The organism is Cellulosimicrobium sp. RS, assembly GCF_046159675.1.
Classification (GTDB): domain Bacteria; phylum Actinomycetota; class Actinomycetes; order Actinomycetales; family Cellulomonadaceae; genus Cellulosimicrobium; species Cellulosimicrobium funkei.
In genome coordinates, this window is record NZ_JBJXVU010000002.1 from 1 (window position 1) to 55,448 (window position 55,448).

General features: G+C 75.8%; 55 protein-coding genes and 1 pseudogene (1 of these 56 running past the window's edge). 35 read left to right on the forward strand and 21 right to left on the reverse strand.

From position 1 onward, the window contains the following. Positions 1–145: pseudogene (locus tag ACI769_RS03140) on the reverse strand (superoxide dismutase); the annotation flags it as partial. Positions 146–401: 256 nt separating this feature from the next. On the opposite strand from ACI769_RS03140, the gene arfB reads away from it, so the two are divergent. After that, the gene (gene arfB, locus ACI769_RS03145) at positions 402–839 is read left to right on the forward strand and encodes an alternative ribosome rescue aminoacyl-tRNA hydrolase ArfB (RefSeq protein WP_043657909.1); all 438 of its coding nucleotides are present in this window, start codon (positions 402–404) and stop codon (positions 837–839) included. A 102-nt stretch (positions 840–941) separates the two neighbouring features. On the opposite strand, the gene ACI769_RS03150 is transcribed toward arfB, so the two are convergent. Next, positions 942–1,571: a putative glycolipid-binding domain-containing protein gene (locus tag ACI769_RS03150; RefSeq protein ID WP_255437412.1), complete on the reverse strand. Its 630-nt coding sequence runs from the start codon at positions 1,569–1,571 to the stop codon at positions 942–944. A gap of 61 nt (positions 1,572–1,632) precedes the next feature. Between ACI769_RS03150 and ACI769_RS03155 the strand changes: the two genes are divergently transcribed. Further along, entirely contained in the window at positions 1,633–2,052 is a 420-nt protein-coding gene (locus tag ACI769_RS03155; RefSeq protein WP_171467173.1) for a VOC family protein, read from the forward strand. A 157-nt stretch (positions 2,053–2,209) separates the two neighbouring features. Next, the gene (locus ACI769_RS03160) at positions 2,210–2,740 is read left to right on the forward strand and encodes a hypothetical protein (protein ID WP_409141128.1); all 531 of its coding nucleotides are present in this window, start codon (positions 2,210–2,212) and stop codon (positions 2,738–2,740) included. 130 nt (positions 2,741–2,870) lie between these two features. Here ACI769_RS03160 and ACI769_RS03165 read toward each other — a convergent pair whose 3' ends face one another. Beyond that, positions 2,871–3,527 (reverse strand): LuxR C-terminal-related transcriptional regulator, encoded by a 657-nt coding sequence (locus ACI769_RS03165; protein ID WP_409141129.1) that lies wholly within the window; start codon positions 3,525–3,527, stop codon positions 2,871–2,873. A 229-nt stretch (positions 3,528–3,756) separates the two neighbouring features. Between ACI769_RS03165 and ACI769_RS03170 the strand changes: the two genes are divergently transcribed. The 16 genes from ACI769_RS03170 (at position 3,757) to ACI769_RS03245 (ending at position 20,190) form a co-directional block, all read left to right on the forward strand. Beyond that, positions 3,757–5,577 carry a fatty acyl-AMP ligase gene (locus tag ACI769_RS03170; RefSeq protein WP_409141130.1) on the forward strand — a complete coding sequence of 607 codons (1,821 nt, stop codon included), beginning with the start codon at positions 3,757–3,759 and terminating at the stop codon, positions 5,575–5,577. Next, positions 5,574–5,840, forward strand: a complete 267-nt coding sequence (locus ACI769_RS03175; RefSeq protein ID WP_409141131.1) for an acyl carrier protein — start codon at positions 5,574–5,576, stop codon at positions 5,838–5,840. The genes ACI769_RS03170 and ACI769_RS03175 overlap by 4 nt, the downstream gene beginning before the upstream one ends. Then, positions 5,837–6,868, forward strand: coding sequence for a 3-oxoacyl-[acyl-carrier-protein] synthase III C-terminal domain-containing protein (locus ACI769_RS03180; RefSeq protein WP_409141132.1), 1,032 nt, complete (start codon positions 5,837–5,839; stop codon positions 6,866–6,868). The genes ACI769_RS03175 and ACI769_RS03180 overlap by 4 nt, the downstream gene beginning before the upstream one ends. Then, the gene (locus ACI769_RS03185; RefSeq protein ID WP_409141133.1) at positions 6,865–8,319 is read left to right on the forward strand and encodes a hypothetical protein; all 1,455 of its coding nucleotides are present in this window, start codon (positions 6,865–6,867) and stop codon (positions 8,317–8,319) included. Before ACI769_RS03180 ends, ACI769_RS03185 begins: the two co-directional genes overlap by 4 nt. Then, positions 8,316–9,635, forward strand: coding sequence for a type III PLP-dependent enzyme (locus tag ACI769_RS03190; RefSeq protein ID WP_409141134.1), 1,320 nt, complete (start codon positions 8,316–8,318; stop codon positions 9,633–9,635). The genes ACI769_RS03185 and ACI769_RS03190 overlap by 4 nt, the downstream gene beginning before the upstream one ends. Positions 9,636–9,708: 73 nt before the next feature. Continuing rightward, a complete protein-coding gene (locus ACI769_RS03195; RefSeq protein ID WP_021482864.1) occupies positions 9,709–9,993 on the forward strand; it encodes an acyl carrier protein in 285 nt (94 codons plus the stop codon). A 79-nt stretch (positions 9,994–10,072) separates the two neighbouring features. Next, a complete protein-coding gene (locus ACI769_RS03200) occupies positions 10,073–11,005 on the forward strand; it encodes a hypothetical protein (RefSeq protein ID WP_409141135.1) in 933 nt (310 codons plus the stop codon). Beyond that, a complete protein-coding gene (locus ACI769_RS03205; RefSeq protein ID WP_144723496.1) occupies positions 11,002–11,772 on the forward strand; it encodes an acyl-CoA dehydrogenase family protein in 771 nt (256 codons plus the stop codon). Before ACI769_RS03200 ends, ACI769_RS03205 begins: the two co-directional genes overlap by 4 nt. After that, on the forward strand, positions 11,769–13,007 hold the full coding sequence (locus tag ACI769_RS03210) for an acyl-CoA dehydrogenase family protein (RefSeq protein WP_409141136.1): 1,239 nt from the start codon (positions 11,769–11,771) through the stop codon (positions 13,005–13,007). The genes ACI769_RS03205 and ACI769_RS03210 overlap by 4 nt, the downstream gene beginning before the upstream one ends. Next, a complete protein-coding gene (locus ACI769_RS03215; protein WP_409141137.1) occupies positions 12,991–14,478 on the forward strand; it encodes an MATE family efflux transporter in 1,488 nt (495 codons plus the stop codon). Before ACI769_RS03210 ends, ACI769_RS03215 begins: the two co-directional genes overlap by 17 nt. Beyond that, entirely contained in the window at positions 14,475–16,556 is a 2,082-nt protein-coding gene (locus ACI769_RS03220) for a hypothetical protein (RefSeq protein WP_409141138.1), read from the forward strand. The genes ACI769_RS03215 and ACI769_RS03220 overlap by 4 nt, the downstream gene beginning before the upstream one ends. Further along, positions 16,553–17,251, forward strand: coding sequence for an HAD-IA family hydrolase (locus ACI769_RS03225; RefSeq protein ID WP_409141139.1), 699 nt, complete (start codon positions 16,553–16,555; stop codon positions 17,249–17,251). The genes ACI769_RS03220 and ACI769_RS03225 overlap by 4 nt, the downstream gene beginning before the upstream one ends. Continuing rightward, positions 17,248–17,946, forward strand: coding sequence for a 4'-phosphopantetheinyl transferase family protein (locus ACI769_RS03230; protein WP_409141140.1), 699 nt, complete (start codon positions 17,248–17,250; stop codon positions 17,944–17,946). The genes ACI769_RS03225 and ACI769_RS03230 overlap by 4 nt, the downstream gene beginning before the upstream one ends. Next, positions 17,943–19,385: a hypothetical protein gene (locus tag ACI769_RS03235; RefSeq protein WP_409141141.1), complete on the forward strand. Its 1,443-nt coding sequence runs from the start codon at positions 17,943–17,945 to the stop codon at positions 19,383–19,385. Before ACI769_RS03230 ends, ACI769_RS03235 begins: the two co-directional genes overlap by 4 nt. A gap of 148 nt (positions 19,386–19,533) precedes the next feature. Then, on the forward strand, positions 19,534–19,797 hold the full coding sequence (locus ACI769_RS03240; RefSeq protein WP_009863124.1) for a GlsB/YeaQ/YmgE family stress response membrane protein: 264 nt from the start codon (positions 19,534–19,536) through the stop codon (positions 19,795–19,797). A gap of 45 nt (positions 19,798–19,842) precedes the next feature. Then, positions 19,843–20,190: an STAS domain-containing protein gene (locus ACI769_RS03245; protein WP_170963661.1), complete on the forward strand. Its 348-nt coding sequence runs from the start codon at positions 19,843–19,845 to the stop codon at positions 20,188–20,190. A gap of 24 nt (positions 20,191–20,214) precedes the next feature. Here ACI769_RS03245 and ACI769_RS03250 read toward each other — a convergent pair whose 3' ends face one another. After that, the gene (locus ACI769_RS03250; protein ID WP_409141142.1) at positions 20,215–21,129 is read right to left on the reverse strand and encodes a LysR family transcriptional regulator ArgP; all 915 of its coding nucleotides are present in this window, start codon (positions 21,127–21,129) and stop codon (positions 20,215–20,217) included. A 71-nt stretch (positions 21,130–21,200) separates the two neighbouring features. Here ACI769_RS03250 and ACI769_RS03255 point away from each other — a divergent pair, with 71 nt between their 5' ends. Then, positions 21,201–21,851: a LysE/ArgO family amino acid transporter gene (locus ACI769_RS03255; protein WP_369824963.1), complete on the forward strand. Its 651-nt coding sequence runs from the start codon at positions 21,201–21,203 to the stop codon at positions 21,849–21,851. A gap of 62 nt (positions 21,852–21,913) precedes the next feature. Here ACI769_RS03255 and ACI769_RS03260 read toward each other — a convergent pair whose 3' ends face one another. Then, positions 21,914–22,300: a hypothetical protein gene (locus ACI769_RS03260; protein ID WP_085386913.1), complete on the reverse strand. Its 387-nt coding sequence runs from the start codon at positions 22,298–22,300 to the stop codon at positions 21,914–21,916. A 156-nt stretch (positions 22,301–22,456) separates the two neighbouring features. Continuing rightward, positions 22,457–23,191, reverse strand: a complete 735-nt coding sequence (locus ACI769_RS03265) for an aminoglycoside phosphotransferase family protein (protein WP_409141143.1) — start codon at positions 23,189–23,191, stop codon at positions 22,457–22,459. A gap of 105 nt (positions 23,192–23,296) precedes the next feature. Between ACI769_RS03265 and ACI769_RS03270 the strand changes: the two genes are divergently transcribed. Further along, entirely contained in the window at positions 23,297–25,045 is a 1,749-nt protein-coding gene (locus ACI769_RS03270; protein WP_409141144.1) for a SpoIIE family protein phosphatase, read from the forward strand. Positions 25,046–25,064: 19 nt separating this feature from the next. Here ACI769_RS03270 and ACI769_RS03275 read toward each other — a convergent pair whose 3' ends face one another. From ACI769_RS03275 to ACI769_RS03285, 3 genes are all read right to left on the reverse strand, one after another. After that, entirely contained in the window at positions 25,065–25,577 is a 513-nt protein-coding gene (locus ACI769_RS03275; protein WP_409141145.1) for a hypothetical protein, read from the reverse strand. Further along, positions 25,550–25,822, reverse strand: coding sequence for a hypothetical protein (locus ACI769_RS03280; RefSeq protein WP_144681188.1), 273 nt, complete (start codon positions 25,820–25,822; stop codon positions 25,550–25,552). The genes ACI769_RS03275 and ACI769_RS03280 overlap by 28 nt, the downstream gene beginning before the upstream one ends. 94 nt (positions 25,823–25,916) lie before the next feature. After that, on the reverse strand, positions 25,917–26,774 hold the full coding sequence (locus tag ACI769_RS03285; protein WP_409141146.1) for an MBL fold metallo-hydrolase: 858 nt from the start codon (positions 26,772–26,774) through the stop codon (positions 25,917–25,919). A 55-nt stretch (positions 26,775–26,829) separates the two neighbouring features. On the opposite strand from ACI769_RS03285, the gene ACI769_RS03290 reads away from it, so the two are divergent. Both ACI769_RS03290 and ACI769_RS03295 read left to right on the forward strand, forming a co-directional pair. Then, positions 26,830–27,348, forward strand: coding sequence for a VanZ family protein (locus ACI769_RS03290; protein WP_409141147.1), 519 nt, complete (start codon positions 26,830–26,832; stop codon positions 27,346–27,348). A gap of 158 nt (positions 27,349–27,506) precedes the next feature. After that, positions 27,507–28,478: a LacI family DNA-binding transcriptional regulator gene (locus ACI769_RS03295; protein WP_409141148.1), complete on the forward strand. Its 972-nt coding sequence runs from the start codon at positions 27,507–27,509 to the stop codon at positions 28,476–28,478. A gap of 38 nt (positions 28,479–28,516) precedes the next feature. Here the strand turns inward: ACI769_RS03295 and ACI769_RS03300 are convergent, their stop codons facing one another. The 5 genes from ACI769_RS03300 to ACI769_RS03320 form a co-directional block, all read right to left on the reverse strand. Further along, the gene (locus ACI769_RS03300) at positions 28,517–29,263 is read right to left on the reverse strand and encodes a glycosyltransferase (RefSeq protein WP_409141149.1); all 747 of its coding nucleotides are present in this window, start codon (positions 29,261–29,263) and stop codon (positions 28,517–28,519) included. Further along, positions 29,260–30,669, reverse strand: coding sequence for a PIG-L family deacetylase (locus tag ACI769_RS03305; protein WP_409141150.1), 1,410 nt, complete (start codon positions 30,667–30,669; stop codon positions 29,260–29,262). Before ACI769_RS03305 ends, ACI769_RS03300 begins: the two co-directional genes overlap by 4 nt. Further along, complete coding sequence (locus ACI769_RS03310; RefSeq protein WP_409141151.1) at positions 30,666–31,757, reverse strand: acyl-CoA dehydrogenase family protein; 1,092 nt, start codon at positions 31,755–31,757, stop codon at positions 30,666–30,668. The genes ACI769_RS03305 and ACI769_RS03310 overlap by 4 nt, the downstream gene beginning before the upstream one ends. 102 nt (positions 31,758–31,859) lie before the next feature. After that, entirely contained in the window at positions 31,860–33,032 is a 1,173-nt protein-coding gene (locus tag ACI769_RS03315; RefSeq protein WP_409141152.1) for a YihY/virulence factor BrkB family protein, read from the reverse strand. Between the two features lie 134 nt (positions 33,033–33,166). Next, positions 33,167–34,123, reverse strand: a complete 957-nt coding sequence (locus ACI769_RS03320; RefSeq protein WP_409141153.1) for an L-lactate dehydrogenase — start codon at positions 34,121–34,123, stop codon at positions 33,167–33,169. 151 nt (positions 34,124–34,274) lie between these two features. Between ACI769_RS03320 and ACI769_RS03325 the strand changes: the two genes are divergently transcribed. Then, positions 34,275–34,646: a hypothetical protein gene (locus ACI769_RS03325; protein WP_409141154.1), complete on the forward strand. Its 372-nt coding sequence runs from the start codon at positions 34,275–34,277 to the stop codon at positions 34,644–34,646. Between the two features lie 454 nt (positions 34,647–35,100). On the opposite strand, the gene ACI769_RS03330 is transcribed toward ACI769_RS03325, so the two are convergent. Next, entirely contained in the window at positions 35,101–35,586 is a 486-nt protein-coding gene (locus ACI769_RS03330) for a hypothetical protein (protein WP_061268855.1), read from the reverse strand. A 372-nt stretch (positions 35,587–35,958) separates the two neighbouring features. Between ACI769_RS03330 and ACI769_RS03335 the strand changes: the two genes are divergently transcribed. The 4 genes from ACI769_RS03335 to ACI769_RS03350 all read left to right on the forward strand — a co-directional run bounded on the left by ACI769_RS03335 (position 35,959) and on the right by ACI769_RS03350 (position 39,924). After that, on the forward strand, positions 35,959–38,298 hold the full coding sequence (locus tag ACI769_RS03335) for an arylsulfatase (RefSeq protein ID WP_409141155.1): 2,340 nt from the start codon (positions 35,959–35,961) through the stop codon (positions 38,296–38,298). Positions 38,299–38,400: 102 nt separating this feature from the next. Then, positions 38,401–38,877: a DUF6325 family protein gene (locus tag ACI769_RS03340; protein WP_021480863.1), complete on the forward strand. Its 477-nt coding sequence runs from the start codon at positions 38,401–38,403 to the stop codon at positions 38,875–38,877. A gap of 23 nt (positions 38,878–38,900) precedes the next feature. Then, on the forward strand, positions 38,901–39,203 hold the full coding sequence (locus tag ACI769_RS03345) for an SHOCT domain-containing protein (protein ID WP_137279997.1): 303 nt from the start codon (positions 38,901–38,903) through the stop codon (positions 39,201–39,203). 52 nt (positions 39,204–39,255) lie between these two features. Further along, the gene (locus tag ACI769_RS03350) at positions 39,256–39,924 is read left to right on the forward strand and encodes a hypothetical protein (protein ID WP_409141156.1); all 669 of its coding nucleotides are present in this window, start codon (positions 39,256–39,258) and stop codon (positions 39,922–39,924) included. Between the two features lie 34 nt (positions 39,925–39,958). Here ACI769_RS03350 and ACI769_RS03355 read toward each other — a convergent pair whose 3' ends face one another. The 6 genes from ACI769_RS03355 to ACI769_RS03380 all read right to left on the reverse strand — a co-directional run bounded on the left by ACI769_RS03355 (position 39,959) and on the right by ACI769_RS03380 (position 47,020). Beyond that, a complete protein-coding gene (locus ACI769_RS03355; protein WP_409141157.1) occupies positions 39,959–42,175 on the reverse strand; it encodes an exo-alpha-sialidase in 2,217 nt (738 codons plus the stop codon). A gap of 222 nt (positions 42,176–42,397) precedes the next feature. Then, the gene (locus ACI769_RS03360) at positions 42,398–43,069 is read right to left on the reverse strand and encodes a peptidase (protein ID WP_409141158.1); all 672 of its coding nucleotides are present in this window, start codon (positions 43,067–43,069) and stop codon (positions 42,398–42,400) included. Between the two features lie 270 nt (positions 43,070–43,339). Beyond that, the gene (gene nagB / locus ACI769_RS03365; RefSeq protein WP_409141159.1) at positions 43,340–44,122 is read right to left on the reverse strand and encodes a glucosamine-6-phosphate deaminase; all 783 of its coding nucleotides are present in this window, start codon (positions 44,120–44,122) and stop codon (positions 43,340–43,342) included. Beyond that, entirely contained in the window at positions 44,122–45,204 is a 1,083-nt protein-coding gene (locus tag ACI769_RS03370) for a Gfo/Idh/MocA family protein (RefSeq protein WP_409141160.1), read from the reverse strand. Before ACI769_RS03370 ends, nagB begins: the two co-directional genes overlap by 1 nt. Next, positions 45,201–46,268: a Gfo/Idh/MocA family protein gene (locus ACI769_RS03375; RefSeq protein ID WP_409141161.1), complete on the reverse strand. Its 1,068-nt coding sequence runs from the start codon at positions 46,266–46,268 to the stop codon at positions 45,201–45,203. Before ACI769_RS03375 ends, ACI769_RS03370 begins: the two co-directional genes overlap by 4 nt. Then, positions 46,265–47,020, reverse strand: a complete 756-nt coding sequence (locus ACI769_RS03380; protein WP_144681223.1) for a FadR/GntR family transcriptional regulator — start codon at positions 47,018–47,020, stop codon at positions 46,265–46,267. Before ACI769_RS03380 ends, ACI769_RS03375 begins: the two co-directional genes overlap by 4 nt. Before the next feature lie 100 nt (positions 47,021–47,120). On the opposite strand from ACI769_RS03380, the gene ACI769_RS03385 reads away from it, so the two are divergent. From ACI769_RS03385 to ACI769_RS03415, 7 genes are all read left to right on the forward strand, one after another. Then, positions 47,121–48,725, forward strand: a complete 1,605-nt coding sequence (locus ACI769_RS03385) for an ABC transporter substrate-binding protein (protein ID WP_409141162.1) — start codon at positions 47,121–47,123, stop codon at positions 48,723–48,725. 131 nt (positions 48,726–48,856) lie between these two features. Further along, the gene (locus ACI769_RS03390; protein ID WP_021481963.1) at positions 48,857–49,813 is read left to right on the forward strand and encodes an ABC transporter permease; all 957 of its coding nucleotides are present in this window, start codon (positions 48,857–48,859) and stop codon (positions 49,811–49,813) included. Between the two features lies 1 nt (position 49,814). After that, the gene (locus ACI769_RS03395; protein ID WP_409141163.1) at positions 49,815–51,914 is read left to right on the forward strand and encodes an oligopeptide/dipeptide ABC transporter ATP-binding protein; all 2,100 of its coding nucleotides are present in this window, start codon (positions 49,815–49,817) and stop codon (positions 51,912–51,914) included. Continuing rightward, positions 51,911–52,753, forward strand: a complete 843-nt coding sequence (locus ACI769_RS03400; protein ID WP_409141164.1) for an ABC transporter ATP-binding protein — start codon at positions 51,911–51,913, stop codon at positions 52,751–52,753. The genes ACI769_RS03395 and ACI769_RS03400 overlap by 4 nt, the downstream gene beginning before the upstream one ends. A 74-nt stretch (positions 52,754–52,827) precedes the next feature. Beyond that, entirely contained in the window at positions 52,828–53,751 is a 924-nt protein-coding gene (locus ACI769_RS03405; RefSeq protein ID WP_114553156.1) for a dihydrodipicolinate synthase family protein, read from the forward strand. Beyond that, complete coding sequence (locus tag ACI769_RS03410; protein ID WP_409141165.1) at positions 53,744–54,745, forward strand: ROK family protein; 1,002 nt, start codon at positions 53,744–53,746, stop codon at positions 54,743–54,745. Before ACI769_RS03405 ends, ACI769_RS03410 begins: the two co-directional genes overlap by 8 nt. Then, on the forward strand, positions 54,742–55,448 hold the 5' portion of the coding sequence (locus ACI769_RS03415) for an N-acetylmannosamine-6-phosphate 2-epimerase (protein WP_076404010.1). It continues 10 nt past the right edge of the window; the window shows 707 of its 717 coding nt (coding positions 1–707); it begins with the start codon at positions 54,742–54,744; the stop codon falls past the right edge of the window. The genes ACI769_RS03410 and ACI769_RS03415 overlap by 4 nt, the downstream gene beginning before the upstream one ends.

Sequence of the window (55,448 nt, forward strand, 5' to 3'; positions counted from 1 at the left end):
CGGCGAGCTTCTCCAGGGCGGTGTTCGCGCCGGTGACGTAGGCCTGGTGGTGCTTGGAGTGGTGCAGCTCCATGATCCGCCCGGAGATGTGCGGCTCGAGCGCACCGTAGTCGTAGGACAGCTCGGGGAGAGTGTAGACAGGCATGGTTCCTCAGGTTCCTTCCGTCGGTATGCAGCCACGCTAGGACCTCGACCACGGTTGAGGTCAAGGAGGGCGCGCTGTGATCTTGCAGGTCGGACGGGTCGTCCCGCCCGTCGAACGGCAGCGCCGAGCACGCGGTCCGCGACCGGGAGGGCCCCTTTCCGGTCGCTCGACCCGTGCTCGACGGACGGTGGTCGGCCAGGGGGCCGGGGTCCGAATTCGTTGGGCTGGGGGGGTCCTCGTCGGGCACGATGGACGGATGCCCGACGACGCCCGCACCGGCCTGCGCGTGACGACCGCACTGGTCGTCCCCGAGGCGGAGCTGTCGTGGCGGTTCTCGCGCTCGTCCGGCCCCGGCGGGCAGGGCGTCAACACGACGGACTCGCGGGTCGAGCTGTCGTGGGACGTCGCCCGGTCGGCGGTCCTCACCGACGCCCAGCGCGCGCGCCTGCTGGACCGGCTGGGTCGCCGCGTCGTCGGGGGCGTCGTCACGGTCGCGGCGTCCGAGCACCGGGAGCAGCGGCGCAACCGCGAGGCGGCGCGCACCCGGCTCGCCGCCCTGCTGGCGGCCGCCGTGGCGCCGCCCGGGCCGTCGCGGCGGGCGACGCGGCCCACGCGCGGGTCCGTCGAGCGGCGGATCGCCGCCAAGAAGCGGCGGACCGACGTCAAGCGCCTGCGCCGCCCCCCGCACGACTGACCGGGCGGGCACGCCTCACCGACCACGACCCTGCTCCCGGTCGAGCACGACCCTGCTGTCGTTCTCGACGTGAGAGCGACAGCAACCTCGTGGTCGGCGGGGTCAGAGGCGGCGCGCGAGCTCCGGGTAGTCCACGACCAGACCGTCGGCGTCGACGGTGAGGTCGGCCGTGAAGTCCCGCGTCGCGCTGGTGTACGTGACGACACCCTGCCCGGTCGCGGGGTCGAGCGGCTCGCGCGCCGCGTAGACCTGGTCGCTGCGCAGGACGCGCAGCGACGGCACCTCGACCCAGGCCATGACGAGGTGCGTCTCGTGCGCCGGCGGGTCGTCCCCGAGCAGGCCGAGCCGCAGGATCGGCATCGTGTTCGTCACCGGGCAGAGCGCGATGTCGCAGTCCAGCGCGCCGTCGAGCGTGGCCGGGTCCGCCACCCCGGGCGCGGCCAGGCCCGACGGCGGCGTCCCCGCCTCGCGCACGTCGGCCCGCCACGCGCCGTCGGGCGTCCGGACGAGGTCGAGGTGCCGCGACCACCCGAGGCCCCGCACCGACACGTCGAGGTGCTCCGTGACCCAGCCCGGCCCGGTGCGCAGCGCCCACGCGGTGGCGTACGTCGTCGCGCGCGACGTGCCGAGCGCGGCCAGGCGGTCGCCGCGCACGGTGACCGTCGCCGCCTCGAGGCGGTCCGGGTCGTCGTCCCAGCCGGTCCATGCGACGTGCCTCGTCCGTGGGCTCACGCCGGTCAGTGTGGGCCGAAAAGCCGGTGCCCGCGCGGCGAGCGCGTGGCAGTGTCGCGCCATGACCTCTCGTATCTCCCACACCACGTTCGACGCGCGGGACGCCTACGCGCAGTCCGTCTTCTGGGCCCAGGTCCTCGGGTACACCGACGTGCCCGGCGACCCGAACCTCCCCGGCCACGAGGAGTGCATGATCGTCCCGCCGTCCGACGCGACGACGCCCGCCGAGAGCCGTGGGCACGTCCTGTTCGTCGAGGTGCCCGACGACAAGCAGCTGAAGAACCGCGTCCACCTCGACCTGCGGCCCACCGACGGGTCGCGCGAGGAGGAGGTCGAGCGCCTGCTCGCGCTCGGCGCGACCCAGGTCGCCGACCGCCGCACGCCCGACGGCGGCGGCTGGGTCGTCCTCGCCGACCCCGAGGGCAACGAGTTCTGCATCCTGCGCAGCGACGCCCAGGTCGCGGCGGACGCGGCGCGCTGAGCGCCCGCGCTGACACGGGGCGGGCCGTCGTTCCCGCTCGCGCGACGTCGTCCCCGAGGCCGCTGATCGCTTCCCGCGACGGGCGGTCGTCGCCGGGCGGTCCCGGTGTCGCACCCCGGCGCGTACCCTCGGGTCGTCGCAGGGGGAGGGTGGCCACGTGGTCGGTCAGGTGTTCGTCGACGAGAGCAAGGCACGGGCGTACCTGCTCGTCGCGGCCGTCGTGCTGCCCGGCTCGATGAACACGGCGCGACGGGTCGTCCGCGACCTCACGATGCCCCGCCAGCCACGCATCCACATGAAGAGGGAGAGCGACGCGCGTCGCCGGAAGATCCTCGAGGCGTTCGTCGGACTGGCCCCGGAGGTGACGGTCTACCGGGCAGGAGGCGCGTACAGGACGGAGCTCGAACGGCGCGAGAGGTGCCTGCGCGCCCTCGTCGAGGACATCGCCCGCGACCGGCGCACGCACCTGTGCCTCGAGCGGGACGAGAGCCTGGTCCAGCGCGACCGCAGGCACCTGATCGAGGCCACCCGAGCCGCGGGGTGCTCGGAGAGTCTGGCGTACCGGCACGAGAGCGCGACCGCCGAACCGCTGCTCGCGCTGCCCGACGCGATCGCCTGGGCGTGGGCGAGGGGCACCTCTTGGCGCCAGCGGTGCGAGCCCGTGGCGAGCCGGGTCGTCGATCTCTAGCGCCGAGCCCGGACAGCGCGAGACCCGAGCGCCACGACCATCCGGACGGGTCTCGGGTCCACTTCCCGACGCTCAGCGCGACGGGCTCGTCCCAGGATAGTGGCGGGCGCCCCGGCGGGCAACGGTCTCGTCAGCGGTCGGTCATCCGGATCCAGCCGCGCTGCGCGGCCCGGACGCCGGCCTCGAACCGGCTGGTGGCGCCGAGCCGCCCCATGAGGCCGGCAGCGTGACGGCGCACGGTGCGGGGCGAGACGCCGAGCCGGACGGCGACGGCGGTGTCGGTCTTGCCCTCGGCGAGCAGCCGCAGCAGCGTGTCCTCGCTCGGGGCGAGGGCGTCGCCGTCGGGCCGTGCGCGGTCCCACTCGGACTCGGCGAGGGCGCGCAGCGCGGCGACGGCGTCGCGGTCGGTCACGGCGCGCGTGCGCCCGGGGCGCGCCACGAGCACGACGGTGTCGTCGAGGGCGACGAGCGACACCGGGAGGGAGGTCGCGACCCGTCGCTCGACCGCGGGGGCGCCGCCGCTCACGTCACCGGGCCGACCCGTTGCACGACCGGGGCCGCCGTCCTGCGCGGGCGCGCCGGCCGTGCCCTCCTCGCGACCGACACCGAGCATCACGACGCGGAGGCGTGCGGCGTGGCGGGCGCGCTCGCGGACCCGGAGCCACAGGGGCTCCGGGCAGGTCTCGCTGCCGTCGTCGAGGACGAGCACGTCGTGCGCGCGGCGCAGCGCGAAGGCCCGCGCGGAACGGCGGGCCCCGAGGACCGGGTCCCGCTCCGTTGAGGTCACGCCGTGTGACTGTAGTCGACCCCGGCAACGGTCCCGGGCCGTCCCGCGGTGCGGACCGATGTGACGGGTTGCGGTCGAGAGAAGGCATTTGTCCTCTTCCGGCCACGTGAATTTGTTTACACCGCGAGCAACCGCTGCGAGGCTTCCCCCGGACCGCCGGGGTGGGGCGTGTGCTTCCTGGCGTCCGCGTGCGTCGGGACGGTCCCGGCGCCGGCGAGCAGGGGGCGACGTGGGCGTGCAGCCGGACGACCGGACTCTCGTGGACCTCGTCCGCGACCACGTGCGCGAGCGCCCGGACCACCCCGCGGTCGTCGTCGTGCCGGAGGTGGGGGAGCGGCGGACGCTCACCTACGCCGAGCTCGACGCGCAGGCGGCGGCGCTCGCGGCCCGCCTCGCTGCCCGCCACGAGACCGGTGACCGCGCGCTGGTCCTCTACTCCGCCACCGCGTCGTTCGTCGTCGGGCTCCTCGCGTGCTTCTCCGCCGGGCTGGTGCCCGTCCCGTCCCCCCTCCCGGGCGGGCAGGCGTACCAGCGCGAGCGCGTGCGCGGGATGCTCGCGGACTGCGACGCCGCCGTCGTCCTCGTCGACCCGACCGCCGCGATCGAGACGACGGAGTGGGCCGTGCCGCTGCGACGTGCCGACGGCGGCCCGGTCGCCGTCACCGTGGTCGACGGCGCGACGGACGGCCCGGCGCGGCGGGACCGCCCGGGCCCGCAGGACGTCGCGTTCCTCCAGTACACCTCCGGGTCCACGAGCAGCCCCAAGGGCGTCGTGGTCACGCACGCGAACGTGCTGCACCACCACCACGCCTTCACCACGACGCTCGGCCTCGTCCCAGACGACGTCTTCTGCAGCTGGCTCCCGGGGTACCACGACTTCGGCCTCGTCGGGATGCTGCTCGTGCCGCTCGGTCTCGGGGCGACGGCGGTCGTCGTGCCCTCGACGTCGTTCCTCAAGCGCCCTGTCCGCTGGCTCTCCGCCATCACCGAGACGGGGGCGACCGTCACGGCGTCGCCGAACTTCGGCTACGACCAGTGCGCGCGGCGCGTGCGCGACGACCAGCTCGCCGAGCTCGACCTGTCCCGCCTGCGCTGGGCGCTCGGGGGCGCCGAGCCGGTCGACCCGGCCGTCCTCGACGCGTTCACGCGCCGGTTCGAGCCCGTGGGCTTCCGCGGGTCCGCGCACGGTCCGGGGTACGGCCTCGCAGAGGCGACGCTGACGGCCACGTACCCCGACAGGCGCCTCCCGCTCGTCGTCACGGCGGACGAGACGGCGCTCGCCGACGGCCGCCTGGTCGTGACGGAGGAGGCTTCCTATCTGTCCGCCCTGCCCGACGCCGCGACGGTCGAGGGGCCGGGCGCGCGCCTCGTGTGCTGCGGCGTGCCGAGCGGGGTGGAGCTGCGGGTCGTGGACGGCGAGGGCGCCACCGTGCCGGACGGCGCGGTCGGCGAGGTCTGGCTGCGCGGCGGCAGCGTCGCGGCCGGGTACTGGGGCGACGCGGCGGCGACCGCGACGGTGGAGACCTTCGGCGCCGTCGCCGCGGACGGCACGGGCCCGTGGCTGCGGACCGGCGACCTGGGGGCCCTGCACGGCGGCCAGCTCGTCGTCACGGGCCGCATCAAGGAGCTCCTCATCGTCGCGGGGCGCAACCTCTACCCGTACGACCTGGAGCGCGAGCTGCGCCGCCTGCACCCCGGGGCCGAGGGCCGCCCGGGCGCGGTGTTCGAGGCGGACGGCCGACCGGGAACGCTGTGCGCGGTCCAGGAGTTCCGCCCCACGCCGGGCGCCCGGGCGGGCGGTGCGGCGAGCGCCGAGGAGGAGCTGGACGCCGTCGTCCGGCAGATGGCGGCCCACCTCGCGACGGTCTCGGGCGCCGCGGTGCACGACGTCGTCCTCGTGCGTCCCGGCCAGGTGCCGCGGACCACGAGCGGCAAGATCCAGCGCGGCCGGGCGCGCGACCTGCACGGCCGGGGCGACCTGGCCGCGCTCCACTCCCTGCGCGCGGCCCGCGACCGCGCGCACCCCGAGCTCGCAGGGAGCCGACCATGACCGCACCCCGCCCCGACGCCTTCGACGACCTCGTGCTGCGCCACGTCGCCAGCGCGCTCGGCGTCGCCCCCGCCGACGTGGACCCGGGGGCCGACCTCGCCGGGCTCGGCCTCGGCTCGGTCCAGGTGCTGGCGCTGCTCGGCGACCTGGAGGACGTCCTCGGCGTCGACCTCGACCCGGAGGCGGTCGTCGACAACCCGACGCCCCGCGCGCTCGCGACGCACCTGCGCAGCGTCGTCGACGTCCCCGGGACGGCGGCATGACGACCCTCGTCGACGTCGGCGCGCACGTGCCCGCGACGCGCGTGCCGATCCGGGACCTCGCCGACGAGCTCGGCCTCGACCACCTCGAGCTCGGCGTGTTCGAGCGGTTCTTCGGGCTGCGCGAGGTGTGCACGGCGCCGGGGCAGACCCTCACCGACCTGCTCGTCGCCGCGGCGCGCGCCGTGCCCGGGCTCGCGGGCAACGAGCACCGCGTCCGGTACGTGCTGGGGGCGCGGACCATCGCGACGGTCGCCCCGGTCGGGGTGAACCCGCTGCACGACGCCGCGACGCGCCTCGGCCTGGACCACGCGGTCGTGTGGACGCTCACCCAGCACGCGTGCGCGTCGGCGCTGCTCGCGGTCGACCTCGCGGGGCGTCTCCTCGCGTCGGACGGCGACCCGGACGCGCTCGCGCTCGTGCTCACGGGCGAGAAGGCGTTCAGCCCGGGCTCCCGGCTCATCGAGGGCACGACGATCATGGGCGAGGGCACGGCGGCGTGCCTCGTCGCGGCGTCAGGCCCGGCAGGCTCGTCCGCCGACGGGCCCGCGCCGGGCAGCCCCGTCCTCGCCTACGCGACCCGCACGCTGGGCGAGTACCACCAGGTGCCGCTCCCCGAGGACCTCGCGGGCCCGTTCGGCGTCACGTACACCGAGGTGCTCGCCGAGGTCGTGCTGGAGGCCGTCGAGCGCGCGGGCCTCACGCTGGACGACCTCGCGCTGGTCCTGCCGCACAACGTCAACCGCGTGTCCTGGCGGCGGCTGTGCGCGCGTCTCGGCCTCCCGCTCGCGCGCGTCCGGCTGGACGACGTCCCGGTGACCGGGCACTGCTTCGGGGCGGACTCGTTCATCGGCTACGCGGCCGCGCGCGCCGAGGGTCGGCTGCGGCCCGGCGACCCGTTCCTCATGGTCGCCGTCGGGCTGGGCGCCACGTTCTCCGCCATGGTCCTGCGCCACGAGGCCTCGGAGGGCTTCAGGGTCTCCGAAGGCTCCGAAGGTGCCACGGCCCACGACACGAAGGAGCAGGCATGACGGTCGACCAGGTGACGAGGACAGCCCCGCAGACCACCACGGCCGACCGCGAGCCGTTCCTCGCGCGGACGAAGCGCGCGCTCGCGGGCGCGCCCGACGCGCCGCTCGTGCTGCTGGGGAACGTCGAGGTCGAGGACGCGTGGGCGGCCGGAGAGGTCGGCCTGCCCGCCGTCGGCGGCGCGTCGGCGACGGCGGCGCTCGTCCACCGCATGGACGAGCTCGCGCTGCTCCTCGCGGGCCCGCGCGACCACGTCGTGCTCAAGGCCGAGCCGGACCCCGACCACCTCGCGCACCTGGACGCGCTGGGCGTCGGGCTCCCCACGGTGCACGTCGCCGGGTCGAGCGACCCGCTGCGCACGGTGACGCTCGACGCGCTCGACTCGCCCGCGCTGCTCGCGCGCCTGGGGGAGCTCGCGGCGGACGGCGTGCGGCTCCTCGCGCACGGGACGTCGTCGGCCGAGGAGGACCTCGCGACGGCGACGGGCCTGCGCTCGGTGCTCCCCGACGCGGCGACGACCAAGACCGTCAACAGCAAGGTCTACAGCCGCGGTCTGTGCGACGAGCTGGGCGTGGAGCAGGCGCGTGGCTGGGCGTGCCGCACCGTCGAGGACTTCGAGCGTGCGTGCGCCGAGGCTGCGCGGCTCGTCGCGGACGGCGCGACCGTCGGCGTCAAGGACGCGTACGGCGTCTCCGGGAAGGGGATCCTCGTCGTCGACGACCCGCGCCGGCTCGACCAGCTCGTGCGCATGGTCGCGCGCCGGGCCGCGCGCTCGGGCGACGACCGCCTCGCCGTCGTGGTGGAGGTCTGGGCCGACAAGGCGACGGACCTCAACTACCACTTCACGGTCGCGCGGGACGGCTCGGTCGCGTTCGACTTCGTCAAGGAGGCGATCACGGAGGGCGGCGTCCACAAGGGCCACCGCATCCCGTCGCGCCTGCCGGCGGAGCAGGTCGACGCGCTGGCCGAGCTGTCGGGCCGCCTCGGCGCGCGGCTCGCGGCCGACGGCTTCCACGGCCTCGTCGGGGTCGACGCGCTCGTGCGCACCGACGGCCGGCTCCTGCCCGTGCTCGAGATCAACGCGCGCAGCAACATGTCGACGTACACCGTCCCGCTCCAGGAGCGGTTCCAGCCCGACGGGTGGGTCGCGCTCGCGCGCCAGTACCCGCTGGTGCTCGACGCGCCGCTCCCGTTCGCGGCGCTCCACGACCTGCTCGGCGACCTGCTGCCCGGCGCCCCCGGCGAGGCGGGCCTCGTGGTCCAGGGGACCGGCACGGTCAACGCGGGGGCGTCGGGCGCGTCCGGGCCGACGCCGGGCAGGACGTTCGCGGGCCGGCTCCACGGCCTCCTCGTCGCGCCCGACGAGGACACCCTGACCCGCCTCGACCGCGCCGTGACGGAGCGGCTGGCCTCGCGGCCCACCGGCCGCCCCACCGAAGGAGACGTCCGATGACCACGACCCCGACCCGGCCGACGACGCCCGGGAGCGCGGACCTCGCCGCGGTCGCGGAGCGGTACGGGACCCCCGTGTACGTGTACGACGGCGACGTGCTCGCCGCGAACTACCGGGCGCTGCGCGAGCGGCTGCACCCCGCGCTGGGGATCTTCTACTCGCTCAAGGCGAACCCCAACGTCAGCGTCTGCGGGCTGCTGCACGCGCTCGGCGCGAACGCCGAGGTGTCGTCGCTCGCGGAGCTGCGCACCGCGCTCGCCGCGGGCGTCGCACCGCAGGACGTCCTGTTCCTCGGCCCCGGCAAGAGCCGGGACGAGCTCGTCTCGTGCCTCAACACGGGCGTGCGCGCGATCATCGTCGAGTCGCTCCCGGAGCTCGCGCTCGTGGACGAGCTCGCGCAGGCGGTGGGACGGCCCGCGCGCGTCGTGCTGCGTGTCAACCCGTCGTTCTCGGTCAAGGGCTCGGGGCTCACCATGGGCGGCAAGCCGCGCCAGTTCGGCATCGACGAGCAGCAGCTCCTCGACGCGCCCGACCTGTGCGACGGCCTCACCGCGGCCCGCGTCGTCGGCGTCCAGGTGTACATGGGGACGCGGATCCTCGACGAGGGCACGATCGTCGAGAACACGACGCGGATCTTCGAGCTCGCCGAACGGCTCGCGGAGCGCCTGCGGTTCCCGCTCGAGCTCGTCGACGTCGGCGGCGGCCTGGGCGTCGCGTACTTCGAGCGCGAGCGCGACCTCGACGTCGAGGTCCTCACCGTGGCGCTCAACCCCGTCGTCGAGGCGTTCGTGCAGCGGCACCCCCGGACCGACCTCGTCATGGAGCTCGGCCGCTACCTCGTGGCGCTGTGCGGCACGTACGTCGCGCGCGTGCGGTACGTCAAGGAGTCGATGGGCGAGCGGTTCGCCGTGGCCGACGGCGGCACGAACCACCACATGGCGGCCGTCGGCATCGGGTCGTTCGTCAAGCGCAACTTCCCGATGCGTCGCGTGGGGCCCGCGTCGACCGCCGAGCACGTCGCGTGGAACGTGACGGGCCCGCTGTGCACCCCCAACGACACGATCGGCAAGGCCGTGCCGCTCCCGGCCGACCTCGCGCCGGGCGACCTCGTCGCGGTGGACCGTTCCGGTGCGTACGGCGCGACGGCGTCGCCGGTGCACTTCCTCAGCCACGGGTACCCGGCCGAGGTGCTCACGCTGGGCGACGAGACGTTCCTCGTCCGGCACGCGGACACGCCCGACGACCTCCTCGCGCGCCAGGTGTTCCACGACCTCGGTGCGCGGGTCGAGCCCGTCGCCGTCGGCGCCGTCCCCTGACCCACCGCCCGTCCGTCGTCGTCCAGCCACCGCCCGCCCCGCGGGCGCCGACCCACCACCCGGAGGAACCATCGTGAGCACCAGCACCGAGCCGCAGGAGGCCCTCGGCCGCGAGCGCGTCGTCGGGGCCGTCGTCGAGGCACTGTCGAGCGTCCTCGGACGACCGCTGCCCGACGTGACCGCGACGACGCGCCTGTTCGACGACCTCGACCTCGACTCCACGAGCGTCCTCGGCCTGCTCATGGCCCTCGAGGACTCCCTCGACATGGAGGTCGACCCGGAGTCGCTCGAGCAGCACCACCTCGAGACGGTCGGCTCGCTGACGGACTTCGTCGTCGAGCACTCGACCCGGAACTGACGTGCCGTCCGGGGGCAGCGGCGCCGGAGCCTTGCGGGGGTCCTGGCCGCGCGGGGACGGGCTGCGGGTGCGGGCGGTCGTGGACGTCCCGGTCGACGACCTCGCGCCCGTCGGGGACGGGACGCGGCGCTCGGTCGCGGAGGACCTGCGGTACGTCTACGGCGAGGACCAGCCGACGGACTGGCTCGAGGACGGGCCGGGCCGCGACTACCCGACGATGATCCGCGCCGCACGCGCAGCCCTCGGCGGGCGCGGTCTGCTCGACGACGTGCGCCTCGTCGTGCTCGTCGTGACGACGCCCGACCTCCAGCACGAGCGGCTCCTCGGCGGGTTCGTCGCGGACCTGTTCGACGGCGGCCCGTCCACCTTCTGCGTCACGGAGCAGGGGCTCGCGGGCCCGTTCACCGCGCTGCGCCTCGCGGGCGAGCTGCTCGCCGACGGCGGGCCCGTTGTCGGGTCGCGCGGCGGACCGGGAGGCGGGCCGGTCGGCGGGCCGGGCGATGCCGGGCGCGCAGGGACGGCCGTCGTGCTCGTCCTCGAGCAGTGCACGCTCCCGCCCACGACCACGCGCGTCCCGGCGCGGGACCGCGTGGTGGCGCTCGTCGTCGGGCGCGACGGCGCGGGGCGGCCCGTCGAGGAGCTGTCGGTCGTGCGCGCCCCACGGGGTCCGCGACCCGCGGGTCGCGGCGCGTCCGCGGGGGCGTCCGACGCGCCCCGGAAGGTGGTCCCGGACGCCCGGCGCGTCGTCCTCGGCGTCGACGTGGACCCGGCCGGCGTGGACCCGGCCGACGTGATCCTGCTCGACGGCGACGTCGTGCGGCACGCCGACCCCGGGGCCGCGGCGACGGGCGTCTGGGAGGTGCTCGCGCGCGACGACGCCCCGGACGCGCCCGTCGTGCTGCACGAGCGGTGCGTCGAGCTCGGCTACCGCTGCTCGCTCGCCCTCGGTCCGCGGTCGGCCGCGACGGCCCCGGAGGCCGGCGGCCGCGCCCGCGAGGCGGTGCTCGCATGAGCGCGGGGGTCGTCCCGCGGGACGCGGGCACGGTGAGCGCCGGCGTCGCGGCGCCGGGCGCTGCGGGGGGTGCTGCGACCTCGGGGGCCGGGACCGCCCGGGTCACCAGGATCGCCGGGGTGCGCGACGTCGCGCGCGAGCAGGGCGCGGTCGCGGCGCTCGTCGCGCTCGCCGCGGTGCTGCCGGTCGCCGTGCTGCCGGGGGAGTGCGTCCTGCTGCCCGACGACGTCGCCCCGCCGCCCGGGTCGGCGCTGCTGGGCGAGGTGCTGTCGGACGCGGGCCCGCTGCTCGCCTGGCGCGCGGCGGCGTCCGAGCCGGTGGACGACCGGCGTGACCGTGCCGCGGACGCCGCGTGGCGCGTCGGGGTCGCGTGGGCGCGGACCGGCCTGTGCGAACGGCTGGCCGACCGTGCGGTCGACCGGCTGCGCGGCCGGAGCATCGGCGGCACGGCGACGGTGAACCTGCCGCCGGTCCGCCTCGTCCTCGCGGACGCCGCGCTCGCGCACCTGGAGGCGCAGGCGCTGCTGGCGCGCGTGACCGCGGAGCCCGGGGAGCGGGCGGACAACCGACCGGTGCCCGCCACGACGCTCGCGCGCGTCACCGCGGTGCTCGACCGCACGTCGCGCACCGTCCACAACCTGTTCGGCGCCTCCGGGTTCGTCGACGGCGACGCGGCCCGGCTGGCCCGCACGATCGACCTGTCCGGCCATGCGAGCGGGACGCTGCCGACCGGGGCGACCCGCGGCGGGGAAGGGCAGGACGCATGACCACGGTCGACCTCCTGGCGCTGCGGGACCACCTGCGCCCCGTGGCCGTCGCGCTCCGCGAGCGCGCGCTCGCGGTCGACGCCGACCCCGGCGCGCTGCACGCGCTCCTCGACGCCGGCGTCCTGCCGTACCGGCAGCTCGGCGGCTTCCCGCCCGGCTATCTCGACGACCCGCTGCGCGTGCGGGGCGTGCCCGTGCTCGTGCGGACGTGCGTCGAGCGCGCCGTCGTCGCGGAGACGCTCGCGTGGGGCGACGCGTCCGTCGTCGTCGGGGCGCCGGGGCCGTCGATGTCCGGGGTCGTCGTGGACGACCTCGCGGACGACGAGCAGCGCGACCGCTTCTACCGGCACGTCGCGCAGCCGCGCACGTGGACGTTCTTCGGGCTCACCGAGCCCGACCGCGGCTCGGACGCCGCCGCGCTCGAGACCGCGGTGGTCGCGGGAGGCGCGCCCACGGGCGGCGCGACGGCGGACGGCGCGATCGAGGACGGTGCGACCGAGGGCGGCGCAGCCGCGGACGACGGGAGCCCGGGCGCCGTCCTGCGCGGCCACAAGAAGTACGTCGGCAACGTCGCCCGGGCGAGCCTCGGCGTCGTGTTCGCGCGGCACCGCCCCGGCCCGCTCGGGGTCGGGGTCTACCTCGTCGACACCGCGCGCCCGGGCTTCGACGCCGCGCCCCTCGTGACGACGGGCATGCGGGCCGTGCAGCTCGGCGAGGTCCGGTTCCGCGACGTGCCGCTCCGCCCGGAGGACACCCTGGGGCGGCACCTCTCGCCGTCGCGCCGCGGGCTCCTCGGGGCGGTCCGCACGTTCAACCGGCTGCGGCCCGTCGTCGCGGCGCTCGCCGTGGGCGTCACGCAGGCGGCCCTCGACTACGTGCGGGCCGAGCGGTCGTCGTTCCGGGCCGACGAGCGCCTGCTGCTCGAGACCTTCGACGACCGTCTCCACGCGGCCCGGGCCCTCGTGCTTCAGGCGGCGCGCGGCGCCGACGCCGATCCGGCGGACGGGACGCTGCCCGCGGCGGCGAAGGCCACGGCGCTGGACCTCGCGGAGGAGGTCACGCGCGCGGTGCCCGCCCTGCTCGGCCCTGGCGCGCGGTGGGAGCACCCGTACCTCGACAAGCTCGTCCGCGACGTACCCGGCCTGGAGATGATGGAGGGCACGCGGACAGTCCAGCGGCTCACGCTCGCCCAGGGCTGGCTGCAGGGCAGGGCACGGCATGTCGAGCTCGTCTAGGGAGGCGGGAACGGCACCGGCCCTGCCCGTCCCCGGGCCCGATCCTGACGCCGCGCCGCCGGGCGGGTCGGGGCTGCCGGGCGCGTCGGCGCCGTCGGTCGCGGAGCTGCGCCGACGCGTCCTGCGGCTCGCGGGCCCGATCTGCGCCGCGCTCGTCGTCGGGGCGCTCGCGCAGCTCGTCGTCGCGGCGCTCCTCGGCCACATGGGCGACGACGCCCTGTACGTGCGCTCGCTGTTCATCCCCGTGACGTTCCTCGTCCTCGCCGTCCAGGAGGGTCTCGACGTCTCGACGCAGGTCGGGTTCGCGCGCCTTCGCGGCGCGCGCGGCCGGGACGCCGTGCCGTCGTCCGCGACGACGGCGCTCCTGGGGCGGTTCGTCGCCGCGGGCGGTGCGGTGCTCGGCGCCGTGGCGCTCCTCGTCGTCCTCGCCGCCCCGGCGCTCGCGACCGTGCTGTCCGTGCCGGGCCCGCTCGTCGCGGAGTTCGTGGCGTTCGCGCGCTGGACGGTGCTCGCGAGCGTCCTGTCCGTGCCGACGGCGGTGGCGGCCGCCGCGCTGCGCGGCTGGGGTCGCACGGGTGCGTCGGCGACCGTGGCGCTGCTCGTCGCGGGGCTCCAGGTGCTCGTCGTGTGGCTCGTCGGGCTGGTCGGCGGGTTCGGCGTCCTCGCCGTCCCGGCCGCGATCGCCGGGTCGACCCTCGTGGGCGCGGGCGTCGCGTGGGCCCTCCTCGTGCGCGCACGCCTCCTCCCGCCCCCGGGACGACGGAAGCGCGGCACCGCGCGACCGGGCGCGGCGGACCACCGGGGCGTCGACGTGCGCGCGCTCCTCCTCGGCGTCGGCCTGCCGGTCGGTCTGTCCTACCTCCTGCTCACCGTGACGAACCTCGTCATGGTGTGGGTGCTCGGGCCGTCGGGTACCGACGTCGTCGCCGGGTTCGGCGGCGCCGCGACGGTCCAGACGCTCGTCGTCGTGCCGGCCATCGGCCTCGCGGCCGCGGTGAGCATCGTCATGAACCAGCAGTGGGGCGCAGGTGCGCTCGGTCTCCTGCCGCGCACGTTCCGGGCCGGGACGGTCGTGGTCGCGGGGACGTACGTCGTCGTGGGCGCCCTCGTGCTCGCGGCGGCGCCCCTGCTCGCGGGGCAGCTCTCCGCCGACCCGGAGGTCGCCGCGCAGGCGGCGCTGTACCTGCGGGTCGTCGGGCCGTCGTACGCGGGCGTGGGCCTCGTGCTGTACCTCGTGACGCTGCTCGAACAGCTCGGGTACGGGCGCGTCGCCGTGACGCTCAACGTGCTCTACCACGCGGTGTCGCTCGGGGTCGGCGGGGCGCTCGCGCGGGCGGGCGGCGGGCCGACCGCGCTGTACGCGACGATCGCGGTGGCGAACGTCGTCGGGCTGGCCGTCCTGCTCCCCGTCGCGGTGCGTCTCGTGCGACGACGCGCAGGCGGCGGAAGAGCGCGGCAGGTCACGTCGTGACGGCCGGGGCGGCGGCGGTCGCGCGCGCCGGGGAGCCCGGGCCGGGACCGGTGACCGCCGCGCGGGGCGAGGTTTGCGACCCGGTGCTGAGCGCCGTCGTCATGCACCACCCGGCGCGGGGCGACGTGTCCGCCCTCGTGCGCGCGTGCGCGCCGCTGGACGTCCGCGTCGTCGAGGACCCCGACCCGGACGGTCCACCCAGCCCGCTGCGCACCGCGAAGCGCGCCTGGGCCGCCGTCGCGCCCGGCGCGACGCACCACCTCGTGCTGCAGGACGACGTCACGCCCGTCGCGGGCTTCGCCGAGCTCGTCCGGCGGGCGGTGCGGGCCCGGCCGCGGCACGCCGTCGCGCTGTACTCGAACTGGAACAGCCCGCGCAACGCCTACCTCGTGCGCGCCGCCGCGGCGGCGGGCCAGGCCTGGGCGCCGCTCGGCCACGACGAGTGGGTGCCGACGCTCGGCCTCGTGCTCCCCGCCGACGGCGCCCGACGGCTCGCCGCGCACCTCGCGACCCTGCCCGACGACGCGCGCGACGACGACGAGGCCGTCGTGACGTTCTGCGCGCGCGAGCGGTACCCGGTCGTCGCGACGCTCCCGCACCTGCTCGAGCACGGCGACGGCCCCAGCCTCGCGGGCAACGACGCGCACGGCGCCCGGCACGCCACCGTCCCGGCGGGCGACGTCGTCGACCCGGACGCGTGGGACCGGCCCGGGCCGGAGCGCACGCCGGCGCGCGTCCCGGCGACCCTGCGGCCGGTCGCCGTCACGCTCGAACGGTCGCGCTGCACGCTGCGCGTGCTGCGGCCCGCGGCGGGCGAGCCGCTCGAGCACCCCTTCGGGTGGGCCTGGGACGCCTGGGCGGGGTGGCTCGGCGTCGACCCGGCGGTCGTCGCGCACGACGTCGCGGCGCTCGCCGCGGGCGTCTGCCCCCGGCTGGGGGGCGTCGCGCCCGCCGCGCTCGTCGAGCTCGGCGCGGCGTGCTGGCTGCTCGGGTCCGACGTCGCGCGGACCGCCTGGCCATCGCCTGCGGGCCCCGGGACGACGGCGCACCGGGCAGCCGCGGTGCGGACGTGGGTGCTCTCGGGGCTGGTCCCCGCCGACCGCCCCGAAGGCCGCGTCGACGAGCTCGTCGCGTTCGGTCTCGATGCGCTCGCCGCGGGCGCGGCCTGGGCGACCACGGTGCGGGACGCCGCCACGGCGGGCGGCGCGTCCCCGGCGGGGCACGCCCAGCCCGATCTGACCGCGCGCGACGACCGGTTCGACCCGGCCGCACGCGACGACCGTCGCGGCCCGACCGCTGGCGACGACCGGCTCGACCCGGCCGCTCGCGACGACAGCTCCGACATGGCCGCTCGCGACGACCGGCTCGACCCGGCCGCGCTCGACGCGGTGCGGGTCCTGGCCGAGCGGGACGCGGCCGTCGTCTGCCGCGCGGCCGGTCCCGCGGTGCCGGTGCGGGTCGTCGTGCACGGCTGCGCGTCGTGCGGCGCGCAGGCCGCGGACGCCGTCGCCGACCTCGCCGCGCACGGCGACCTCGACGGCGCGGCCGAGCACCTCGTGGCGGACGAACACGACGTCGTGGACGAGCAGGACGTCGTGGACGAGCACGGCGTAGCGGACGAGCACGGCGTAGCGGCGACCGCCGTCGGGTCGGACGAGACCGTGTCCTCCGCGGGCGACGGGCCGGGCCGCCCTCACCCGGCGCCTGGCGGCCCCGACCCCGTGCACGGCGACGGACGGACCCCGGACGCCCGGGCGACGGTGGAGGTCCTCGCGTGCGAGCGGCTGGAGGTGCGCGGTTTCCTCGGCCTCGTGCCGGGCGGACGGCACGTCTCGCGCGGGCTGTGGGCGGCACGCCGCGCGTCGGCCGCGGGCGGGGAGCGGCTCGACGCCGCCGACCTCCTCGTGGCGCTCGCGGACGAGGCGGCCGGCCTGCCCGTCGTGGCCCGCGCGGTGGGCGAGCCGCTCGGGCGCCCGAGCCGCGCGCCGCTCGGCCTCCAGCACGCGACCGGTGCCGCGCAGGAGTACGCCGACCGGTACGCCGCGGCGCGGTCCGCGCGCGCGGCGGAGCTGCTGTGAGCGGCGGCCCGGCGGGCGTGTGGCGGTGGCGCGGCGACGCGCTGCTGCTCGACCTCGACGGCACGCTCGTCGACTCGTCCGCCGCGATCGAGCGCCACACGCTCGCGTGGGCCGCCCGCCTCGGGCTCGACGGCGAGGCCGTCGTCGCCGCGTCGCACGGACGGCGCGACGTCGAGGTCGTCCGCCTCGTCGCGCCGGGTGCCGACGTCGCGCGCGAGGCCGCGTGGCTGCACCGCCTCTCGTGCGACGACACCGAGGGCGTCGTCGCCGTGCCGGGCGCGGCCGAGCTGCTCGCCGGTCTGGACCCGCGCACGTGGACCGTCGTGACGTCGGCGGCGCGCGAGGTCGCTCTCGCGCGCCTCACCGCGGCGGGGCTGCCGGTGCCGGGGCGCCTCGTGTGCTCGGAGGACGTGACGCGCGGGAAGCCCGACCCCGAGGGCTTCCGCGCCGGGGCCCGGCTGCTCGGCGTCGACCCGCGGCGGTGCCTCGTGCTGGAGGACTCGGCGGCGGGCGTCGCGGCGGGTCGCGGGGCGACGGCGGCCGTGCTCGCCGTCGGGCCCGAGCCCGTGCCGGGGGCGCACCACCGCGTGCCGGACCTGCGGCCGGTGGCGGCACGACCCCTGCGCGGCGGGCTTGAGGTCCTCGTACGGGCCGACCGCCCCGTGCGCGTCGCGAGCCTGGAGGTCGTGGCATGAGCGGAGCCCTCGACGTCGAGGCCTGGTACGTCGACACGACGGTCCCCGTGCTCGGTGGCGACACCCTGCTGGGCGCGGCGGAGCGGGCGCGGTCCCGGCGGTTCGCGGTCGCCGCCGACGCCTCCCGGTACGTGCACGCCCACGTCGCCGCCCGGGCGATCCTCGCGCGCCGCGCGGGCCTGGCACCCGCGGACGTCCGGTGGGAGGTGGGGCCGCACGGGAAGCCGGGGCCCGTCGTCGGGCAGCGGTGGAACCTCAGCCGGAGCGGGGGGCACGCGCTCGTCGCGCTCGCCGCCGACGACGTGGGCGTCGACGTGCAGGTGCGCGACCCCCGCGTGGACGTCGCCCGCGTCGCGGCGCGCTACCTCGGCCCCGCGGCCCGGACCGCGGGAGCCACCGACGACTGGCGTCGCCTCGCGCGCCTGGAGGCGTGCGCCAAGGCGGTCGGCGGGCGCCTGCTCGACGTGCTCGGCCTCGACGTCGCGGCCCCGGGGCTCGTGCGGGCCGACGACGGCGCGTGGCGCGGGCAGGAGTGGTGGGTGTCCGACGTGCCGGTCCCGGACGGAGCCGTCGCCGCGTGCGCGACGCCGGGCGCGCGCCCGCACGTGTGCCGCGTCCGGACCTGGCCGGGGGAGCAGCGCGACCGCCCGGTCCGCGTGCCGCGACCGGTCGCCGCAGGGGAGGGGGCCCGATGAGGGTCGTGCACCGGGTCGAGGTCCGCGGGAGCGCGGGCGAGGGGCCGGCCACGTGGGGGCAGACCGCCATCCGGCGGGCCCTGGCGGCGCTCGCGCCGCAGGACCACCAGTTCAACCTCGTGTGGGGCGGTCCGCTCGACCGACCGCTGCCCACCGCCGCGGCGGTGGAGGTGGTGCGCGCGCTCGTCGAGCGCCACGACTCCCTGCGGACGCGAATGCACGTGCGGGGCGACGCCTTCGTCCAGGAGCTCTGCGGTGTCGGGACGGTCGAGGTGGTCGAGGAGCGCGTCGACGACCTCGCCGCCGTCGCGGTGCGCGGCGCGCGCATGCGTCACGAGCTCTGGGGCCGGAGGTTCGACTACGCGACGGACCTGCCCGTGCGCGCCGGTCTCGTGACCGTCGACGGCGCGGTGCACCACACCGTGCTCGTCGTCGCGCACACGGCCCTCGACGGCTGGGGCCTGCCCGTGCTCGACGCCGACCTCACGGCCCTCGCCGCGGGGAGCGCCCCGCCGGAGCGGGCCGCGTGGACGCCGCTCGACGAGGCGGCCTGGCAGACGTCGCACGACGGCCGCCGGCACGACGCCGCCGCCCGAGCACGCACCCTGCGCACGATGCGGGCGGCGCCCGTCGTCGTCTTCCCGCGAGGGAGCGCCGACGGCGAGGGCCCGGACAGCGGGAGCGCCGTCCGCGAGGGCAGAGGAGACGAGGGCACGGAGGACGGAGGCGCGGGAGGCGCGGAGGCCGCCGCGCGGCCGCGCTACCGGCAGACCGTCCTGCGCTCGCTCCGCCTCGGGCCCGCCGCGGAGCGCGTGGCCGCCCGGTGGCGCACGAGCACGTCCGGCGTGCTGCTCGCGGCGTCGTGCCGGGCGCTGGCCGCCGCCGCGGGCCGCGGCGACCTCGCGCTCCAGGTCATGGTGAGCAACCGGTTCCGGCCGGCGCTCGCGGACGCCGTCGTGACGACGGCGATGGAGGGGCTGCTCCACGTCGACGGCCTCGACGCCCCGTTCGAGGAGGTCGGGCCGCGCGTCTGGCGGGCCGCGATGACGGCGTACCGCTCGGCGTACTACGACAAGGACCTGCTCCGACGCGAGGCCGCCGCCGACCCGACGACCGCGCACGACGAGACCTGCTGGTACAACGACCGGCGCGGCACCGGGCCCGACCGGACGCTGCGCGCACGACCCACGCGGTCGCGGCGGCTGGCGCGCGCCGACGCGTCCGACGAGCAGGGCGGCGTCACGCTCACGCTGCACCTCGTGGACGCGCCGGACGGCGGCGTCGACGTCGTGCTCACGGCGGACGCGGCGCGCCTCGACGACGCGACCGCGGCGTCCGTGGTGCGGGACGTCGAGCGCACGGTCCTGGCGGCGTCCCGGGCCCCGACCCCGCCGTCGCCTCGACGCGCCCCTCGGCCTGCCGCCCCGCGCGCCCCCTGACCGGGGCAGCGAGGGCTGCGCCCCGCGCGTCGGGCGGTGTGACGTCCGCAACGGGGTGCGGGTGAGACGGCGCCAGCGCGTGCGAGGAGTCCCGGACCCTGGGAGTGTTCACGTCCGCAAGGGAAACCGACATATCGGAGGAGTACTCATGGGTTGGATCGCGTACATCGTCCTCGGCCTCGTGGCCGGTCTCATCGCCCGTGCCGTCCTGCCGGGCAAGCAGACCGGTTCGGTGATCATCACGATCCTGCTGGGCATCCTGGGCGCGCTGCTCGGTGGGTGGCTCGGCTCGGTGTTCTTCGGGACCTCGCTGGGCGACCTGGGCGACTTCCGCACCTGGCTCCTCGCCATCCTGGGTTCGCTCATCACCCTCGGCGTGTACGGTGCGGTCACCCGGAACAACCGGGGCTGACCGTGCGCACGGCGCACCGTCGGTGACGTCGGGGACGGGAGCGTCGTGGGGAGCACTGGCACCGGGGGAGTCCGCGTCGAGGACGGCGGCCGTCGCTGGGTGATGTGGGGCCAGATCGACTTCGCGGTCACCCACGACGTCAAGGCACGGCTCGCCGCCACGATCGACGGCCGACCCAAGACGGTCGACCTCTCGGCCGTGACGTTCATGGACTCGTCGGGGCTGCACCTGCTCCTCATGAAGGTGACCGAGGAGTCGCGACCGCGACTCCTCGGCGTCCCGCCCCAGGTGCTCGAGATCCTGGAGTTCAGCCACGCCCTCGACCTCGTCGAGATCGTCGGCCCCGACGAGGTGCCCCCGCCCGACGAACCGGCCGGTGCGCTGGCCGGCTGACCGACGCCCGCGGCGCGCGACGTGCTATCCCAGCGCGTCGCGCGCCGCGCGTGCGACCGCCGTCGCGAGCCGGTCGAGCGAGGCGGAGTGCAGCCGCCACTGCTGCCAGTGCTGCGGCACCTCCGTCGCCCGCTCGTCGTCGAAGCCGACGAGGTGCCCGGCCCGCTCGGCCCGGGCGCTCTGCAGGTCGGGCAGCATCGCCCACCCCATGCCGAGCTCGACGGCCCGGCGGAACTCGTGCGACGCCGGGACGTAGTGGCGCGGCGGGTCGAGCGCGGTGCCCGCCTCCTCCGCCCGCAGCCGCAGGTAGCGCTCCTGGAGGTCGTCCTTGCGGTCGAACGCGAGGACGGGCGCCCGGGAGAGCGCGGCGGCCGTCGGGCCGTCGGGGAACCAGCGCTCGACGAACGCCGGGCTCGCGCACGGCCGGTAGCGCATCCGGCCCAGGAGGGTCGACCGGCAGCCCGGCACCGCGTCCGCCACCGACGTGACCGCGGCGACCGCCGTCCCGTCGCGCAGGAGACCGATCGAGTGCTCCTCGTCCTCGCGGAGCACCTCCAGCCGTGCCCACCGCGCCGCCTCGGCGAGCGCGGGCAGCGCCCACGTCGTCAGGGCGTCCCCGGAGACGACGAGCGTGATCTCGGGCAGCGGCGCCGGGTCGCCCGCGTCCTGCCCGTCCCGCCCGATGCCCAGCTCGGCGAGCACGTCCGCCTGCTGGAGCGCGAGGTGGCGTGCGTGCCGCACGAGCACCCGCCCGGGCGGGGTCAGCTCCGCGGGCTTGCCCCGCCGCACCAGCACCTGCCCGACGGCGGACTCCAGCGCACGCATGCGCTGGCTCACCGCCGACGGCGTGACGCCGAGCCGGCGCGCCGCGGCGTCGAACGTGCCGGTCGCGGCGATCGCCTCGAGCGCGCGGAGCTGGTCGGGCTGAAGGTCAACCATGAGCGCATCTTATGGTTCTGCAGAATCTATCGCTGTACTTCATCACCTCGCGTCCCTACCGTCGAGGGGTGCTGTCCTTCCTCGCGCCCCTCGCTGCCGGCCTCGCCGCCGGGCTGTCCCTCATCGTCGCGATCGGCGCGCAGAACGCGTTCGTGCTGCGCCAGGGGCTGCGGCGCGAGCACGTGCTGCCCGTCGTCCTCGTCTGCGCGGTCTCGGACCTCGTGCTCATCGCGGCCGGGACGGCCGGCCTCGGTGCGCTCGTGACGGGTGCGCCCGTGCTCCTCACCGTCGTGCGCTGGGGTGGCGCCGCGTTCCTCCTGACGCTCGCGGCGCTCGCCGCCCGGCGGGCGCTGCGCCCCGGAGGGCTCGACCCGGCGTCGGGCGCGGGGGCGACGTCGGCGCGGTCGGCCGTGGGCACGTCGCTCGCCCTCACGTGGCTCAACCCGCACGTGTACCTCGACACGGTCCTGCTGCTGGGGTCGCTCGCCGCGGGCTACGCCGCCGCGCACGCGGGCGGTGCGGGGGCCGGGGGCGCCGACACCGCCCGGTGGTTGTTCGGCACCGGGGCGATGGTGGCGAGCGTCGTCTGGTTCACCGCGCTCGGCTTCGGCGCGCGGCTGCTCGCGCCGGTCTTCGCCCGGCCCGGGGCGTGGCGCGTGCTCGACGGCGTGATCGCCGTCGTCATGGCGACGATCGGGGTGTCCCTGCTGCTGGGTGGCTGAGCGGCTGGGAGCAGTTCACCGCGCGGGTCACGCGGGGGGTGCGGGGCGGTGGGGCCGCGGGGTCAGGGCGTCGGGTCGAGCTGGTAGAACGTGCGGATGCGCTGCTGGGTCGCCGGGTCGATGCGGCGTCGAGGGCTCGTCGAGCCGCCGGCGTGCACCGCGATCCACGAGCGCAGGACCGTGGGCTGGACGTCGACGACGCGCGCGAACTCGTCCACGGTGGGCCACGCGGGCTGCGGCGTGCGGACGCGCGGGCCGCTCGCGGCGAGGTGCAGGTCGTCGCCCCAGGCCATGGCCTCGGCGGTCGACGGGAACCCGCCGATGCGGCCCGGCGTCGGGAACGGCTTCTCGAGGCACCACTCCGCGCCGCGCGCGACGATGCGGTAGACGCCCTCGGGCGCGCGCGCCTCGTACACGTCCGGTCCGGTGTTCCCCCAGTTCAGCCCCATGGGCCACATCTTCAGCGGAAAGCGCTGTCAGCGGAAGGGACCTTCGTCAACTTCACCCGCTCTCGCTACTGGACGCTTGTCCAGTTCACATCTAGCGTGAGGGGCAGCCGGTGCCGCATCTCTGCCCCCTGCTGGTGCGGCACCGGCAACCACCCCTCACCTCCGCGGCAGGCGCTCGACGTCCCGCCGGTAGAGCGCGGCGTGCTCCCGCAGGTCGTCGCGGCCCGTCGTCCGGGCACGCTCCTCGGTCCAGTCCGCGAGGTCGAGCAGGCGCTCGCGCATCGTGCGGAGCACCACGGCGGCCCCCGGCGCCGCGTCCGGCCCGTAGGCCTCCAGCAGGTGCGCCAGCCGTTCCTCGGGCCGGGCGTCCGCGGGAGCGGGCATGTCCTCGCACCACCCGCACATCCGGTAGGCCAGGTAGGCGAGGTCCCACGCGCGCGGCCCGGGCGCCGCCATGTCGACGTCGATGAACCCGACGACCCGCTCGCCGTCGTGCACCATGTTGTACGGCGCGACGTCGTTGAGGCACACGACCTCCGCGGGCTCGCGCACCGGCGAGCGCCACACGGCACCCGGGGGAGCGAAGCCGACCGAGGCGTCGTGCACCGTCCGCAGCATCCCCGCCGCCTGCTCGCGTGCCGCGGCCGTCCACACCCAGTCCGGGACCGGCCAGCCGCCCGTCTCGCCGGGGATCCAGCCGAGCACCTCGCGGCCCTGCTCGTCGAGCCCCAGCGGGGCGGGCACGAACGAGACGCCCTGGGCACGCACCCACGCCAGCAGCGCCTGGACGGTCGGGGTCCACGGGCCCGCCGAGCGCCGCACGGTGTCCCCGCGCCGCACGACGTCGTTCACGTTGCCGCCGGTGAGCTCCTGCTCCGTCGTGTCGTCCATGGCCCCGATCCTGCGCGGTGCGCGCAGCGTGGAACAGCGATTAACGGCCCGTCTCAGCACGCCCCACGCGCCGTCCCGAGGCCCGGAGCCCTCTACGATGCGGAGGTGAACGCGGACGCGAGCTGGTTTGACGAGGCGACGTCGGGCAGCGACGTCGGTCGCCTCGCCCGCGAGGTCGTGTGGGCGGACACCCCGCTGGGAGAGCCCGCGACCTGGCCGGTCGCCCTCCGCCACGCGGTGCGGCTGTGCTTCTCCACCCGGTTCCCCGCGATGATCGTGTGGGGCCCGGAGCTGACGCTCCTCTACAACGACGGGTACCGGGACCTCCTCGGCACCGACAAGCACCCGAGCGCGCTCGGCGCGCCGGTCCGTGCGGTGTGGCCGGAGATCTGGGACGACATCGAGCCGCTGTTCGACGTGGTGCTCACCGAGGGCCGGTCCACCTGGAGCGAGGACATGCCCCTCGTCATGAACCGCTCCGGCTTCGACGAGGAGACCTACTTCACCTTCTCCTACAGCCCCCTCGTCGACGACGACGGACGGATCGCCGGCGTCCTCGACATCGTGACGGAGACGACGCGCGAGGTCGTGAACCAGCGCCGTCTGCTCACGCTCGGGGAGTTGCACGCCGTCCTGCCGACGACGGCCGGCAGCCTGGCCGCGTTCGCCCGCCCGGTCGTCGAGGTGCTCGCCCGCAGCGCCGACGTCGCGCGCGTCGCGTTCTACGCCATCGACGGCCCGCGCCCGCGCGTGCTCCTCGAGGCGGGCGCCGCGGCCGACGGTACGGAGGCCGAGGCCGTCGGGCGCACGCTCATCACCGGACAGCGCGAGGTCGCGGCGGGCCGCGTCGTGAAGCCCCTGCGGGACGCGAGCCCGCGGGGCGCCGCGGGCGTGCTGGTCCTCCAGGCGGCGCCCGGGCGCCCGTGGGACGACGACTACGCGCGCTACCTGACGGGTCTCGCCACGACCATCGGTGCGGCGCTGCGCGACGCCGCGCGGATGCGGACGACCCTGGACGAGCTGCGCCGTCGGGCCGAGCGGTCGGAGGAGGAGACGGCGCGCGCCCGCGAGCTCGCGCTCGTGCTCCAGCAGGCCGTGCTCACCGAGCCGCCGCAGCCCGAGGACCTCGAGGTCGCAGTGCACTACCAGCCCGCGACCCACGACCGCGACATCGGCGGCGACTGGTACGACGCGTTCGTGGCGTCCGACGGCGTGACGACCCTCGTCATCGGGGACGTCGTCGGGCACGACCTCGGCGCCGCCGCGACGATGGGCCAGCTCCGCGGCCTGGTGCGCGCCATCGGCTACGACAGCGGCGCGACGCCGGCCCGCCTGCTCGAGCGCGTGGACGCCGCGATCGACGGCCTCGCCCTGGGGATCAACGCTGTCGCGACCGCGGTCGTCGCCCGCATCGAGCAGAGCGACGACGAGCGCTCCCGCGGCGTGCGCACCGTCCGCTGGTCCAGCGCGGGCCACCTGCCCCCGGTCGTCGTCCGCGCGGACGGCGCGGTCGAGGTGCTCACCGTGCGCAACGACCTCCCGCTCGGCCTGCGACCCGGCGCGGGCCGGCACGACCACACGGTCGAGCTCGGCACCGACGACACCCTCGTCCTGTACACGGACGGCCTCGTGGAGCGCCGCGGGCACAGCATCCGCGACGACGTCGCCGCGCTCGCCGACGCGCTGCGGGGCCTGGCGGGCGCGAGCCTGGACGACGTGGTGCGGACGGCGCTCTCCCAGGTCCTCCCCGGCGACGGGGAGGACGACGTCGCGCTCGTCGCGCTCCGTACCGGTCCGCAGGCGACGGTCGTGCGGCGCGACGTCCCTGGCACCCCGGTGGCCGTCTCGGCGTGAGCCCCGGCGAGCGCGGGCGTCAGGGCACGACGTCCACGAGCGCGGACGGCGGCGCAGCGCACCCGATCGTCGGGTCGACCTCGCACACGGTGGGGGCGTGCCGGAGACTCACCGAGACCTCGGCCTCGCCGGTCGGCGCGTCGTCAGGGACCGGGAACGTGCCCACCGCGTCGCCCTCGTCGTCGGGCTCGAGCACCCCGAGGGAGACGCTGTACCGGCCGGTGGCGGGATCGTCCGCGGGTCCCGCGACCGTGATCAGCACCTCGTAGCGCGCGCGGGCGGGCAGCTCGCGCTCGCACCCCGTGCTGCCGCTGCTTCCCGCCACCTCGACATGCAGGTCGTCGCCCGGAGCGACGCGCTGCGGCGTCACCAGCGGGTCGTCGGGCTGGCAGTACGCCGTCGGCTCGCCGGTCCCGAGAGCGCAGCCGGACGCCACGGCCACGACGACGGCCAGCCCGCAGAGCGCCCTGCGGGCGACCTGTCCATGACCCGGGCAGGACGCCGTCACGGTCGCGGGTCGACCCGGCGCCACGGCTTCTCGTCGCGCCGGGCGCCCGTCCCGGCGGCGCAGCGGCGGCAGACGGACGTGACGGCGTCGGCGTCCCGCCCGGTCGCGGGCTGGACGTCGGCCCACGTCACGTGGGGGAACCGCACGAGACCCTGGCGGCTGAGCTGCAGGCGGCACACCGTCGCGTTGGTGCCGCGCTCCCACGCGTGGACCTCGCCGGCGGGCATGCGGACGCCGTCCGGGTCGACCCACGTCCCCGTCGCAGCCACCGCGGCCCCTGAGACACGTCTCGGCATCGTCGTCACCTCCGGCTCCCATCCTCGGCCGGGCCGCGCGCGGTCGCAGCCCTGGCTGGCGGTGCGGTCAGGTGAGGTGGTCGAAGTCGCCGCGGACCCAGGCGGCGTGCCGCTGCGCGGAGCGGAGCACGACCGCCCGGGCGTCGGCGGGGATCACGCCCTCGAAGTTGTTGTAGAGCCGCTCGAACGGGCGCCGCGCCACGCGCTCGGCGACGCGCAGCACGACGGCCGCCGAGAGCGGGATGCGGTTCGGGTAGGACCGCATGAAGCTCACCGACGTGCGGTCGGGGTTGGCGAAGATCGTGTCGCCCGAGAGCAGCACGCCCCGACCGTCGGCGCCTGCGGCCCAGTGCACGACGGCGCTCCCGGGGAAGTGGCCGCCCGGCTGCGACAGCACGACGCCGGGCAGTACCTCGCGCTCGCCGGTCCACGTCTCGATGACCGGGTCGGGCCGCGCGACCCAGTGCGCGTCCGCCTCGGCGACGAGCACGGGGACGTCGCCGAGCGCACGGCTCCACTCGACCTGGACGCCGAACATGTGGGGGTGGCTCGCGGCGATCGCGACGACCGGGCCGAGCGCGCGCACCTGCTCGACGGCGGCGTCGTCCACGTAGCCCGGCGGGTCCCACAGCAGGGTGCCTGCCGGGGTGCGCACGATCTTGGCCTGCTGCCCGATGCCGACGGTCGGCTCGCTCGTCAGGCCGAACAGGTCGGGCTCGAGCTCCTCCAGCACGAGGCGCTCGCCCGCCGCGGCGAGCTCGGCGAGCGTGGTCCACGCCTGGCCCGTGGCGGGCACCCACTGGCGCTCGTCGGCGCAGATCGCGCACACCGCGGGGCGCTCGGCGTGCTCGACGGCGCACGTGCGGCAGATCCACCAGCCCGCGTCCGGGGTCGGGGTGGGCGAGGGCGCGGGCGTCGTCGTCATGGCACAGGTCTACCGTGCCCCGCCGACACGCGTCTCCTGACAGACTGTCGCCCCCATGATCTCCACGCTCCTCGTCGCGCACCCCTGGATGTCGCCGCTCGCGCTCGCGGCCCTCGTCGTCGTCGGCCCGTTCCTGGGTTCGTGGCTCGTCGGTCGCCGCCGCCTCACCGGCGCGCTGCTCACCCTGTCCCTCGTGCCGCTGCTCCTGCTGACGCTCGTCCCGGTCGACCGCGAGCTGTACGCCGTCTGCACGGTGGGGTGGGCCCTGCCGACGCCGGCCCGGGTCGAGCTGTTCGCGAACGTCGTGCTGTTCGTGCCGCCGGTCATGCTCGCGGCACTGCTGCTCCGCCGCCCGCTCGTCGCGCTGCTGGGCGGGGTCGTCGCGTCGGCGCTCGTCGAGGCGTTCCAGGCGCTCGTCCCGGCGCTGGGACGGTCGTGCGACACGAACGACTGGCTCTCCAACTCGATCGGCGCGCTCGTCGGCGCGGGGGTCGCCGTCGTCGCGCTGCGCCTCGCCGCCCGGCAGGCGCGCACGACGGACGACGACCGCGTGGCCGCGACCCGCGCGTCCTGACGGCGCGGCCGGGCGTCCGGTCGTCGGCTCCGCGGGCCGCGAAACCCGAGCGCGGACACGGTGTGGGAACGCTTCCACGGAGCGTGCTCCCCGGGTTAGCGTGGTGGTCCGGGCGCGTCGCCCGTCACCGCCGACACGACCCCGCCCAGGAGAACGCCATGCCGACCACCACGCTCGACGACGTCGCGGCCGCCGCGCGCGTCTCGCGGTCGACGGCGTCGCGCGTCGTGCGCGGGGCGGGCCGCGTGTCGGACGAGGCGCGCCGCGCCGTCCTCGCGGCGGTCGGCGAGCTGGGCTACGTGCCGCACCCGGGCGCGCGGGCGCTCGCGAGCGGGCGGGGCGAGCGCGTCGTGGTGGCGGTCGGGTCGCCGTCGGCGGACCTGCTCGCCGACCCCTACGTCGCGCGCGTCGTCGCGGCGGCGAGCCGCACCGCGGACACCCAGGGCGTCGGGGTCGCCCTGCGCTGGCTCGGCCGCGACCCGCGGGAGGAGCTGCGTCGCCTCGCGCGCGACCCCGGCGTGGGCGGCGTGCTGCTCGTCGACTACTCGGCGGACGTGCTCGCGAGCGTCCCGCGCGAGCTCGTCCCGCGCGTCGCGGCGATCGGCCCCGCGGACGGCCGCGTCCCCTCGTACGACGTCGATGCCGCCGCCGGGATCGCCGCGCTCGTCGAGCACGTGCTCGCGGACGGACGGCGCGACGTCGTCATGCTCACGGGACCGGGCTGGCTGCCCGGGTCGCGGCGTGCCGTCGAGGCGTACGAGAGCGTGGTCCGGGCGGCGGGGCGCCCGACGCGCGTCGTCGCGGCCGACCTCTCGTGGCTCGCCGGCGCGGAGGCCGCGCGCGAGGCGCGACTGCGCTGGCCCGGCGTCGACGCGCTCGTCGCGATGAGCGACACCCTCGCCGTGGGCGCGATGCGCGCGCTCGCGGAGGACGGCGTCCGCGTGCCCGACGACGTCGCCGTCACCGGGTTCGACGACCAGCCGTTCGCGGAGCAGGCCGGTCCCGGCCTGACGACCGCCACGCACCCGGTGGAGCGCATCGCGGCCGCCGCGACCGCGGCCCTGCTCGGGCGGCGGCACGACGACGAGCGGACGTTCCCGTCCGTCGTCGTGCGGCGCACGAGCGCCTGACCCGGCCGCCAGGACTGCGCTCGCCGGGAGGTGGCGCCTCAGGCGGGGAGGTCGTGCGCGAGCAGGTCCTCGCGCAGGTGCCGGGCGTACCCGCCGGGCGTGCGCCCGACGAGGCGCGCCGACGTCAGGACCTCGGCGGCCGCGTCGGCGACGACGCGCGCCCTCGCGGCCCGGGCGCGCTCCACGAGCCCCACGTCCTCGTGCTCCGCGACGGGCGCGAACCCGCCCGCGGCGTCGTGCGCCGTGAGGCGGATCCCCAGGTTCGCGCCGTGCACGTGCCCGTTGGCCGTGCCCGGCCGGTGCGTGGCGAGCCACGCGCGCGCCCGGTCCGGCGAGAGGGCGGCCAGCTCGGGGCGGACGGTGCCGACCACGACGTCCGCGCCGGCGTCCGCGAGGTCGAGCTGACGCGTCAGCCAGTGGTCGGGCACCGCGGAGTCCGCGTCGGTGCACGCGAGCCACGTGCGTGCCGCGGCGCCGTCCCGGCGTACCTGCAGGTCGGCGACGCCGGCGCGCACCCCCGCCCGACGAGCGCGCCCGACGTTGCCGTACGCGATCTCCACCACGCGCACGCCCGCGGCCCGGGCGACGCGCGCGCTCCCGTCCGTGCAGCCGTCGAGCACGACGACGACCGCGACCCGCACGTCCGGCCGGTCCCGCCCGACGACGGCCGTCGCCCGCCCGAGCGCCGCGAGGCAGCGCGGCAGCAGCTCCTCCTCGTCGCGGGCGGGGACGACCACGACGACGCGCTCGACGGCGCCCGCCGAACCGACCCCCGGGGCGCTCACAGCAGCCCCGTCGCGCGCGCGACCGAGACCGCCGGACGGCGGACGAGCACGTCGAGGACGAAGTCCTCCTCCACGTGGTGCGCGAGCCGGTCGAGCTCCGGGCGGGCGGCGAGGCGCGCGTGCACCTCGTCGCCGCCGAGCGGGTACTCGACGACGTCGTGCCGCCAGTGGCACGCGACGAGCACGCCGTCGTCGGCGAGCGACGCCGTCGCCCGGTCCAGCGCGCGGTCGAGGTCGTCGCGACCGTAGTAGTAGAGGACCTCCGAGAGCACGACGAGGTCGAACGTGCCGTCGGGCCACTCGTCCGGGGTGTCGAGACGCAGCAGCTCGACCTCCGGCCCGAGGCGGCGCCGCGCCTGCGCCAGCGGAGCCTCGGCGACGTCCACGCCGACCACGCGGTCGCAGCGCGCGGCGAGCTCGGCCGTGAGCACGCCCGTCGAGCACCCGAGCTCGAGCGCGGCCCGGAACCGCCGCCGGGGAAGGCTCGCCAGGAGGACGGCCCGCTTGCGCTGCTCGTACCAGCGCGTCTCGAACCCCCACGGGTCGCGTCGGCCCGCGTAGAAGCGCTCGAAGAACCCCGCGCCGAGGCTCGCGCCCGGGTCCGCGGGCTCCTTCGCGACCCGGCGGCCCGACGCGTCGACGAGCACCTCGACGCCACGGTCCGCGTGCCGGAGCATCTCCGGGCCGAGCGTCGCCTCGTCGCCGGGCGCCGTGGACAGCGGCTCGACCTGCGTCACGTGGGCGGCGAGGGCGCGCCGCTTGGCCTCCCTGGCCTCCGCGCCCAGCGGCAGCGCGCGCAGGGTCGGCCACGGCACCGCGTCGTCGCCCGGGTCCGCCCAGTGCCACAGCCACACGGGGTACTCCAGGAGGCGCAGGCCGAGGCGGTCGGCGACCTCCGCCGCCACCTCGCCCGCGATCCGGTGGTCGCGGTGCCCGTCGCCGCGCCACGGCGCGCACAGCACCACCGACGACGGCGGCACGCCCCCGCCGCCCGGCCCGGCGAGCACGGCGTCCAGCACGTCACCGAGCACCCGGGCGAGGTCCTCGCGGTGCTCGCGCAGACCGCCGTCGGGCAGGCCGGGCAGCACGAGCCGGGCCGCAGGGGCCAGGACGCCCACCGCCTCGGCCACCTCCGCGCGGCGGACGGCGCGGAGCCGCTCGGGCGAGACCGTCGCGGAGCCCGCGTGCGACGCCTCGCCGTCCGACGCGACCACCACGGTGACCGCGGCGCCGCGACCGGCCAGCTCGTGCACGAGCCCCGCCGCGCCGAAGGACTCGTCGTCGGGGTGCGCGGCGAGCACCACGAGGTGCGCGACCTCGCCCACGTCGAGGCGCGGGACGTCCAGGATCCCGGCGCGCACCCACGCGTCCTCCGACGTGCCGGGCTCGCGGTGGTCGAACGTCACCACGCCGTCGTCCCGTGCGCGAGGAGGGCGCGGCCGAGCGACGCGTCGTCGCGCTCCGCGTGGTGCTGGCGCACGTACAGGCCGAGGTCCGCGACGCGTCGCGCGAACCGCTCGTCCGTGGTCAGCGGACCCGGGCCGAGCGCGTGGGCGCAGCGGCGCTGCACCTCCTCGACGACCTCCGCGACGACCCCGCGGACGCGCCGCGCCAGCAGGGAGGCGTCGGGACCGTCCACGCCCGCGTCGACGGCGCTCGCGGCCTCCGCGAGGACTGCCCGGCCGGCGGCGAGCGCGCGGTCCGTCGCACCGAGGTGCGCGAGCGCGAGCTGGTCCGGCTCGCGCGCGGCGAGCGCGTCGCGCTGCGTCCGCGCCAGCCCGACGGCGCCACCCCACCAGCACGCCGCGACGCCGATGCCGCCCCACGCGAACCCCGGCCGCTCCAGGTACCAGCCGGGCGCCCCGACCGGCACGGCCGGGACGTCGTCGAACCGGACCGCGGCGCTCACGACCTGGGCGAGCCCGCGCGCGACCCACGGGCCGTCGGCGGGGACGACGCCCGGCGACCGCAGCCCGACCGCGAACAGCCGCCGACCGGCGTCGGTCCACGCGGTGACGAGCGCGTGCGAGAGGTCCGCGGCGAGGGAGCACCACGGCTTCGTGCCCGACAGCACCCACGCGCCGTCGCGCTCGTGCGCCTCCAGCCGGACCCCGGGACCCTCCGCCGCGTACACGCCCCAGGTGCTGTCCGGACCCGCCCCGACGGCGTCGAGCGCCACGGGGACCGGGACCTGCCCGAGGATCGCGAGGGCGTCGAGGTGCGGCTCGACGACGCGCGCGGCGCCCACGTCCGTCGCGGCGAGCGAGGCGAGCGCCCCCCAGAGCTCGGCGGTCCGCCCGTCGCCGGGGAACGGTGCCCGGGCTCCGATCGTGCGCGCGTGGTCGAGGAGGGCCGCGACGTCGGTCCCGGCCGCGTCGATCGCGGCGAGCTCGTCGGGCCCGACGAGCGCGGGCCGGTCGGCGAGCGGGGTCGACGGCGGGCCCAGGTACAGCGGGACGAGGCCGGGGATGGTGGGTCGAGCGAGGTCGGGCATGTCGCGGCTCCGGGGGATCGAGTTCGGGCCTCGTCTCGACCCGCCACGACCGTAACCGCGGGGGCGCCGCCGGGCGCGTCGAGCCCGGCGGCGCCCCCGCGGTCAGTCGCGGCGCGGCGTCGTGCCCGGGCCGGTGCCCTCGTCGTCCGCGCTCGTGCGCCCGGTCCCGGGGGAGTCGGTGTCGGTGTCGCTGTCGGTGTCCGTCGACCGGCCGTTCGACTCGCGGAGGGCGCGCGCCTGCTCGACGGCCTCCTCGCGCTTGGCGGCCTTCTTGTCGCTCGCGCGCGTGTCGCGCGGCGGGAGCTGGATGCGCTCCTCCGCGGGCATGCCGCTCTGCAGCTCGCGGCTGCGCTCGACCTCCGCGTCGAGCTCGGCGCCGAGCAGGAGCGCGAGGTTCGTCAGCCAGAGCCACAGGAGGAAGATGATGACGCCCGCGAGGGTGCCGTAGGTCGCGCCGTAGTTGCTCAGCCCGCTGCCGAGGTAGAGGCCGAACGCCGCCGAGGCGACGACCCAGACGAGGATCGCCAGGATCGCGCCCGGGCTGACCCAGCGGAACTTCGGCTGCTTGATGTTCGGCGTGAGGTGGTAGAGCAGCGCGACGAGGACGACGACGAGCAGGAGCGCGACCGGCCACTTCGCGACCTGCCAGACGGCGATCGCGGTGTCCCCGAGGCCGACGAGCTCGCCCACCTGGCGCGCGATCGGCCCGGACAGGACGAGGCTCCCCACGACCAGACCCGCGAGCAGCACGGTGATGACGGTGACACCCAGCATCACGGGGCGCAGCTTCCAGATCGGGCGCCCCTCCTCGATCTCGTAGATGCGGTTCATCGACCGCGAGAACGCGCCCACGTAGCCGGACGCCGACCACAGGGCCAGCACGACACCGATGACGAGCGCGAACCCGGCCTTGTCGGTGTTGGCGGCGTTCTCGACGAGCGGCTTGATCATGTCGAGCGTGGTCTGCGGCACGACGCCCTCGACGCTCTTGAGCACCGACTCGACGGCCTTCTCGCCGTCGCCGACGAGCCCGAGGATCGACACGAGCGCCAGCAGCGCGGGCGCCGACGCCAGCACCGCGTAGTACGTCAGCGCGGCGGCGAGGTCGGTGCACTGGTCGTCCATGAACTCGCGCACCGCGCCCTTGACGGCGAAGCCCCACGACGGCTTGCGCAGGTCCGTGGGGGAGTCGGGCTTGTGGTCGGCGTCGGGGGCGGGCCGCGACTCCTCGTCCCGTGCGGTGCCGGACGCGTGGCGTCCGCTGCTGTCGGTCATGGCGGCCTCCTCGGTGGGCGTCGCCTCGGCGCACGACGCTCGCGTCGGTGGACGGCCTCACGGCGCGTCCCGGACGAGCACCACGCTCCGTGCGCCGGGCTCCACCCGCAAGCGGAGGGGCCTGGGGCCGGCGGCTACTCGAGCCCGAGGTCCTGCTGCGCGGCGTGCAGGGCGTCGGCGGACGCGCGGAGCTGGCGCTCCTCGGCCGCCGACATCGTGAGGTCGAGGACCTGCTGGACGCCGCCGGAGCTGATGACGCTCGGTACGGAGAACGCCACGCCGCCGATGCCGCGGTAGTCGTCGTGCACGGTGCCGACGGGCAGCACGGCGTGCTGGTCGCTGACGACCGCCTCGACGATCCGGGCCCCCGCGAGCCCGATCGCGTAGTTCGTCGCGCCCTTGCCCTCGATCACCCGGTACGCGGCCTGGCGCACCTGCTCGGTGATCTCGTCGAGCTCGCCGTGCGTGAAGTGGTGGCCGTCGGGCGAGACCCAGTCGAGGATCGGCACCGGCCCGATGCGCGCCTGCGACCACAGCGCGAACCCGGTGTCCCCGTGCTCGCCCACGATGTCCGCGTGCACGCTCGTCGCCGCGACCCGAGCCTTGTCGGCGATGAGGCGGCGCAGCCGGGAGGTGTCGAGCACGGTGCCCGAGGAGAACACGCGCGACGTCGGCAGGCCGCTGATCTGCTGTGCCGCGACGGTCAGCACGTCGCACGGGTTGGTGACGATGCAGTAGACGGCGTCCGGCGCGTGCTCGAGGAGCTGCGGCAGCAGCGTCTCGAGGATGCGGACGTTCGTGCCCGCGAGGTCCAGGCGGCTCTGGCCCGGGTCCTGCTTCGCACCGGCGGTGATGACGACGACGTGCGACCCCTCCGCGACCGACGGGTCCGCGCCACCGACGACCTGGCTCGCCCCCGTGAACTGCGTGCCGTGCGCGAGGTCGAGCACCTCGGCCTCGACCTTCGCGCGGTTGATGTCGTAGAGCGCCACCGTCCGTGCGGAGCCGCGGATCAGCGCGGCGTACGCCAGGCTGGTCCCCACGCTCCCGGCGCCCACCACCGTGACCTTCGAGCTCTCGACGCGTGTCATGGGCACCACGCTACGCAGACGGCGCCGCCGCGGCTCGTGCGCGGCGTCCGGGGGCGGTGCCGGAGGGCCTGGGGCATCATCGGCAGTGCTCCTCGGCCCGCCCGGGGAGGCCCGACCGCCAGGCCGGGCAGGGTGCGAGGCGAGGACGGTCATGAGAGCTCTGCGGTCCCGGGTCGCGGCGGTCGCCGCGGCGGGTGTGGTGCTGGTGTCGGTCGGGGCCTGCTCGGCGGACGAGCCGAGCTTCTGCGACGCCGCCCGGTCGTACGAAGCGACCGTCAGGGCCAGCACGGAGTCGCTCACGCGCGACGAGGCCGCGGACGCGTTCGCGCAGGACGCGGAGGCGATGCGCGAGGTCACCGCGCCCGACGCGCTCAGCACGGACTGGGACCGCGTGACGACGACGGCCTCGGACGTGGCGGACGCCCTGGCCGACGGCGACGACGGGACCGAGCTCCTGCTCGACGACGACTACCAGGCCTCGTTCAGCGCGGTCACCGAGCACGTCAAGAACAGCTGTAGCTGAGACGGCTCGCGCGCGAAGGCCGGGAAGGGCGGTCGTGGCTCTGGGATGACGCCAACGAGCGCCGCAGAGTCCGGGAGCGACGAGCCTCGACCGGCCCAGGGGATAGCAGCAGAGGCGTCGTCGTGCCGTACCCCTGTCGCTCGGGGGAGCGGCGCGCGCACCGGTGAGGTCCTGCCCGAGAAGGCGCTCGACACCCCCACCACGCCGTAGGCCGACACCCGCGCGCCGATCCGTCCGAGACGACACCCGGCCTCTGCCAGACTCCTCAGGCATGGACGACGGACGAGCCTGGACGTGGGGCTTTCGCGCTGCGCGCCCGGCCGTCGAGCTGTTCGCGATCGCGACCGTCCTGCTCTGCGTCGCCTGGCTGGCTGATTCGCCGGCGGCAGGGCACGCGGACGACGCTCGGGCCCCACGGGTGGGCCGTCGACGGCCGGTCCGTGCTCGGAGGTGATCAGAGCGTCCAGCCCACCCGGGCTTCCATCGGGCCGCCGCACGCTTCCGACCCTCCGACGCGGACCCAGTCGACGGACTTCTCGGTCTCGGCGAGGACTGCTCCGGTCTCGTCGAGGGCGCGCAGCCCGACCGGGTTGGTCCGCGAGAAGACCGTGAAGGACCAGGTGTCACCCTCCCGTGAGGTCGCGATGGCCGGCTCCTGCGCGTCGGGACCTGTCGGCAGCGGTGGTTGCCACCCGGCGTCTCCGCCATCGCGCACCTGAAGATGGTGCACCTCCTCGGTGTCGCCGGTCAGCACCACCTCGAGGAGATCGGCGTACGCGATCGCGGGGCAGACCTCGGCGCCGCCGGAGAGCCGCGAGACGAGGAGCGCCACGACGACCAGCGCCCCGACGACCACGAGGCTCGTCCCCGCCCAGACGGGCAGGCGCACGCGCCGAGGTCTCGTCGGCCGGTGCGCCCGGTCGACGTCCTGCTCCTCCATGAGTGCCCCCCTCGTCGCGGGACCGGTCCCGGTACCGTGCACGTCGCGGAGGACGACCCTGGCCGCGCGCGACATCGAGGACCATCATGGCCGATCCGCCGCCCGGTCAGGCGGTGCGCACCCGTCCCCGCAGGTCCGCGTCTCCTCGCGGAGCCGGGTGTGGCGGCGTGGACCCCACCCGGTTCGCCCGCCGCGGGTGATGCCGCGCCTCGCTCGTCGTCCGTACGGTCGAGCCGATGCCCTCCGCCGCGCCGTCCTGCTGCGCGCCGGTCGGCGACGACGTCGCACCCGCCCACCGCACCTCGGCAGGTCCGCACCCGAGGCGGGCCACGGCGTCGGTCCGCACGGCCCAGGACAGACGGGAGAGAGTGGATGAGCACCGAGCCCCGCCGGACGGTCGTCGGACCGCCCCTGCCCACGGAGCGGTCGTTGCCGTTCCCGCCCCGCCGCTCCGGCAGCGTCGCGGGCCGGACGATCCAGGAGTCGACGTACTCCCCTCGCCCGCCGGAACGCCACCTGCCCCCGGGCACGCCGAACGTCGTCGTGATCCTCATCGACGACGCGGGGCCCGCGCTCCCGACGACGCTCGGGGGCGCCGTCCGCACCCCGACGCTCGACCGGGTGCGCGCGAACGGCATCGGGTACAACCGCTTCCACACGACCGCGATGTGCTCGCCGACGCGCGCGTCCCTGCTCACCGGGCGCAACCACCACCGCGTGGGCAACGGCCAGATCGCGGAGCTCGCGAACGACTGGGACGGCTACTCGGGGCACATCCCGAAGAGCAGCGCGACGATCGCGGAGGTGCTGCGCCAGTACGGGTACGCGACCGGCGCGTGGGGCAAGTGGCACAACACCCCGGCGGAGGAGACGACGACGGCCGGCCCGTTCGACCGCTGGCCCACCGGGTACGGGTTCGAGTACTTCTACGGCTTCCTCGCGGGCGAGGCGTCGCAGTACGAGCCGCACCTCGTGCGCAACACGACCCCGACCCTGCCGCCGAGGACCCCGGAGGAGGGCTACCACCTCAGCGAGGACATCGCCGACGACGCCATGCGGTGGCTGCGCGACCACAAGGCGAACGCGCCGGACAAGCCGTTCTTCGTCTACTGGGCCACCGGCGCGCTGCACGGGCCGCACCACGTCATGAAGGAGTGGGCGGAGAGGTACGCCGGCGCGTTCGACGACGGGTGGGACGCCTACCGGGAGCGGGCCCTCGCGGGCGCGAAGGCGGCGGGCTGGGTGCCCGACGACGCGGAGCTCACCCCGCGCCCGGAGAGCCTCGCCGGCTGGGACGACATCCCCGACGACCAGAAGGCGTTCCAGGCACGGCTCATGGAGGTCGCCGCGGGGTTCGGCGAGCACGCGGACGTCCAGGCCGGGCGCCTGCTCGACGAGGTGGAGCGGCTCGGCTACGCGGACGACACGATCGTCGTCTACATCTGGGGCGACAACGGCTCGTCGGGGGAGGGGCAGAACGGGACGATCAGCGAGCTGCTCGCCCAGAACGGCATCCCCTCGACGGTCGAGCAGCACATCGCCGCCCTGGAGGAGCTCGGGGGCCTCGACGCGCTCGGCACCCCCGCGACGGACAACCAGTACCACGCCGCGTGGGCGTGGGCCGGGTCGTCGCCGTACCAGGGCATGAAGCTGCTCGCGTCCCACCTCGGCGGCACGCGGAACCCGATGTTCGTGAGCTGGCCCGGGCACATCGAGCCCGACCCCGTGCCGCGTACCCAGTTCCACCACGTCGTGGACCTGGTGCCGACGATCTACGAGATCCTCGGCATCTCCCACCCGGAGACGGTGAACGGCGTCCCGCAGGACCCGATCGACGGGACGAGCCTCGCGTACTCGATCGACGACGCCGGGGCCGAGGGCCGCCGTCGGACGCAGTACTTCGAGATCATGGGCAGCCGGTCGATCTACTCCGACGGCTGGATGGCGTCGGCGACCGGCCCACGCCTGCCGTGGGTCCAGGGGATGCCGGCCGGGATCCAGACGTGGACCCCGGACCAGGACCGGTGGGAGCTCTACCACCTCGACGAGGACTGGAGCCAGGCGCACGACCTCGCCGCAGATCACCCCGAGAAGCTCGCCGAGCTCAAGGAGCTCTTCGCGATCGAGGCGGCGCGCAACGACGCGCTCCCGGTGGGCGGCGGTCTGTGGGTGCCGGTCATGCACCCGGAGGACCGGATCAGCCCCCCGTACACCGCGTGGGACCTCTCGGGGGACACCGTGCGCATCCCGGAGTTCTGCGCGCCGGCGCTGGGCAACCGCCCGAACCGGGTCGAGATCCGGCTCTCCGTCCCCGACGCCGCGAACGGCGTGCTCTACAAGCTCGGGGGCGCGGGCGGCGGGCTGACCTGCTTCCTGCTCGACGGCGTCCTCACCTACGAGTACAACCTCTTCCTCGTCCAGCGGACCGTGGTGCGGTCGGGCGCGCCGCTCGCCGCGGGCGACCACACGGTCGAGATCGTCACGACGTACGCCGAGCCGCGGCCGGCCGGGCCGCTCGACGTCGTGCTGCGGCTCGACGGCGAGGAGGTCGGGTCCGGCACGGTGCCCGTGAGCGCGCCGCTGCTGTTCTCCGCGAACGACTGCCTCGACGTCGGGCGCGCGTACGGGGGCGCGGTGTCGCGCGCGTACGCAGACCGGATGCCGTTCGCACTCGACGGGCGCATCGACGGCGTGCACGTCGCGTACCTGTGACGCGACTTCACACTTCCCGGGTGAGGACGCGGGCGCGTCAGGGAGCGAGCCTGGGGGTCGAGCCCGTGCGCCGCGCGGGACGGACGCGGGGAGGACGCGACGATGACGCAGGAACTCAGCGACGGGCCCGGTGACGGGCTCGACGACCTTCGGGAGAGCGGGCCCGTCGACTTCCTCGTCGTCGAGCTCCCCACCGACCGCGCGACGGGCGACGCCGCGTTCCCCTACCTCGTCGACCTCGTGGACCGCGGCATCATCCGCGTGCTCGACCTGGTGGTCGTGCGCCGCGAGGACGACGGCGGCGTGACGGCCGTCGGGCTCGAGGAGCTCGACGACGGGTCGACGGAGCTCGCGGTGTTCGAGGGCGCGCGGTCGGGGCTGCTCGACGACGACGACCTCGCGCAGGCGGTGGACGCCGTCGAGCCCGGCATGACGGCCGTCGTGCTGGTGTACGAGAACGTGTGGGCGGCGCCCTTCGCGACCGCGCTGCGCCGCAACGGTGCCCAGCTCGTCGCGAGCGGGCGCATCCCGGTCCAGGCGCTCATCGCGTCGCTGGACGCCACCGAGCCGGTCGGCTGACCGGCGCCAGGAAGGAGACCACCGTGCCAGGACTGCTCCGCGGCGTCGCCCGCACCGCCGTCGTCGCCGGGACGGCGACCGCCGTCTCGAACCGTGTCTCGCGCCGCCAGGCGGGCCGCTGGGCCGCGCAGGAGGAGCCGCAGTACGCGGCCCCGCCGCAGCAGCCGCAGTACGCGGCGCCGCCACCGCAGTACGCCGCGCCGGCACCTGCCCCGGCGGCCACGGACGCGCGCATCGAGCAGCTCACGCAGCTCGCCGCGCTCCGCGACCAGGGCGTGCTCACCCCGGCAGAGTTCGAGGCCCAGAAGGCCCGCATCCTCGCCTGACACGGCCGGTCCGCCGTCGCGCGGGCCGGCCCGGCACGGCGGAAGGACGAGCATGACCCGGACCCGCACCGCCGACCCGGGGCGCCGCCTGCGGCGCGAGGCGTGGGGGTTCGCGGCGGGGTCGCTGTGCTTCCTCGTCGGCGCGCTCCCGCCGTACGCGGGCGCGGTGGGCGCCGTGGCGACCGGGGTGACGTTCGTCGTCGGCTCGGTCTTCTTCACGGCCGCGGCGTTCGTCCAGCTCGGCCTGAGCGGGCGCCGCCCGCCCCGCACGGGCACGCCGCCCGCCGACCGCTGGGACTGGTGGTCCGCGGCCGTGCAGCTCGTCGGGACGCTGTGCTTCAACGTGAGCACGACGGCGGCCCTCGTCGCGGCCGCGAAGGCCCCGACCGCGCTGTGGGTGGGGTGGCGGCCCGACGCCTACGGGTCGGTCGCGTTCCTCGTGTCGTCGGCGCTCGCGGTCCTCGCGACGCGCGACCGGGGCCACCTGTGGGACACCGACGCGCGCACGTGGCACGGCACGTGGCTGAACATGATCGGCTCCGTCGCCTTCGCGGCGTCCGCCGTCGGGGCGTACGTCGACCCGTCCACGGGCACGTACCTGAGCGCGTGGTGGGACGACGCCGGGACGCTCCTCGGCGCCGTCTGCTTCCTCGCCGCCGCGCTGCTCTCGCGCCGGTCGGCCGGTGTCCCCGCCCGCACCGACGCAGTCCCGGCCGGGTGACGCCCCCGCGTCGCCCGGCCGGGCGCTCCCGGGGTCAGGAGCAGTCGGCCGCCGCGTAGTCGGCGTCCACGGCCGCTGCGGCCGTCCCGGCGCTCGCGCTCCCGGCGTCGACCGACGCCGCGCGGACCGCGAACGACTGGTACGCCGCCCGGCCCGGCTGGACGCCCGCCACCGTGCGCTCGCCGTACGGCGTGCGCAGGGTGACGTCGGTGGGCTCGTCGCCGGTGTTGCGCGCCGTGACCGCGACGTACGCGCCGCCGGCGAGGCAGCGGCTCGTCGCCTGGACCGCGAGCGCGGCCGGGGCGGCGGCGAGCTCGACCGTCGGACCGTCGAGCTCGACGACCGTCACGCTCGACCCGGAGGTCGAGGTCCACGTCGTGGCGGGCGTGAACGACCCGCGGTCGAGGTCGGCCTGCGTGACGACGTGGTGCGCGAACGTGCACGTGTACGACCCCTCGGCCGGGAGGTTCCGGTACCGGCAGTTCTGCGCGGCGTTCGCGGGGTCGAGCCCGGCGAGGTTGCCCGTGGGCACCACCTGGGTCGCGGCCGTCGAGAGGTTGCGCACGTCGAACGTGAAGCTCAGGCGGTCGCCCACGGCGTACGACGGCTGGGGGTTCGCGTGCGTCCCGCGCACGCTGATGTTCCCGGGCGCGCCGAAGTACACGCCGGGACCCTCGTGCTCCACGGTGGTGACGGTCGTGCCGGACGTCGACGTCCACGTGGTGCGCGGGGCGAAGAAGCCCGCGTCGAGGTCGGCCTGCGTGATCGTGTGCCGGGCGGACGTGCACGTGTACGCCGCGCGCGCCCCGAGGTTGCGGTAGCGGCAGTTCGGCGCGCCCTGCGCGGGGTCGAACCGGTCGAGGTCACCCGTCGGCGAGACGGTCGTCACGGCGTCGGACAGGTTGGTCACCGTGAACGAGTAGGTGGCGACGTCGCCGACCTTCCAGCCGCCGGCCGGGGTCGCGCTCGTGACGCTCGCCGCGGTGACCTCGACCTCGCCCGGCGTGCTGCTCGGGGCCGCGAGGAGCCAGTCGTGGTCGAGCTTGGCGAACCGGATGCCGCCCCCGCCACCGCCGGGCTCGTAGAGCAGGCCGACGGTCCCGTCCGCGAGCGTGGCGAGCGTCGAGTACGCCATGCCGCCCGGCTGGAAGACGCGCGCGACGGGCCACGTCTCGCCGTCGTCGTAGCTGACGCGGACGGTGCCGTTGACGCGCCCGGTCTGCGACGCGGCGTTCGAGAAGAGGAGCACCTTCGCCTCGGCCGACCCCTGCGGCGCGTTCGGGTAGGCGCGCACGATCGACGCGTTGTTGGTCGGGTCGGGCAGCTCGGTGTCGAGGGTGACCGGCCCGTACGTCACGCCGCCGTCGGTCGAGTACGCGACCTTGCGGTACTTCGACCCGGCGGAGTCGCGCGAGTTGAGCATGACGCGCCCGTCCGAGAGCTCGACGGTCTTGTTCTCGTCCATGCCCGTGCCGACGGGCTGCCCGACCTGCCAGGTCGCGCCGTGGTCGTCGGAGTAGACGGACACGGCCTGGAACTGGCCGGAGCCGTTGATGATCGTGTACTGCTGCACGAGCCGGCCCGCGTGGGGGCCGTACCGGAGCTGGATGCCCTGGCCCGACGCGGCGAAGCGCGAGCGCCACCCGAGGTCCGCGGTGACGTCGGCGGTGATGGTGCGGTGGGTCCACGTGCGGCCGTCGTCCGTGGAGGCGGAGACGTTGGCGTGGATGACGTCGCGCGCGGTCGGGTCGACGCCCGGCCGGGAGCCGCCGAAGCCCTGGTCGTAGGACTTCACGTGGAAGTTGAAGATCGTCCCCGTCTCCCGGTCGACGACGTAGCTCGGGTCGGAGTAGCCCTCGATCGGCGCGGTGGTCTTCCCGGCGGCGACGACCTCCTGCGGCCCCCACGTGACGCCGTCGTCGGTGGAGCGGCGCTGGAGGATCGAGTTCGGCCCGGGGGAGTCGGCCGCGGTGGGGCGGCCGTCGTACGAGGCGAGGACGTCGCCGTTCGGCGCCACGGTGAGCGCGGGGATGCGGTAGTTGGGGAAGCCGCCCTGGCCGTTCGTCGCGAGCTGCTGCTCGGTGTACGAGCCCGGTCCGCCGGTGGCGGGCGCGAGGTCGAAGTCCGGGGCGAGGGTCGTGTGGTGGGCCGACGCCGTCGTGACGGGGGCGACGACGCCGCCCACCGCGAGCGCGAGCGCCGCGGCGACGGTCACCGCGCGGTGCGCGGGTCTGCGGAGGTGTCCGATCATGCCGTTCCTTCCGGTCGGTGCTCGGCGCGGGCGGACGGTCACGGGGGAACGCGGCGACGCTGCCGAGAACGCTTGAACAGATGATGTCAGATGTCTGACGTCAGGAAGGTAGCCCGGCGGGTCGGCAGGGGTCAAGGGCGGCACACGGACAGCACGACGCCCGCCGGCCGCGCGGGGTGCGCGGCCGACGGGCGTCGGTGCGGGTCGGAGCTCTCCGGCGGCTCAGCCGCGGCGGGTCCGGCGGGACGCGATCACGACGGCGGTGCCCGCGGCGGCGAGCACCGCGGCGATCCCGGCGTACAGGGCGGCGCTCACGCCGGTCTCCGCGAGGCCCGGGTTCGCCGCGGAGGCGCTGACCGCGCTCGAGACCGGGACGACGCCGGCCGGGTCGCCCAGCCCGGGCGGGTTCGTCGCGCAGTCGGGGGACGCCGGCGGGTAGACGGTCGTCACGACGACGTGGGGGTTGACCTCGAAGCGGACGTCGACGGAGGGGCGCACCCAGTCGTACTCGTCGCCCTCGACCCACCGGCCGTCCTCGAGGCGCCAGCCGGGCCAGTCGACCCCGCGGCCGGAGTCGTCGACGACCGCGCCGGGCCACAGGAGGCGGCCCGAGAGCGGGAGCCCGCTCTGCACGACGCTCTCGCCGTCGGGGTTGATCCACGTGACCGTCGCGGTGTCGTGGTCCGTGCCCTCCACCTCGATCGCGTAGTCGAGGTACGCGGCGTCGCTCTCGCACACGGGCGCGAGGGTCGTCAGTCGCATCGAGGGCTCGGTCGGCACGTAGGTGTCGCCCTCCGCCGCGTGGGCCGGCCCCGCGAGGAGCGCGGCGGTGGCAGCGAGGGCGGCGGCGGCGGTGGCCCGCCCGGCGGCGCGGCGCCCGGTCGAGGTGCTCATGGTGGTTCCCGTCGGGTCGTGGTCGGTCGGGTCTCGGCGGTCGTCGTCCACGGGCGCCGCCGTACCCCCGCGGACCAGCGGGACCGGAGCAGCAGGGGCACGGGCGTGTCAGACACGATGAGGCGGCACCGCCGTCGTCGCCGATGCCCGCACCTGCAGGGGGCTGTGGTGCGGGCATCGGCTGGGCCTCAACCTAGACACCCAACTGGACAGGCGTCCAGTTCTCGAGCGGGTGAAGTCCGGGCGTCGTCGAGCCGCCCGTGCGGCGGGCTAGAGGCCCTGCCAGTCGGGCTTGGACGCGTACGTCTGGCGGTAGTAGTCGCCCAGCTGCAGGCGCGAGGCCGCCGCGTCGTCGACCAGGACCGTGGCGTGCGGGTGCATCTGCATGATCGTCGCGGGCCACATCGCGCTCACCGGGCCCTCCACGAGCTGGTGCACCGCCTCCGCCTTGCCCTTGCCCGTGGCCAGCAGCACCAGGTGCCGCGCCGACATGATCGTCGCCAGACCCTGCGTCAGACAGTGCCGCGGCACCCGCTCCACGTCGTCACCGAAGAACCGCGCGTTGTCCTCGCGCGTCTGGGCCGTCAACGTCTTGATCCGCGTCCGCGACGCCAACGACGACCCCGGCTCGTTGAACGCGATGTGCCCGTCCGTCCCGATCCCCAGGATCTGCAGGTCCACACCCCCCGCCCCCGCGATCGACTCCTCGTACGCCGCGCACGCCGCCACCAGGTCCTCCGCGTTGCCGTCCGGACCCTGCACCGCACCCGGATCAAAGTCCACCCGCGAGGCGATCTCCGTCTCGATCACGTTGCGGTACCGCTCCGGATGATCGACCGGCAACCCCACGTACTCGTCCAGCATGAACGCCCGCACCCCCGCGAACGACAACCCCTCCTGCACATGACGACGCACCAGCTCGTCGTACACCTTCAACGGCGACGACCCCGTCGCCAACCCCAGCACCGCCCCCGGCCCTGACCGCACCACCGCCTCCACGGCATCCGCAGCCAGCACCGCCAACCGCTCCGCCGGAGCGATCACGACCTCCATCAGACCCTCGCCTCCTCGGGCACCGGCCGGTGCTCCACCGCGACCACGTCGCCCGTCTCGACCGAGCGGTACGCCGCGTCGATCACGGCGAGCGACGCGCGCGCCTCCTCGATCCCGTAGTCCGGCCGTCCGCCGGCCAGCACCGCCCCGACCACGTGCCGCAGGTACGCCGCCGCGGCGACCTGGCCCGCGTCCGCGGCGATCGTCGTCCGACCGTCCGCGCCGAACCGCGCGACCGCCGGGGCGTCGTCGTCGGCGACTGCGTGGCCGTGCGACCCGAGCAGCCGCACCGACGACGTGGTGGGCGTCCCGCCGGGCGCGACCGGGACGCGCCCGAGGGTGATCGTCGCGGTCACGCCACGCTCCAGCTCGAGCGTGACGACCGCCGTGTCCTCGACCCCGGCCTCGCGGTGCGGCTCGAGGAAGAGCGACCCCGCGAACGCGTGCACCTCGACGGTGCGCAGCCCGGTGAGGTGGTGCGCCGCGTCGGCGCAGTAGCCGAGGAAGTTCAGCAGCTCGCCGCCTCCGGAGAGCGCGCGATCGACGACGAGGCCCGGGCGCTCGACCGACGTCGCGAAGTGGGCGCCGGACGCGAGGAACTCGAGGTCCAGGTGGCGCGGCAGGCCCACGTGGCCGGCGTCGACCCACGCGCGCAGGCGGCGCAGCGCGGGCGCGTGCGTGCGGTTCACGACGGCGCACGTCCGCCCCGTGCGGGCGGCGACGGCGACGAGGTGGTCGGCGTCGGCGAGGGTCGTCGCGACGGGCTTGTCGACGAGCACGTCGAGGCCCGCCTCCAGCAGCGCCGCCGCCAGGCGCGCGTGCCGGGTCGGCTCGGCGCACACGACGACGAGGTCGACCGCGCTGCCCAGGGCCTCCGCGACCGCGGCCACGTCGGCGACCTCGGCGTACGGCACCCCGGCGCGCTCGGCGACGGCGCGCGAGTCGTCGCGCACCCAGCCGGGCGCGTCACCCTCCTCGACGACGCCGACGAGCTCGACGCGGTCGTCGGCGGCGAGGATCCGCAGGTAGTCGGCCGCGTGGCGCACGGCCGACGCGAACGCGACGCGCAGGGTGGTGCTCATGCGGCCACCCCCGTCGTCGCGTAGCCGGGGACGTCGACGACGCGCTCGCGCCGCCCGGAGACGAGCGAGCGCTGCGCGGCGAGCGCGGTCGCGAGCGCGGCCCGCACCTGCGGCGTCGTGACGACGGGCGTCGCGTCGCCGCGCACCACGTCGAGCCAGTGCGCGAGCTGGAGCCCCAGCGCGCCCTCGACGGAGACGGGCGGGGCGGTCGTGGCGTCGGAGTGCAGGCCGTCCTCCTCGGTGGTCGAGTGCGCGAGCGTCCCCTCGGTCCCCACGAGCACGACCCGGCGCACGAGCTCGCCGCGGCGGCGCAGCGCGTAGCAGAGCTCGAGCGTCGCGAGCGCGCCCGACGCCGTGCGGAGCTGCACGTGGAACGAGTCGGGCGACTCCATGTCGGGCGAGAACGTGCGGAATCCGCGCGCGAAGACCTCGACCGGCTCGTCGTCGAGCAGCCACGTCGCGGCGTCCATGATGTGGGTGCCGTTGTGCACGGGGTGCCCGCCCGAGAGCTCCGGGTCGAGCTGCCAGCCGCGCCACCCGGCGGGCCACGCGTGGCCCGTGTACCAGGAGATGTGCGCGAGCCGCGGGGTGCCGATCTCGCCCCGGCGGGCCGCGGCGGCGAGCGCCGTCACGGCGGGCTGGAAGCGCACGGTCTGCCCGACGACGAGCGTCGTGCCCCGGCCCTCGGTCGCCGCGACCATCGCGTCGAGCTCGGGCAGGGACAGCGCCGCCGGCTTCTCGACCTGGACGTGCTTGCCGGCCTCGCCCGCGGCGATCGTGTCGCGCGCGTGCGTGGGTGTCGCGGTGACGACGTCCACGGCGTGCACGGCGTCGTCCGCGAGCGCCTCGTCGAGGGCGGTCGTCGCCCGGGCGCCGGGGACGAGCGCCGCGAGGGCGCGGGTGCGCTCCAGGTCGTGCCCGACGACCCAGCGCACGTCCGCGCCGTCGAGCGCCGCGAGGGCCGTGAGGTGCTCGCGGGCGAACGCCCCGATGCCCACGACGGCGATCCCGACGGGGCGGCGGCTCGACGGTCGCCCGGCCGTGGGGAGGTGCTGGGGTCTCACGCGGTCGTCACCCCGAGGGCCCGGTCGATCGGCTGGTAGTGCGAGGCGACGGCGGCACGGAACGCGTCGACGTCGCCGGCCTCGGCGGCGTCGAGCATCGCGCCGTGCGCGCGCGCGGTCTGGTCGAGGTCGGCGGCGACGGAGAGCCCGAGCTTGGGGATCACGGCTGTGTGCACGTCCCAGAACGCGGCGACGAGCTGCCCGACGAGCGAGTTGTCGAGCCGCGCGAGCAGGCCGGTGTGGAAGGCCCGGTCCTGGGTGGGGAACGACTGGCCCTGCGACGCCGCGGCGACCATCTCGTCGACGAGGGCGTGCAGGTCGGGGTTCGAGGTCCCGGTGAGGCTCGCGACGATGCGCTCGGCCATGGCGAGGTCGAGGGACTGGCGCACCTCGACGACGTCGCGCAGCGCCCGCAGGTCGTCGCCGGGGGAGAGGACGCCGCGGAAGACGAGCGCCTCGACGAGCGCGTCGAGCGACATGCTGCCGACGAACGTGCCGTGCCCGTGGCGGACCTCGACGATGTCGAGGGTCGACAGGGTGCGGATCGCCTCGCGCACGCTCGACCGGGAGACGCCGAGGTGCTCGCACAGCTCGGCCTCGGTGGGGAGCGGATCCCCGGGCCGCAGCCCCTCGCCGAGGATGAAGTCCTTGATCCGGTCGGCGGTGGTGGTCCGCCGCGGTGCGGTCGCACCGGTGCTGCCGGCTCTGGAGGCGTCGAGCGTCGCGAAGCTCCTCCGCCGTGGTGTCGCCATCTTGACCCCTTCGGTTTCTGGTCCTAGTGTCATGCTACACAACGTCAGACATCAGACATCTTCTCTCCGGAAGAGTGTCGGTCTCATGTCAGGAGAACCAATGAAGCTTCACGTCAGCTCACCTCCCCGTCGCCGGGGAGTCGCTGCGGTCGCCGCGGGCGTCGTGCTCGCGCTCGGCCTCGCGGCGTGCTCGGGTGGCGACGCCGCGCAGGACGACCCGACCGAGGGCACCGCCGCCCAGGGCGAGATCGACCAGGACGCCGTGATCGAGGCGGGCATCTCGTACTCCCTCTCCGGTGGTTTCGACCCGATGATCACCACCGGTGCCGTGACAGTAGCCGCGAACTGGCACGTGTTCGAGGGACTCACCGAGCTCGACCCCGCGACGCGCGAGGTCTACGCGGCGCTCGGCACCGACCTCCCGGCACAGGTCGACGACACCCACTACGAGGTGGACATCCGCGAGGGCGCGGTCTTCCACGACGGCACGCCCGTCACCGTCGACGACGTCGTCTTCAGCTTCGAGCGCGTCCTCGACCCGGCGAGCGAGTCGCTCTACGCCGGCTTCATCGACTTCATCGAGTCCGTCACCCCCGTCGACGACGACACGGTCTCGATCAACCTCAAGTACCCGTTCAGCCTCGTCCCCGAGCGTCTCTCGGTCGTCAAGGTCGTCCCGAAGGCGCTCGTGGAGTCCGACTACGAGGCGTTCAACGCCCTGCCCGTCGGCACCGGCCCGTTCAAGATGACCCAGGCGACGCCCGACGACAAGATCACGTTCGAGCGCTTCGACGACTACAACGGCCGTCGCCCCGCGCTGGCCGCCGGTCTCGTGTGGAACCTGCTGTCCGACCCCGCGGCGCGCGTCACCGCGATGAGCTCCGGCACGGTCAGCGCGATCGAGGACGTCCCCTACATCGACGTCCCGACGCTCGAGGGCGCCGTGGACGTCGAGTCGGTCCAGTCGTTCGGCACGCTCTTCATGATGTTCAACACCGACCTGCCCCCGTTCGACGACGTCCGCGTGCGCCAGGCGTTCTTCTACGCGCTCGACATGGACAAGATCATCGACAACGGCCTGCTCGGGAACGGTGCCGCGGCCACGAGCTTCCTGCCGCAGAGCCACCCGAACTACCACGAGGCGTCGACCGTCTACTCGTACGACCCGGAGAAGGCGAAGTCGCTGCTCGCCGAGGCCGGCGTGAGCGACCTGTCCATCACGCTCCTCACCACCGACACCGGCTGGGTCGCGGACATCGCGCCGCTCATCAAGGAGAACCTCGACGCGATCGGCGTCGACACGACGCTCGACATCGGCCAGTCCGGCGGCCAGTACACCAAGGTCGACAACGGCGACCTGCAGGTCATGGTGGCGCCCGGCGACCCGTCCGTCTTCGGCAACGACCCCGACCTGCTCATGCGCTGGTGGTACGGCGACAACGTGTGGTCGCAGTCGCGCTACCGCTGGAACGACGACCCGAAGTTCGCCGAGCTCCAGGGCATCCTCGACGCCGCCGTCCGCACGTCGGGCGACGAGCAGCAGGAGCTGTGGGACCAGGCGTTCGACCTGATCTCCACCGAGGTGCCGCTCTACCCGCTGCTGCACCGCAAGCTGCCGACCGCGTGGGACGGCGACACGCTCTCCGGCTTCAAGCCGCTGCCCATCACGGGCCTGTCGTTCCTCGACGCCGGCCTCGTCAAGTAGCCGCGGGCGCGTAGCCCTCGGCGCCGACCGACCCCGGGCCCCTCGCCCGCCCCGGCGAGGGGCCCGGTACCCGCCCGGCACCCAGAACGGACAGACATGCACCGCACCCCCGACGCACCAGGAGGTCGACCATGAGCGCGCTGCTGCGACTCGTCGGACGCCGCCTCCTGCAGCTGCCGATCATGATCCTCGGCATCACGTTCCTCGTGTTCCTCGTGATGTCGTTCTCGCAGGTCGACCCCGCGATCCAGGCCCTCGGCGAGGGTGCCTCGGTCGAGGCGCGCGAGGCGTACCGCGAGGCCAACGGGCTCAACGACCCGCTCCTCGTCCGGTACGTCGCGTTCCTCGGCGGCCTCCTGCACGGGGACCTCGGCACGTTCAGCGCACGCCAGGTGCCCGTGGCCGACGAGGTCGCGCGCGCCCTGCCGATCACCCTGCAGCTCACGCTCATGGGCCTCGTCATCGCCGTCGTGGCCGCGCTCGTCATGGGCATCCTCGCGGCGCTCTACCGCGACCGCTGGCCCGACAAGGCGATCCGCGTCGTGTCCGTCGCGTCCCTCGCGACGCCGTCGTTCTGGCTCGCGGTGCTGCTCATCCAGGTCGTCACGCTGAGCGCCGGGTGGCTGCCCGCGAGCGGCCCCCTGCCCGACCCGTCCGAGGACCTCGGCGGCTACCTCGCGCGCATGACACTGCCCGCGCTCGCGCTCGCGATCCCCGTCGTCGGCCAGCTCACGCGCGTCGTGCGCACGTCCGTCGTCGAGGAGCTCGACAAGGACTACGTCCGTACCGCGATCGGCGCGGGCATCCCGCGCCACGTCGTCGTGGGGCGCAACGTGCTGCGCAACGCGCTCATCACCCCGATCACGGTCCTCGGCCTGCGCGTCGGCTACCTCATCGGCGGCGCCGTCGTCATCGAGATCATCTTCGCGCTGCCCGGCATGGGCACGCTGATCCTCAACGGCGTCACCAACAACGAGCCCAACCTCGTGCAGGGCGTGACCCTCACCGTGGCGCTCGCCTTCGTGCTCATCAACATCGTGGTCGACATGCTCTACGTGCTCGTCAACCCGCGGATCAGGACGGTGTGACGTGCGCCGACAGCTCACCGAACGACTCTCGACCCCCGGGCTGCGCCTGCGCGCGCTGCCCCTCGGGTCCAAGATCTCCCTCGCGTTCGTGCTCCTCGTGGCGCTCGCGGCCGTCTTCGCGCCGCTCGTCGCGAGCCACGACCCGCTCGCCACCGGCACGCCCGTCCAGCCCCCGAGCGCGGAGAGCTGGTTCGGCACCGACCGCCAGGGGCGCGACATCTTCTCCCGCGTCGTCTACGGCGCGCGGTACTCGCTCGTCATCGGCCTCGGGGCCACCGCCATCGCGCTCGCCGCGGCCGCCGTGCTCGGCGCCGTCGCCGCGACGGCCCGCAAGAGCGTCTCCGAGACCCTCATGCGCGTGCTCGACATCATCATGTCGTTCCCCGGCATCGCGCTGGCCGCCGTGTTCGTCTCGGTCTTCGGCCGCTCGCTGCCCGTGCTCGTGCTGACGATCGCGTTCCTCTACACGCCGCAGCTCACGCGCGTCGTGCGGGCCAACATCCTCGACCAGTACGGCGAGGACTACGTGGCCGCGACCCGCGTCATGGGCGCGCGCACGGCCTGGATCCTCGCCAAGCACGTCGCCCGCAACTGCGCGGCGCCCGTGCTCGTGTTCACCACCGTGCTCGTGGCCGACGCGATCGTCTTCGAGGCGTCGCTGTCCTTCATCCAGGCCGGCGTCCCCGACCCGGAGCCCTCGTGGGGCAACATCATCGCCGCCGGCCGCGACCTCGTCATGGGCGGCTACTGGTGGGCGACGTTCTTCCCCGGCCTGGCCATCATGCTCACCGTCCTGTGCCTCAACATCCTCTCCGAGGGCATGACGGACGCCATGGTCGCCGCCCCGCGGGCGACGCGCGCCACCCCGGCGAAGGCCGTCGCGACCGACTCCGACGACGCGGCCGTCGCCGCGGAGCTCACCGCGATGGACGCCGACGAGCCGGTCGAGACGGCGGACGAGGCACGCCTCGCCGAGTCCGAGCCGGTCGTGCCCGACGTCGAGCCGCAGGTCGCGCACGTCGGGCGGGCCGTGCCCCTCGCCTCGCGCCTCGCCACGCTGCGCGCGGCCGAGTCGGCCCGCACCGACCGGCCGGTGTACGACGGCGACGCCGAGCCCCTGCTCGAGGTGCGCAACCTGTCCATCCGCTTCCCGCGCCACGGGGACGTCGCGGTCGTCGACGACGTCTCGTTCTCCGTGCGGCCCGGCGAGACCATGGCGCTGGTCGGCGAGTCCGGCTGCGGCAAGTCGATTACGTCGCTCGCCGTGATGGGCCTGCTGGACCCCTCCGCGCAGATCAGCGGCGAGATCCGCTACGGCGGCAAGGACCTGCTCGCGATGGGCAACCGCGAGCGCGCGGCGCTGCGCGGCACCGAGATCGCGATGATCTACCAGGACGCGCTGAGCTCGCTCAACCCGTCGATGCTCGTCCGTGCGCAGATGAAGCAGCTCACGCGCCGCGGCGGGACCCGCACGGCCGAGGAGCTCCTCGAGCTCGTGGGCCTCGACCCGGAGCGCACGCTCAAGAGCTACCCGCACGAGCTCTCCGGCGGGCAGCGCCAGCGCGTGCTCATCGCCATGGCCCTCACGCGCGACCCGAAGCTGGTCATCGCGGACGAGCCGACGACGGCGCTCGACGTCACCGTCCAGGCCCAGGTGGTCGCGCTGCTCGACGAGCTGCGCGTCAAGCTCGGCTTCGCGATGGTGTTCGTCAGCCACGACCTCGCGCTCGTCGCGCAGATCGCGCACCGCATCACGGTCATGTACGCGGGCCAGGTCGTCGAGCAGGCGCCGACGAGCGAGCTGCTCACCGACCCCCGCCACGAGTACACGCAGGGCCTGCTCGGCGCGGTGCTCTCGATCGAGCAGCGCTCCACGCGCCTGCACCAGATCCCCGGCACCGTCCCGTCGCCGCGCGACTTCCCGACGGGCGACCGGTTCGCGCCGCGCTCGTCGCGCCCCGACCGTGGCCTCGACGTGCGGCCCGTGCTGCGCGCCGTGGACGCGGACGGGCAGCACCTCGTCGCGATGCCGCCGGACGAGCCGGTCGGCGCCGTCGCGGGCGGTGGCCCCGCCCCGATCACCACCGGAGGGACGCGATGAGCGCCACCGACCAGACCCCGACCGCCGCGGAGCGGGGGCCCGCGACCGACCGCGACACCCCCGTCGTCGAGCTGCGCGGCGTGCACGTCGTCTTCAAGGCCCGCACGGGCACGCTCTTCAAGGCCAACCGGGTGCACGCGGTGAACGACGTCAGCGTCGCGGTCCGCCGCGGCAGCACGCTCGGGATCGTCGGCGAGTCCGGCTCGGGCAAGTCGACCATGGCGAAGGTGCTCGTCGGGCTCCAGGCGCCGACGTCCGGCGAGATCCGCTTCCGCGGGCAGCCGGTCGACAAGTACACGACGCGCGTGCGGCGCGACGTCGGGCGGGTCGTGTCCGTCGTCTTCCAGGACCCGGCCACCGCGCTCAACGCCCGCATGCGCGTGCGGGACGCCCTGCGGGACCCGCTCGACGTGCACCGCGTCGGCGACGCCGCGTCGCGCGAGGCGCGCGTGCGCGAGCTCGTGCACCTCGTCGGGCTGCCCGAGTCGGCGCTCGACGCGCTGCCCGGCCAGCTCTCCGGCGGGCAGCGCCAGCGCGTCGCCATCGCGCGCGCCCTCGCGCTCGCGCCGGACGTGATCGTCGCCGACGAGCCCACGTCCGCGCTCGACGTGTCCGTGCGGGCCCAGATCCTCAACCTGCTCGCCGACCTCAAGGCGGAGCTCGACCTGGGGATGGTCTTCATCTCGCACGACATCCAGACGGTGCGCCACGTCTCCGACGAGATCGTCGTCATGCAGGGCGGCCGCATCGTCGAGTCCGGCCCGGCCGCGCGCGTGCTCGACGACCCGCAGGACGACTACACCCGCACCCTGCTCGGCGCGGCGCCCGCGCTCCTGTGAGCGCCGCCGCGCCCCGCCCGACGCCGGGCACCACCCCGACCACCACACCGCTGAACCCAGAACCGGAGCTCCTCGTGACCACCCCCTTCCGCGGGATCGTCCCGCCCGTCCTCACCCCGCTCACGACCGAGGGCGAGGTCGACGTCGCGTCCCTCGAGCGTCTCGTGGACCACCTCGTCACCGAGGGCGTGCACGGCCTGTTCGTGCTCGGGTCGACCGGCGAGGTCGCCTACCTCACCGACGCGCAGCGCGACGTCGTCGTGCGGACCGTCGTGCGCACGGCCGCGGGCCGCGTGCCCGTCATGGGCGGCGCCATCGACCTGACGACGGCGCGCGTCGTCGAGCAGGCGAAGGCGCTCGTGGCGGGCGGGGTGGACGCGGTCGTCGCCACAGCCCCCGTCTACGCGCTCAACGACCTCGACGAGATCGAGCGCCACCTGCGCGCGGTCGCGGCCGCCGTCGACGTGCCGCTCTTCGCGTACGACATCCCGGTGCGCGTGCGGACGAAGCTGCCCGCGGACCTCCTCGTCCGGCTCGGCACCGAGGGCGTCCTCGCGGGCGTCAAGGACTCGTCGGGCGACGACGTCGGGTTCCGCCGCCTCGTCGCCGCCAACGCGGCGGCCGGCTCGCCCCTCGTGCTCTTCACGGGGCACGAGGTCGTGGTCGACGGGATGCTGCTGCTCGGCGCCGACGGCGTCGTGCCGGGCCTCGCGAACGTCGACGCGGGCGGCTACGTGCGCCTGTGGGACCTCGCCCAGGCCGGGAAGTGGGACGATGCCCGGGTGGAGCAGGACCGTATCGCCGCGCTGTTCGAGATCGTGTTCCAGGCACGCGGCCGCTCGGGCGACGCCGCGGGCGTCGGGGCGTTCAAGGTGGCCGCGCAGCGCCAGGGGCTCATCGCGACCGAGACCCTCGCGTTCCCCGTCGAGCCGCTCGCGGACGACGTCGCCGCGCGCGTCGAGGAGATCACGCGCGCCGCGGGGCTCCTGCGTGGCTGACGCCTCCCCGCACGCCGCCGCGCCGACGGTCGTCGTCGGCGTCGATCTCGGCGGCACCAAGACGGCCGCGGCGACCGTCGCGGCCGACGGGACCCTCGGTCCCGTGCTCGCCGTGCCGACCCCGGCCGCCGGCGGCCCCGACGCGGTGCTCGACGCCGTCGCCGGGGTCGTGCGCGAGGTCGTCGCCGCGCTGCCGGGCGCGGCGCGCCTGCGCGCGCTCGGGGTCGGCACGGCCGGGGTGGTCGACGTCGGTCGCGGCGTGATCGTCTCCGCGACCGACACGCTGCCCGGCTGGCCCGGGACCGACGTCGCGGGCGGCCTGCGCCGCCGGCTCGCCGACCTCGCGGCGGTTTCCGACCTGCCCGTGTTCGTCGAGAACGACGTCGACGCGCACGCCGCCGGCGAGGTGTGGCGCGGCGCCGCCGCGGGCGCGCGCAGCGCGCTGCTCGTCGCCGTCGGGACCGGGGTGGGGGGCGCCGTCGTGCTCGACGGGCGTCCCCTGCGCGGCGCCCACCACGTCGCGGGCGAGCTGGGGCACGTGCCCGTCCCCGGCGCCGAGCTCCTGCGCTGCCCGTGCGGACGCACCGGCCACCTGGAGGCGATCGGGGCGGGCCCGGCCGTCCACCGCCGCTACCTCGCGCTCGGCGGGGACGCGACCAGCCCCGACACGCGCGACGTCGTCGCCCGGGCCGACGCGGGCGACGAGCTCGCGGCCTCGGTCGTGCGCGACGCCGCCCGCGCCGTGGGCCGCGCCGTCGCCGGGGTCGTCACCGTGCTCGACCCGGAGGTGGTCGTCGTCGGCGGCGGCATGGCCGGCGCGGGCGACCTGTGGTGGTCCGCGCTCGAGGACGCGCTGCGCGCGGAGGTCGTCGACGTGCTCGCCGACCTGCCGCTGCGGCCCGCCGCGCTCGGGAACGTCGCGGCGGTCGTCGGCGCGGCGCGCGGCGCGTGGAACCTGCTGGACGACCGCACGACCGACGGAGGGGCGCGATGAGCGCGGAGCAGCACGACCGGACCCCCTGGACGCGCGAGCGCGTCCTCGACGCGATGCGCGGACGCCTCACGGTGTCCTGCCAGGCCTACCCCGGCGAGCCCCTGCGCGACCCGCGCACCACGGCGCAGATGGCGCGCGCCGTCGTCGCCGGGGGAGCGGCCGCCGTCCGCGTGCAGGGCCTGGACGACGTCGCGGCCGTCGTCGCGGCGGTCGACGTGCCCGTCGTCGGGCTGTGGAAGGACGGCGACGGCGGGGTCTTCATCACCCCGACCCTGCGGCACGCCGTCGCGGTCGCGGACGCGGGCGCGCACGTCGTCGCGCTCGACGGCACGCGCCGGCCCCGCCCCGACGGGCTCACGCTCGCCGAGACCGTCGCGCGCCTGCGCGAGACGACCGACGCGCTCGTCATGGCGGACTGCGGGTCGCTCGACGACGCGCTCGCCGCCCAGGACGCGGGCGTCGACCTGCTCGGCACGACCCTCTCCGGGTACACCGGCGAGCGGCCCCGGACCGACGGCCCCGACCTCGCGCTCGTCGACGAGATGGTCGCCGCCTGCACCCTCCCGGTCGTGGTCGAGGGTCGCGTGCACACCCCCGCCCAGGCCGCCGAGGCGATGGCGCGCGGCGCGTTCGCCGTGTGCGTGGGCACCGCGATCACCCACCCCACGACCCTCACGTCCTGGTTCGTCGACGCGGTGGCGCC

Excerpts from the sequence above, each read along its gene's own strand:
- arfB (WP_043657909.1), top strand. The coding sequence starts at position 402 with ATGCCCGACGACGCCCGCACCGGCCTGCGCGTGACGACCGCACTGGTC.
- ACI769_RS03155 (WP_171467173.1), top strand. The coding sequence starts at position 1,633 with ATGACCTCTCGTATCTCCCACACCACGTTCGACGCGCGGGACGCCTAC.
- ACI769_RS03175 (WP_409141131.1), top strand. The coding sequence starts at position 5,574 with ATGACCGCACCCCGCCCCGACGCCTTCGACGACCTCGTGCTGCGCCAC.
- ACI769_RS03180 (WP_409141132.1), top strand. The coding sequence starts at position 5,837 with ATGACGACCCTCGTCGACGTCGGCGCGCACGTGCCCGCGACGCGCGTG.
- ACI769_RS03185 (WP_409141133.1), top strand. The coding sequence starts at position 6,865 with ATGACGGTCGACCAGGTGACGAGGACAGCCCCGCAGACCACCACGGCC.
- ACI769_RS03190 (WP_409141134.1), top strand. The coding sequence starts at position 8,316 with ATGACCACGACCCCGACCCGGCCGACGACGCCCGGGAGCGCGGACCTC.
- ACI769_RS03205 (WP_144723496.1), top strand. The coding sequence starts at position 11,002 with ATGAGCGCGGGGGTCGTCCCGCGGGACGCGGGCACGGTGAGCGCCGGC.
- ACI769_RS03210 (WP_409141136.1), top strand. The coding sequence starts at position 11,769 with ATGACCACGGTCGACCTCCTGGCGCTGCGGGACCACCTGCGCCCCGTG.
- ACI769_RS03215 (WP_409141137.1), top strand. The coding sequence starts at position 12,991 with ATGTCGAGCTCGTCTAGGGAGGCGGGAACGGCACCGGCCCTGCCCGTC.
- ACI769_RS03230 (WP_409141140.1), top strand. The coding sequence starts at position 17,248 with ATGAGCGGAGCCCTCGACGTCGAGGCCTGGTACGTCGACACGACGGTC.
- ACI769_RS03235 (WP_409141141.1), top strand. The coding sequence starts at position 17,943 with ATGAGGGTCGTGCACCGGGTCGAGGTCCGCGGGAGCGCGGGCGAGGGG.
- ACI769_RS03240 (WP_009863124.1), top strand. The coding sequence starts at position 19,534 with ATGGGTTGGATCGCGTACATCGTCCTCGGCCTCGTGGCCGGTCTCATC.
- ACI769_RS03250 (WP_409141142.1), bottom strand. The coding sequence starts at position 21,129 with ATGGTTGACCTTCAGCCCGACCAGCTCCGCGCGCTCGAGGCGATCGCC.
- ACI769_RS03260 (WP_085386913.1), bottom strand. The coding sequence starts at position 22,300 with ATGGGGCTGAACTGGGGGAACACCGGACCGGACGTGTACGAGGCGCGC.
- ACI769_RS03265 (WP_409141143.1), bottom strand. The coding sequence starts at position 23,191 with ATGGACGACACGACGGAGCAGGAGCTCACCGGCGGCAACGTGAACGAC.
- ACI769_RS03285 (WP_409141146.1), bottom strand. The coding sequence starts at position 26,774 with ATGACGACGACGCCCGCGCCCTCGCCCACCCCGACCCCGGACGCGGGC.
- ACI769_RS03290 (WP_409141147.1), top strand. The coding sequence starts at position 26,830 with ATGATCTCCACGCTCCTCGTCGCGCACCCCTGGATGTCGCCGCTCGCG.
- ACI769_RS03295 (WP_409141148.1), top strand. The coding sequence starts at position 27,507 with ATGCCGACCACCACGCTCGACGACGTCGCGGCCGCCGCGCGCGTCTCG.
- ACI769_RS03310 (WP_409141151.1), bottom strand. The coding sequence starts at position 31,757 with ATGCCCGACCTCGCTCGACCCACCATCCCCGGCCTCGTCCCGCTGTAC.
- ACI769_RS03315 (WP_409141152.1), bottom strand. The coding sequence starts at position 33,032 with ATGACCGACAGCAGCGGACGCCACGCGTCCGGCACCGCACGGGACGAG.
- ACI769_RS03320 (WP_409141153.1), bottom strand. The coding sequence starts at position 34,123 with ATGACACGCGTCGAGAGCTCGAAGGTCACGGTGGTGGGCGCCGGGAGC.
- ACI769_RS03325 (WP_409141154.1), top strand. The coding sequence starts at position 34,275 with ATGAGAGCTCTGCGGTCCCGGGTCGCGGCGGTCGCCGCGGCGGGTGTG.
- ACI769_RS03330 (WP_061268855.1), bottom strand. The coding sequence starts at position 35,586 with ATGGAGGAGCAGGACGTCGACCGGGCGCACCGGCCGACGAGACCTCGG.
- ACI769_RS03335 (WP_409141155.1), top strand. The coding sequence starts at position 35,959 with ATGAGCACCGAGCCCCGCCGGACGGTCGTCGGACCGCCCCTGCCCACG.
- ACI769_RS03340 (WP_021480863.1), top strand. The coding sequence starts at position 38,401 with ATGACGCAGGAACTCAGCGACGGGCCCGGTGACGGGCTCGACGACCTT.
- ACI769_RS03350 (WP_409141156.1), top strand. The coding sequence starts at position 39,256 with ATGACCCGGACCCGCACCGCCGACCCGGGGCGCCGCCTGCGGCGCGAG.
- ACI769_RS03355 (WP_409141157.1), bottom strand. The coding sequence starts at position 42,175 with ATGATCGGACACCTCCGCAGACCCGCGCACCGCGCGGTGACCGTCGCC.
- ACI769_RS03360 (WP_409141158.1), bottom strand. The coding sequence starts at position 43,069 with ATGAGCACCTCGACCGGGCGCCGCGCCGCCGGGCGGGCCACCGCCGCC.
- nagB (WP_409141159.1), bottom strand. The coding sequence starts at position 44,122 with ATGGAGGTCGTGATCGCTCCGGCGGAGCGGTTGGCGGTGCTGGCTGCG.
- ACI769_RS03370 (WP_409141160.1), bottom strand. The coding sequence starts at position 45,204 with ATGAGCACCACCCTGCGCGTCGCGTTCGCGTCGGCCGTGCGCCACGCG.
- ACI769_RS03380 (WP_144681223.1), bottom strand. The coding sequence starts at position 47,020 with ATGGCGACACCACGGCGGAGGAGCTTCGCGACGCTCGACGCCTCCAGA.
- ACI769_RS03385 (WP_409141162.1), top strand. The coding sequence starts at position 47,121 with ATGAAGCTTCACGTCAGCTCACCTCCCCGTCGCCGGGGAGTCGCTGCG.
- ACI769_RS03390 (WP_021481963.1), top strand. The coding sequence starts at position 48,857 with ATGAGCGCGCTGCTGCGACTCGTCGGACGCCGCCTCCTGCAGCTGCCG.
- ACI769_RS03400 (WP_409141164.1), top strand. The coding sequence starts at position 51,911 with ATGAGCGCCACCGACCAGACCCCGACCGCCGCGGAGCGGGGGCCCGCG.